The following is a 57,671-nucleotide window of genomic DNA, read 5'->3' as shown; positions in this document are numbered from 1 at the left end:
CAACCCAATCTGGTAAGCTTTTACTTACTACATAAGCACTCGTAAGACCTGCAAACATCATGACCATACTTATGATACCAAACCACAGCATCATTTTTTTTGCCCTACCTACCTTGTGGTCTATACTTCCTTCGGTTAAATCCATGGTCTCAAAAATTTATCTAAAACGTATATTATTTGAAGCAGAGTGATATAAGAAACACTTGCGAACATTAATTTTTTTGCTGATGCTGCATCCCTCTTGCGATAAAGATTAACTGCGTAATAGAGCATTCCAAGCCCTAAAGCAAAAACAAGTACTCCTGCCAGCGGGGTAAGAAACAGTTTACCTGTAACCCCAAAAACCGGTACTATCGAAACCAGAATGGTCCAGATGGTGTATAGCACAATTTGTACTGCTGTTCCTTTATCTCTTTTTCCTGTGGGCAGCATAAAAAATCCTCCTTTTTGATAGTCGTCATATAACCACCACCCGATAGCCCAAAAATGCGGAAATTGCCAAAAGAACTGGATCATGAACAAAGTCCCGGGTTCAATACTAAAATCGTTTGTGGCCGCAACCCAACCCAACATAAAAGGAATAGCACCGGGAAAAGCTCCTACAAATACAGAAAGTGGTGTCCTGGTCTTCAAAGGTGTATAAACACTTACATAAAGAAATATGCTTATTGCCCCAAACATTGCCGTTTTGGGGTTTATAATGTACAGTACAATTAATCCAAGAATGGTAAAGGAACTGGCTATTATAAATGCCGAATTTACTGACATTCGCTCTGCAGGGAGAGGACGGTTCCTGGTACGATCCATCAAAGCGTCCAGATCTTTCTCGATGATCTGGTTGTAAGCATTGGAGGCCCCCACCATTAAATAGCCGCCAATTGCTAAAAGTAAGACTGTAACGAAATCTATTACCTCAGCACCAAGAAAATAATGAGCTACCGAGGAAAAAACCACGCTTATTGCCAGTCGCATTTTAGTGATCTCCCTAAAATCTGAAAGTACAGATACTGCAGGAGTATGTACACGGGTATTACTCAAAAAGGCCATTTTAATTTGGTTGCAAAGATACTTCTTAATTGGGTTTTGGCAAGAGCGGAAAATAGTTAATTTTCAAGGTATTGCAGCACCACTTCACAGCGGTTCCACCAACTACTTTCTTTCGCAAAGAAGCTGTTAATCCCCGGCTCACCTTTCAATTAAAAACCTAAGATGTGAAGAACATTTTAAAATTTTAAACCTGAATATAAATTTTCGTGAACCTGTATTTATCTCTCTTCGGAATTTTTTTGCTGGGGTTTAATAATCAAAGTACCAGTTAAAGATATCGGTTCTAAGCCCAATGTTTAGCCATACCGTGTTACTACTGAAGGTTTCTGTAGTGTTAACCAGGGGATCAAAATTCCGGAAGATGACACTGCCAAAGAATTTCAGGTTAGTTACGGGATTAACAATGTAACCTGCTTCCAGTTCAGAAAAAAAGGAGGTTGTGGTGTTTCCCTGGCCAATCTTTACACCTGTATCAAAAGCCCGCTCTCTCTCACTTCTGTAAATATCTCCGCCGTAATAAGCCCCGTCTTTTTCATTATTAAAATCAAAGCCTCGTTTTCCAAATATCAATTTGGCACTACCGTACCACCTGTTGTTCCTGTAACGTCCTATAGCAACAAATTCTCTAAAATTTGCGCCCCATAGATGTGCCATAGACTGATTATTATGCCCATAGTTGAGTACGACCGAATTATGGGAATAGGTATAGGGCCTCACCTGGTTATACTCTGCCTGCAAATACAAGTTATCTACATTGAAAGCATTAAAATATTTCACTCCCAGCTGGAAGCCCAGCTTATTTTTCCAGCTTCCTTCTCCACCAAATACCTCACCCGAGGAGAACTCATCTATGAGCCATTGCCCGTACATATTCACTTTATTGCTCCACTTATATTTCCCGGTAATTCCTATGATCGCATTACCTCCCCTGGCTCCTGTTGAAAATTCAATAGACCTGTAAAAGATCACGGGATTGAGATAATTGATATCAAAACCACGCCCATTGTCATTTTGCCAGATTACAGATTCAAATAATCCCAGATTAAACCTTTTTGTAAGGTTAAGGCTTAAATAATGGTTCGCCATATATTTGGTTCGGTAAGAACCCTCAGTGGCTACTTCTTCTCTTACATCCCTCAATGACATCCATGTATTGGTGTATTTCAACTTCCAGAAACTGGTATTTAACTTGAGGTAAGGATGAGGACCTGGATTATCGCTCATCAATAAAGACCTGTAACCATCTCCTATAAAATTATTTCCGTGACCAAATTGTATATCAAAAAATTCTGAAGGACTATAGGATAAATATCCTTCAGCTACAGGATAATCGTAACCCTGGTCCATAAAATCTTTAGCTATACCCCTTCCCGGAATAATCGCCACCCCGCTGCCCATAAAAGGTGCGATACTTTCAGCATATTGATTAAAATAATCTGCAAATCTTCCCTGGCTCTCAAAAACCACAGTATAGAAATTTAGATTTTTTCCCAAACCACCCTGGAAAACTGCTCCCCTGGTGTTATTATAAGTAAAATCGAATTCGCTTTGAAAGTCTCTACCCAGTTGAAGGTCCAACACAATATCTCCGGTAAACCAATAATTCTCCCTCTGAAAAGTCACCAGATGTTCATTCCAGATTTTACGGCCTAACCAACTCGAAGTATTCTTCTGCATCTGTGCCCATTCCTGCTCAAAATCGTAATACTTTGAAACGTCTTTATATATAAATGGTTTGGAAGCAGTGTGACTATTTGTCCCAATTCTGTTCATTTCTGCGTCAAAGCGGGAATAGCGTTCGTGAGAAAAAGGGATGTTGAGATTACTCTCCGGCTCCCTCGATCTAAATGGAAGAGAAACAATAGAGTCATATTCGTTCGAGGAAATAACTGCAACTTCCGGTTCTGCAACAGGCTTTTTTGTAGGTTCTTTTGGTTTATCAACAGTTTTTTGCGGCTGAACAATAGTTGTTTCCTGCGTAGTAAGCACCTGAAAGTTCAGGGGAATTTTCAAAGGCATTCTAAACTGGGCATAAGTGGGCCTGCCATTATAAGTTGCGGGTTGCACCTCTGGCAAACTTGCAAATACCCGGTTAACTTCATCTTTTAATTCAGAATAAATGGCATCTACATACAGCACTTTAAATTTACCTTCTCTGGTGGTTTCAAAAAGAATGGAAATTTCTCCTGTATAATTTTCCGCGGTCACTTTGGGTGGAAGTTCAAAGTTTTCCAGGATATAAGTTCTAAGGGTATTTTTAAAGCAAGCTTCTTCTGAAGGGAAATCTTCATTCTCACATTCAGGAAACGAGGGATAAGTCTCCAGTTCTGTAATACTTGTTTGGGCCAAAAGCATCCACGGAAGGAAAAACAGAAACAGGCAATCAGTATATTTCATATTTGGAGCAGAAAGTTTGTGGTTGAATTGGGCGAAAGATACCAATTTTTTTGTACTCACTGCCAGAGGGGCTATAAAAGAAAAATCCCGAACTGCAGTGCAATTCGGGAATTTATATAAACTAGCTTTATTATTAATCCTGTACCTGGAAAACAATAGGCAGTGAGTAACTCACCCCTAAGCTTACCTCGTTGTTTTCCCGGTTGCATCTTAGGCAACTGGTTAACTACTCTTGCCGCTTCCTGCTCCAGTCTTGGGTGTGGTGCACGGGAACGAACATCAGTAATATTTCCTGTTTTATCAATTTTGAAAACCACGATTACCCTGTTCATTCCGGTTAATCCTAATTGACTTCCAAGATCTGTATTAAATCTTCTTTGTACGAATTCCTGAACCTTTTCACTCATACATTTTTTACGCTGCTCGTTGTTGCTCATCCCTTCACAACCTGGAAAGATTGGCACGTTTTCAATAACAGCGAAAGGAACATCAGCAATCTCTTCCTCTACCGGGGCTTCAACTACTTCTCTTACTTCCACGATCTCTTCCTGTGTAGTTTCAGTAGACTCAATAACGTCTTCCTCAACTTCTTCCTCATCCTCTACAACTTCGATAATTTCGGGAGCTGGTGGTGGTGGTGGCGGAGGTGGTGGTGTATTTTGAATTTCTGTGATCGGGATTTCTTCATCATCAAGATCTCCCAGGTCAAGAGTTCCAATATCTGTGGCGTCACGATCGTACGTCTTCCATTCAATGGCTCCGTAAGTAATTAATAATACAAGGATCAGACCCAACTGAAGAAAAAGAACGCTTCGTCTGGTTAAATCGGCTTTTGGATTTTTCTTGGGTACCATAATTCGTTAAAGATTAATAAAGGTTGCTAATGTAAAATTTTTTTTCATAAAAATGAAGTAATCTGATGTTTAACACGTACAAGATATTTCTGAAAAATTAGAAATAAGAGCCATGCCATTAAAACACCAATAGTATTTGCCAGAATATCAGCCCAATCGGGTTGACGATAATCTGTGAGTGTTCCTTGTAAAACCTCAATAAACATACCAAAAAGCACTATTATTCCTGCTAGTTTAAGAAATCCTCTTTTATAGTGCTGTTCACTTTTCACAAAAATGTAGTAAAAAAACCAAAGAAAAGCCAAACCAAAATAGGCAACAAGTATGCAACATCTTATCTGTAGGACTAAAATTACCTACAGAAAGGTCTCCCAGCTGCACCAGAGATAAGGTGGTTATGAAAATTGTGTAAACTACAGCGAGAACAAGGATTATTCTAGCCGCCAATAACTTCTTTATATTCTTCTGCACTTAATAGATCTGAAATCTCATTCTCATCAGAAATTCTAATTTTCACCATCCAGCCTTCACCATAAGGATCAGAATTTACTTTTTCAGGCGTGCCTTCAAGAGAATCATTAAATTCCAGGATTTCTCCTGAAAGAGGTAAGAAAAGATCAGAAACTGTTTTTACGGCCTCTACAGTTCCAAATACTTCCTCCCTGTCCAGAGTTTCGCCTACAGTTTCTACTTCAACATATACTATATCCCCTAATTCACTTTGAGCGAAATGGGTAACGCCTACAGTAGCAATGTCACCTTCTATTTTCACCCATTCATGGTCTTTGGTATACTTTAATTCTTGTGGAATATTCATAAGATTGGTTTTTGAAAGTGACAAAGTTAATTTTTTCTTTGCTTTAGTCAAGCAGCATTTAACTAATTTCCAAAATTATATCGAAGAGTAACTCCGGACCTGATGGTAGTTTGCGGGAAGGCTGTGGATACTGCATATTCTGAAAAAGTATGGTCATAATAAATGAGTGCCGTAAGGTTCTTGGAAAGAGCATAATCTGCAGTAAAATTGATGGACCAAAGATCCTGTCCCGCAATTACCTGGCTGCTTTCAAGATCAAGATATCTAATAATGTTTATGTTCTTCCTGTAAGCCACATCTGCTTTAAAATTGAGGTCACTGCTTAAGATCCTTTGGCGACCTCCGAGATTAGTTCCTATTCGCAGATCCTTAATCCTGTAACCCAAACCAACAATATATTCATTTCCTTTAATTTCAGTCAATAAATTATTGTCAAAACTTAAAGACAGGGCGCGATCCTTTCTTATTTCAGCCAGTACTCTTATAGCCTCATTAGTCTCGAGATCAATTCTTATTAAGGGGCTGAAAACTTCGGTAAGGTTTATATTAGAGAAAAGCAGCCTTGTTTTGAAATTGTTAGCCTGGTTAAATTGGTAAGGATCCTGTGCATCATAATCAAGATTGGACTGGAACTGATTTATTGTATAACCAGCCCTGTAGCCGTGATTAAGCGAAAATCTTCTGAAATTCTTTTTAAAGAATTCCATCCTCATAAATCCGGTATATTTTATATCCCAGTTAGGTATAGGGAAGCTTCTAAAGGCAATTGTTTTCACTGATCCTGCATCGCCACCAGTATAAGCGGCAATAAAAGCAGGTAAAAGAACTGCCTGGCTGGATTTTCCATATCCTATAGGATAACCTTCCTCATCGGTAACATTGGGATCAAAACCATTTTCAGCCGCCAGTCTTCGCGCCACTTCAAGCCTATTCTCCCTAAACTCCTGGAAAGTTTCAGAAAAAGCAGAATTGTTTTGGCTAAAGGCAGTTTTAATAAGAATGGTCGAGATCGTAAAATTCCCGTATGTGTAAGGGTTAAGCGACTGGTATTGCATTTCCCCCGGAAGCACCCGGTAATTTTCAGAATAGGTTTCTGAAAAGATTTTGTTTGCGCTCAGGTCTATAGTAAGTTCAGGAATAAGAGTCAAAGAAGCCTGCATATCCAACTGCTCATTTTGAACCGATGTATATTGCTGATTAAACTCCTGGAATAGGGTTAACCAACCTCTGCGGGCTGCGATTTCCCTCACATCTTCCTGCCTCCCAAAGGTAAATCCTGTGGTAGGTTTTAAAGTTCCCATAAAACCTATATCGGGAGTGTACCCAGGTAAAAATATACCTTCATTTCTCCTGTAGGTAACCTGCAATCTTTGTATGGCCGTCGCAAAACCTATTAAAGTATTATAAGTTCTGTCTCCGGAGCTTAAGGAGGATTCCGCAGCAGGTCTTGGTTTTTGAGTTTGATTAAGAGTGGGAACTGCCGCACTCCTTTCCCTCACTGTTGCAGGTGTTCCTCTTCTGGGGGTTAACTTGAGGTATTTATAGAGACTGGTCATATCCATATTCGCATTGACCTGGTGGATACTGGCATTTTGAACAGAATTTCCAAGATCTGGCACTCCTTCAATAGTTCTAAAAACTTCTGAACCCCGCTGCCACTGAAAATCTCCAGTATAGGAATAGGTAGCCTTTACGAACTGAAGAATAGGGATCTTACTCAAAGGCAGTTCATAATTAAGCTGCAAAGTCTGGAAATGTTGATTGGGATCTCCTATCTGGAAGAAATCATCCCAGAGACCTATAGTATTATCAGCAATATTTCCTTCGTCTATATAATTTCTAACGATCCGGTTATTCGAAGCATTAAAACTAAACTGCAAAGATTTGGTTAGATTGTAATTGATCCTGTACTGCCAGTCAAAGATGAAGTTTCGTTGATAAAGTGTAGGAATACCTATATCATTCTCACTCAAATTGATCTCCCGGAATTTTTGCTCGTTGTACTGCCTGAAGATGTTTGAATTAAGAGTAATATTTGTAGGTAAAGGATTAAAGTTGAAATCCCTTATAATGGCATAGTAGTCGCTGCTATCTAAAGCAGTAACATTTTTTAATGGCACTATATTTAAAGGAACGAAACTGTAATCATAGGTAGCCCCCAGCCTTACATCCTGGCTTAAGGCATCTGCAATTTCAAAATCTCTATGGTCGATCTGGTTATAAGAAGCTGTCACCGCAAAATTTTCTATATCGTAAGGCATAGGCTTATCATCCTCCTCTACACGTTCCTTACGCAATCCAATTACGTTAATACTTTGTCTCTTGGTATAGATCTGCGACTGCTCTTCTACTCTTTCCCGTTCATCAGCATCGGTTATTGCGTCAAGACGATTCTCAAGTTCAAGATCTAAAAATTCCTGATCGTATTTTGGAGTAATGAGCTCTTCTCCCCTGCTGTAGTTAAAAGGCACTCTTATTCCCCATCTCTGCGGAAGGAGCTGCCCCATATTTAAATTTGTCACTACATCATACTGCTGAAGATTTTCCCGACTCCTTTGATTTGGCCCCTGCTCAAGATTACCAAATCCCACGGTACTTCTTCTTCCGGTGGCTGAAACATCTGCAAAATCGGCAATATTGGCATCCATGTTCACAATTGCAGCCCAGCCGCCTTCATTATCAAGTTCAGACAATCTTAGTTCATTAAACCACACTTCTCCGCAAATCTCGGCAGCAGCCGATTCCGGAGTTCCATTCTTCACACCCAGCATCAACAGGCGAATATTCCCAAAACTGGGGTTTCCTTTTATACCCACTCTTAAACCTCCAATTTCATAAGGATCTTCAGGATCGGTTAAATTAAGAGCTTCATCAAAGTAATTGATTTCAGTAGAAATTAATGAGGGGTCGCCCAGCACTTTAGTTTTTACCTGCTGAAGGAGCTCCAAAGGCAGAAGTAATCGGTTTGAAGCTAAGCCATATTTCCTCAGCTGAAGTTGCACCAAAGATGGTTGGAGTTAATGGAATTTCTATCTGATAATAATTTTCAGTAAAATCGGTCCCCATTCTTATGAAGGCAACCATTTGTCCTTCTTTTAAAGGAACTTCATTTATGAGAGATTCCGCATGTACAAACATCTCCAGATTTTTGTACTGCCGCATATCTACCTGGAAATTCTTATAAACTGCCCTTGCATCCTGAGGTTCCAAACCACATACCCTTAATGCCAGGGATTGTTCATTTTGCCTGATATTAGTATTATTATTAAACAACTCTTCCCTTATAACACCTGGGGGCAAAATATAAGGCACGGGCTCCCGGTTTTCATTTTCTTCAATATTTACAGCTGTAACTTCAAACAAAGTTTCATCGTTGTTTACAGGCTGCCGCGGAGTATCGGGATCAAGACTTCTCGTGTAGCGTCGATAATCACCGCGCACCAGGTCCATGGTTCCAAACCTAAGGATAGTTCGCTCCTCAAAATCGGTTAAGAAAAGCCGCATAAACCTTATAGAGCGAAAATCGGCTATTCCTCCTACAGCATTGGTAGGTTCAAAGATCGGCACCTTGAATTGCACCCATCTCACTGCGATTTGTTCCCCGTTAGGAAGAGGAGCAGTGGTTTCTTTAACATCTGTAATATACTGGTTATTGTCGATGTTCATTCCGGGAAATACTTGTACTTTATATTCGAAATAGCTGTTGATGGTATTCACCGTATTGTCCCTGTTGAGATCTTCGGTAGTAGGAAGAGTACTATTTCCACGATTGGTATCTCCAACTTCCGGAGGCGAGTTACCTTCAATTCCGTTATATTTTCTATAGCGTTCAATTATACTTCCGGTAGTATTCAGGAAATATTCGTAGTTATCGGCCGAAGGATCTGCCAGGTTGCCGAAGTTTGGAAATTGCGTCCTCTCCATGGCATCATTAAGCCCATCAAACCCCACATCCTGCTGCCTGCGCGCTTCGCCTTCGGTATCAAAAGCATATATTAAAGACTGGTCTGCAGGTACTCTTCCAAAAGCAGTACTCACTGTATTTAAAACTGTACCGTCGGGAGGCAAACCATTTTCATATTGTTTCCTTCCATCTTTTAAGACATCTTCAGAAATATTCCCGAGGTTAAAGGTTAGTGTTCCTCCTTCATTCCCTGCGTTTTCAGGATAAATATATGGATCCATCACCCAGAATTGAATGAACTCCACATTGGATTGTTCAAAATTGGTAGAATTTATGGCTCTTGAAATCCCTCCGAAATTCTCTGAAGGATTTGGCAAGGTGTTGCCACCAGCAGCGATAGGATTATAGTTGTAAGGCCCACGCTCCTGCGGACAATAAGTTAGATCCATCGTATAGATCACCTGTGGCTGCCCCTGTATCACATCGGTATTGGGAAATATTTCGCTTAAGAAAACTCTTCTGGAAGCATAGCTCGAAAGATCTGAATCTGAAATTCCATCCGGTCTCCTGCTACTGTAAAAAATTGGATCTACTGTATACCATGACAATCTCGCCCTCTTATAATTAGAAGCGAGATCACCATTAGCGAGTTCTCCTCCAAATCCCAGAGGAACACTGGATAATTCCCAACTAAGAGGATTATTAACCGAAATGTTGGTTTGCGAAGCTTCGAAATCGTCTATATAGGTAGTAGCCTTCTGGTCAAAATTATTCACATTTGGAGCACCCGGCTGTAGATACGCAAATTCCCCGCGTATCGAAAAATTAGAGGGAACATCGGTATCTATATTTGGCAGCTTATTGGCAAGACGGGTAAGAAAAGGAACTTCGGTACTATAAATAGCATTAAGACCGTAAATAGAATTATTTATAGGTTCATAGTTGTAATTAGATTTTTGTGTCAATGGGCGCTCCCGCATATTTAGGAAAGTACCACCAACTATAAAATTTTCATTGAACTGGTGCTCAACATTTACACCCATAAAGCGTTTAGACTGCTGTCCAAAAAGCGAATTATTCTCAGTATTTACCTGGATAGGAATATTGGAAGCGAGTAATGCGTCATCAATGATCTGTACCCTTCCCATTTGGTAATTCACTACATAATCCACACCTTCCTGCAATATCCTTCCTCCTGCAGTCACTGTTACAGAACCCTGCGGAAGGTTAAAACCAATAGGAATTCCTTCAACCTGGGCAGATTTATATCTTCCTTTTAACTGAAATTTATTCTTGTCAGCATCTTCCTGTTCCGCCTGAATTTTCGTCGTCCTGTAGAGAGAGCGGAAAACGTATTTTTCCTGGTTGGCATTATAAGTTTGTGGAAGATCATATTCTTCCGGTCCCGAATTGGGAGTAACATCAAGTTTTTCAAACAAATACTTTCCAAAGGGTTCTACTGTTGTAAATATCACCAGGCCGTTTTGCGGGTCTATGGTAATACCGGGAACATAATCAAAGAATCCGTCCCCTCCTACCACAGGATCATTGGTAAAGTTCAGCCTGTCCAGATTAAAGACCCGCAGCAAAGTCGTTTCGGCAACATCTTCAGGTAAAGGCACGTTAGCACCTTCAGCAGGAATGATATAATTGAGGGGCTGAGGATCTGTATATAAAATATTCAATCTGAAATCATCTCTCTCCAACTGAAAAGCGCCAAGGCTGTAAATGTTTTTCATCATAAGATCCCAAATTGGCTCATTAACATTTGTGACCGTGCTCTTCAATAATTTTACTATCAGGTTTTGATTTACTCTCACTCCATCTTCTGCATAAGTAATATTGGCATCCACACCGTCATTAGCGAATTCGCCTACCTGATACACGCGACCGTTGATAGTGTACTGGAATGCAACAGCTAGAATTTCGTCATTGGAAAGTCTTTGATTAAGTGAGATATATCCCAACCTGGTATTTAGAGTATACTCATTAGGCCTAAGTTGCCTCGCATTTTGGAAGCACGGCATAATCTGTTCCTTCTGATACCGTCAATCCTCCAAAGCCACTTTGCACCCTGGAAATGTCTCTTATGGCAGGTGTTAGAATAGATTCCCCGGGTAAGTAATTCCAAACGGATTTAAATCATTATTGGCGTTATCGGGAAATGCGAGTGGCGGCCGATTAAAAAATCCTGCCGGAACAGTGTTCAAGCCAATATTACCTTCCACATTTGTTTCCCCAAGATCCTGGATACCTACTATGTTTCGGGTATCATTGAGATTTTGAATATTATTGGTACGGTTCGTTACCCAAACCTGAATTCTCTGGATTTGAATATTACTGTTGATAAAGGGATAATTCTCAAGTGCTTCGTTATAATGATCCCGAAAATAATGCGCTAAAAAGAAATGCCTGTCCTGATCATAATCTATAGCAAAGCGTTCAAACTCTTCAATGGTCGCTCCTCCCTCAACATTAACCGTTCGCCTTTCAGATTTTTGTTCAGAAAAAACTCCCGTGATCCTGGTTTTCCCGAACTGTAATTCAGTTTTAAATCCGAAGAGACTTTGCGCACCCTGGATGAGGGCACTATTAAGTGGCATATTAATATTACCCACTTCTATTTTCTGAATTATATCATCCTCTGTAGGCGTATATTCCAGCTTTAACTGATTCTGAAAATCAAAAGTTGACTCGGTATCATAGTTGGCGAGCACCTGTAAACGCGTCCCTACTCTCCCTAATAAACTAAGCTGAATGCGTTGATCAAAATCAAAAGTGAGGTTACTTCTGTTTCTGGGAGAAAATGCAGGATTATCTTGTTTAGTGTATAATAATCCCAAATCCATTGCCACACTTCCCTGTGGCACCACCTCAATTTCCTGACCCCCAAAAATACTGGAGAAGAAATTCGAGTTCACATAATAACTGGGCAAAAGGTCCTGTTGAGCTTCGGGATCAGCTTCACGATTTCCGGCTATAGCGTTGTTTTTCTCTCTAAAGTAATCCCTTATTTGTTCCCTGATAACAAGCTCCTGGTACTCTTCCGGAGTTAAAATGAGGGGTATTGAAAGGTTATAGCTACCTAATCTTTCGGTATAAACATAGCGGTCAAGGATAGGATCATATTCGTAGGCTGAAACAATACTGTTGGGATTAGGCAATGAAATAGTACCCGTAGCATATCCGGTGCGGGTAGTATCCTGGGCAGTTGTTGGATCCTGTGCAAATAAAGATTGAGAAGTTGCAAAAAGCCAGAAAATGCCAAACAAATAAAACCGATACAATTTCAAGTACTTATTCCTCAATGTGGTGATAATGAAAATTATAAATTCTTCAAAGCCAGCTTGATAATAGTCTCCACTGTAGGGTCTGTGGTTTGCTTCATGATTCTATCAACAACTTTCTCTTTAGGGTTTTCGCGCAAAACCAAGGGTTTCTAAAGCTGATAACGCTTCTTCCTTATTAGTATTGCTTTGTGAAATAAAAACTTCGCCTTCTCCAAAAACTTTTAAAACCTTGTCCTTGAGATCCAGGATCACCCGTTGCGCTGTTTTTGCACCTATCCCTTTTATGCTTTGAACAGTTGCAGCGTCTCCAGAAGCAATTGCTTCCATAATATGCTTTGGTTCCAGGGAAGATAACATCGTGCGCGCTGTACTCGCACCAACCCCTGAAACGGAGATCAACAACCGGAATAATTCTCTTTCTGATTTTTCTACAAACCCAAAGAGAGTATGGGAATCCTCCTTTACCTGCAGATGAGTAAACAATTTTATCACTTCAGAATCATTTCCTACCAGGGAAAAAGTGTGAAGCGAAATATGAACGAAGTATCCTACTCCATTACAGTCAATAACAACATAGGTGGGATTTTTTTCAACAAGCTGCCCCTTTAGATGATGGATCATTTATGGAAAGTGGTTAATGCTCAAATGTACTAAAATAAAGGAGAGACACAAATCTCTCCTTTATTCATAAATATTTTATCGGGTTAAATTCATGCGCTTCTCTTTCTCCTGTGCGTCAATTACTGCAACAGCAGCCATATTAACCATTTCCTCCACACTTGCGCCTAATTGAAAAATATGTCTAAGCTTTTTCATTCCCATCATAATAGGCCCAATAGAATCAGATTTATTCAGCTCCTTCAACAGCTTATAAGTACTGTTTGCCGCTTCAAGGTTAGGGTAGATCAATGTATTTACTTTCTTCCCGACAAGCCTTGAAAATGGAAACTTACCTTCCAGCATTTCCCGATTAAGAGCAAAATCAATTTGCAGCTCTCCGTCAACTTTAAGATCGGGAGCAGCCTTATGAATTAAGCCTACCGCTTCTTTTACTTTCCTGGCATTTGCATGTTTGGAAGACCCAAAGTTTGCGTAGGAAATCATAGCGATTATACGGTTCCATACCAAAAAGCCTCACGGTACGTGCTGTCATAAGAGCGATCTTCGCCAAATCCTTTGCCGAAGGATCAATATTAATAGAGGTATCGCTTATAAATAAAGGACCTCTGGATGTATTCATTAAATTGGTAGCAGCAACCCTGTCTATTCCTTTAGCCATTCCTATTAATTCCAGCATAGGTTTTACCACGGTGGGGTAAGCCCGGGAATAACCGGAGAGCAGAGCATCTGCATCTCCCTGGTTCACCATCATGGCACCAAAATAATCCCGCTGTTGCATGAGCTTTTGCGCGTCATATTTTGTAACTCCATTTCGGGAACGGGTCTTCCAATATTCATTCACGTAAATATTCCTGTTTACAGCTTCCTCATTAGATTGGGGATCAATGAGCGTTACTTTGGAAGGATCAAAATCAATTTCGTTCATAAGCTCCATCACAATCTCCTTTTTTCCTAAAAGAACTGGAATTCCAATCCCTTCCTCCTGTACGATCTGGGCTGCTTTTAAAACGTCCAGATGATCTGCTTCAGCAAAAACAATACGTTTTGGGTTTGTTTTAGCCCTGCTCATTAGGAGACGTGAAACCTTATTATCACTACCCATTCTTTCCAGGAGCTCTTCTTCATATTTTTCCCAATCCTGTATGGGCTGTCTCGCTACTCCACTTTCCATTGCTGCCCTCGCGACAGCAGGAGGAACCTGCGAAATAAGTCGGGGATCAAAAGGTTTTGGAATTATATAATCCGGTCCAAAATGCAGTTTCGTCTCTCCATACGCAATATTCACCTGCTCAGGAACCGCTTCTTTTGCCAGTTGTGCAAGGGATTTTACCGCTGCCATTTTCATCTCTTCATTGATCTTAGTTGCCCTTACATCTAAGGCACCTCTAAAAATAAACGGGAATCCAAGCACATTGTTTACCTGGTTAGGATGATCACTTCTCCCGGTAGCCATGATAAGATCTTTTCTGGTCGAAACAGCAAGATCGTAATCAATTTCAGGATCGGGATTGGCCATGGCAAAAACGATGGGCCGCTTTTCCATACTCTTAAGCATTTGCGGAGTAACAATGTTTCCTACTGAAAGTCCCAGGAAAACATCGGCCCCGTCCATTGCCTCTGCAAGGTTTTTATATTTTTTGGTAGTGACGAATTTTTTCTGAAGCTCAGAAAGATCTGTTCTGCTTTCATTCAGTACCCCCTTCACATCGAACATAACGATGTTTTGAACTTTTACACCTAAAAGCAAATATAAATTTGCACAAGCTATAGCTGCCGATCCTGCTCCCGAGATAACCACTCTTACATTCTGAATTTTTTTCTTCGCAAGTTCAAGAGCATTAAGCAAGGCTGCAGAAGATATTATCGCCGTCCCATGCTGGTCATCGTGCATCACAGGAATATCCAGTTCTTCTTTTAAGCGCCTCTCAATTTCAAAAGCTTCCGGTGCCGCAATGTCTTCGAGATTAATGCCTCCAAAAGTTGGCGCAATATTTTTCACAGTATTTACAAAAGCATCTACATCTTTAGTATCTACTTCTATATCAAAAACATTAATATCAGCAAATATCTTGAACAGTAAACCTTTTCCTTCCATTACAGGCTTAGACGCTTCCGGCCCAATATCTCCCAGCCCTAAAACTGCGGTTCCATTAGAAATTACGGCAACAAGATTACCTTTGGCTGTATATTTATAAGCATTCTCTTTGTCCTTATGTATTTCGAGACAGGGAATTGCAACTCCGGGGGAATATGCTAAAGAAAGATCTCTTTGCGTCGCATATTTTTTAGTTGGTACAACCTCAATTTTACCGGGTTTGGGCTTGGCGTGATATACCAGGGCTTCCCGTCTCTTACTGTCCTTACTCATTTCTTAGGTGTTTGACTATATTGCAAAGGTAGCAAGCAGGATTGGAAACAATAATAAAATATTTAAAGTATTATATCCAAACAACCTACATTTTGAGAATGCAGCAAAAATGAAGTTTAAAATTTTTTAAAAAATTGTAATGAATACAATTACTTCGGAAGCAAAAAACTAGTGCTTTAAAAACTGAATATTCCTTCGGAGACCAGAATATTTTGTTCTCTTTACAGCTGATTTTTTGAAGATCTCACTGAATGTCTCCTGCGTTATGTCATCCCATTGTTCTTTTTCCATTTGAAGTAACTCCGGATGTGGATCAAACAAAGGTTCGTTATGAGATTTTGAAAATAGGTTCCAGGGACACACATCCTGGCAAACATCACAACCAAACATCCAGTCATCAAATTGTCCTTTTACATGGGTAGGCAGTTCTTCTTTAAGCTCTATTGTAAAATAGGAGATGCACTTGCTCCCGTCAACTTTATAAGGCTCTACTATAGCTTGTGTAGGACAGGCATCAATACAGGCAGTACAGGTACCGCAATGATCGGTTACAGGAGTATCATATTCCAGTTCCAGGTCTACAATTAATTCAGCTATAAAATAAAAAGAGCCAACCTGCCTTGTCAACAGATTTGAATTTTTACCAATCCAGCCAAGGCCACTTTTTGCTGCCCATGCTTTGTCCAAAACAGGAGCCGAATCTACAAAAGCGCGGCCATCTACTTCTCCAATTTCAGCCTGTATAAATTTCAGAAGATCCTTCAGCTTATCTTTAATGACAAAATGATAGTCAGTCCCATAGGCATACTTGCTAATCTTGTAAGATTGAATATTTTGAGCCTCCTTCGGATAATAATTCAGCAAAAGCGAAATAACACTTTTGGAACCTTCCACCAATTTTGTGGGATCCAGCCGCTTATCAAAATGATTTTCCATATACCTCATTTCCCCGTGCATATTCGTGTTGAGCCAGGACTCCAGCCGCGGAGCCTCCTGCTCAAGAAATTCAGCATGGGATATCCCACAGGACATGAAACCGAGACGTTTAGCTTCAGCCTTAATCATTGCAGTATATTTTGCAGCTGTGCTATTCACGGTTGCGCAAATCAAATTTGAGGATTGCCTGTTTCGGTTTTAAAGTAATAAGGGGGAGGATTTGTATTGGAGTAGAATCTGAAGATATCTTATATTTCCTAACCAGTTCTGCCACTGCCATTATCATTTCATACATAGCAAAATTATTGCCAATGCACATCCGCGGTCCGGCTCCAAAAGGAAAATAATAAGAAGAATGCTTTTTTGGGTCTTCAAATCGTGCGGGAAGAAAAGCTTCAGGGTCTTCCCAGTATTCTTCACTCCTGTGGATTTCGTACATAGAAAAAAGAAGGGAAGAGTTCGCTTAGGCACCTTAATTCCTTCAAATTCATCATCTTCAAGGTTCACCCGATCTATAAAATAAGCAGGAGGATATAACCTCATTGCTTCCTCAATAACCATTTTTGTGTATTCCAATTGCTGAAGGAATTCCATGTGATTGGAGGCAGTATCAGCTGCTGTTTTCACTTCCTGAAAAATCTTTTCCTGATCTTTAGGATGCCTCGCAAGAAGCTGAGCAGTAAAAGTTAAAGCATTGGAAGTGGTTTCGTGGCCTGCAGTGAACAGGATGAGAATTTCATCCAATAACTGCTTGTTTTCCATGCTGCTGCCGTCCTCGTACTTTGCCTCAAGAAGCATATCGAGAAGATCATTTTCTCTCTTTCCGCTCTTTCTCCTCTCGTTGATAATGCGCTGAAGGATATCCCTGGCTTCATCAGTAAGATCCATGTGCGCCTTAATTTTCCCGCTAAGGGAAAAATACCAGCCCAGATATGGCTGGCGCAATTCCCGCACCAGCATTTTTTGTGCTGCCTCGGTAATGTATTGTAGCCTGTTAATTTCTTCCTGGTTAACCGCACTGCTGAACAAAGCTTTTACGACCGTTTGAAAAGCGAGATCGTTAAAAACAGGAAAAATATCCGTGTCTTTATCCGTGGCTATCTTCTCTAATTCAACATCTATGGCAGATTTGATACTCCCGAGCAAATGCACCAGTTGTTTTTTATGAAACCCCGGCTGGATAAGGCGTCGCTGTTTTTTCCAGTGCTCTCCTTCCGCAGTAAGAAGGCCTTTGCCGAGGTATTTTGCCATATCCTCGGTCTGGATGGTAGTCTTTATATAGTTTTTTTGATTCTTCTGAAGTGCATACTGGGCAAAACCAGCATTGCGGGAAAAGATAACAGATTTTCCCGGTCCAATCTTCAACCGAAAAATACTGCCCAGTTTTCCGAATTTCTTATGGTGAAAAATCAGCGGATTTTCAAGGATCTTTAGTGAATTTCGATAGAATTCCCACGAAGGAACAATCCAGGTATATTATCATTCGTCATTTTCTCTCTTTTCCTGCCCAGATTGGTGAGCAAATTTAAAACAGGCCTCCCTGGATATTATTTCGTATCCGGCCCAGATGTTTGTATGCCAGTTCTGTTACTTCCCTGCCGCGGGGAGTCCTGTAAATAAACCCCTGCTGAATGAGAAATGGCTCGTAAACCTCTTCTATCGTTTCGGCATTTTCACTTACAGCCATAGCAAGTGTTGTAATGCCCACGGGACCGCCTTTGAATTTATCTATTATGGTAGTCAATATTTTGTTGTCCATTTCGTCAAGACCATGAGCATCTACATTTAAAGCTTTAAGTCCAAACCTGGCAATTTCAATATCAATTTTGCCATTTCCTTTAATTTGTGCAAAATCACGTACCCTTCTTAATAACGCGTTAGCAATTCTTGGTGTTCCCCTGCTCCTTCCTGCAATTTCTATTGCAGCATCATTAGTAATAGGAACTCTTAAAATTTCTGCACTTCGCTCCAAAATGGTTGAAAGTAATTCAGTTGAATAATATTGAAGCCTGCTGGATATTCCAAATCTCGCCCGCATAGGAGCAGTAAGTAGCCCTGATCTTGTAGTTGCTCCTATTAACGTAAAAGGATTTAGATTAATTTGAACGGTACGCGCATTAGGACCCGATTCGATCATTATATCTATCTTATAATCTTCCATTGCAGAATAAAGATATTCCTCTACAACCGGGCTAAGCCTGTGAATTTCATCAATAAAAAGAACGTCCCTTTCCTCAAGATTTGTTAAAAGACCTGCAAGGTCACCGGGTTTGTCTATTACGGGGCCTGAGGTAATTTTTATACCTACATTTAGTTCATTAGCCAGAATGTGTGCAAGAGTGGTTTTTCCCAAACCGGGAGGACCATGAAAAAGAGTATGATCCAGTGCCTCCCCCCGAAGATTAGCCGCTTCAACAAAAACCTTTAAATTATCCAGCACCTGGTCCTGCCCGGCAAAATCATCAAACGAGAGAGGCCGTAAAGCTCTTTCGATATCCAGTTCTTCTGAAGAAAATTTTTCGCCTGTAGGATCTAGGTTGTCGTTCATATTAAGCTTTTAGTAAAGCACCAAAGGATTTTTTGCTTTGAACAAAGATAATTAAAAGCAAAGAACTCCGTATCTAAGCAGTAGAACATTCAAATGAAACAATTAGCTTTTTTATATAAAAAAGAAAAAGCCTTTTCAAAAAATGAAAAGGCTTTTATGTATTATTTAAATTTTCTTAGTGATTCAATTCTTCTTCATCTTTTTGAAGAGGTACCGTTTGAGGAACAAAATCCTGTCCCGGGATCACATATTCTCCATTCTCATTTGTTTTACTGTAATCATATGACCACCTGTACACTGCTGGAATTTCACCAGGCCAGTTGCCGTGGATATGCTCTACAGGAGTAGTCCATTCCAATGTAGTAGAGTTCCATGGATTCTGAGTTGCTTTTTTTCCGAAGAAAATAGAGCTAAAGAAATTGTACAGAAACACTATTTGAACAGCAGCTGTAATAATTGCGAACACAGTCATTAGCACGTTCACATCTGCAAGGTCATCAAAGTAAGGGAAAGTAGTATTGGTATAGTAACGTCTTGGTAAACCTGCCATACCTATAAAGTGCATTGGGAAGAAAATACCATAAGCTCCTATGGAAGTAATCCAGAAGTGGATATACCCCATATTTTTATTCATCATTCTACCAAACATTTTAGGGAACCAGTGGTATACACCAGCCAGTAAACCGTAGATCGCAGAGATACCCATTACAAGGTGGAAGTGAGCAACTACAAAGTAGGTATCGTGAACGTTAATATCAAGTGTACTATCACCAAGAATAATCCCTGTTAAACCTCCGGTAATAAAAGTTGAAACGAATCCTATAGAAAATAACATTCCGGGGTTCATTTGCAGATTACCTTTCCATAAGGTTGTGATCCAGTTAAAGGCTTTTACTGCTGAAGGTATTGCAATTAATAAAGTGGTAAATGTAAATACCGATCCAAGGAACGGATTCATCCCCGAAACGAACATGTGGTGACCCCAAACAATGGTTGAAAGAAATGCGATTGCCAGAATAGAAGCAACCATTGCACGATAACCAAAGATAGGTTTACGGGAGTTGGTAGCCAAAACTTCTGAAACGATTCCCATCGCCGGAAGAATTACAATATAAACCTCCGGGTGACCAAGGAACCAGAAAAGGTGTTCAAACAAAACAGGGGATCCTCCCTGATGTGCAAGAACTTCTCCCTGAATATAAATGTCACTCAGGAAGAAAGAGGTTCCAAAGCTTCTGTCCATTATAAGCATTAAAGCCGCAGAAAGAAGAACAGGGAAAGACACAACTCCAATAATAGCAGTTACAAAGAAGGCCCATATAGTAAGTGGAAGTCTTGTCATAGACATTCCTCGTGTTCTTAAGTTAATTACAGTAACAATATAATTAAGCGACCCCATTAAGGAAGAGGCAATAAAGATAGCCATTGAAACCAGCCAAAGAGTCATTCCTAAGCCAGATCCACCTATAGCTTGTGGTAAGGCACTAAGAGGAGGATAAATAGTCCATCCTGCAGATGCTGGCCCAGCTTCTACGAACAATGAACTTAACATAATTATACTTGAAAGGAAGAACAACCAGTAAGAAACCATGTTCAGGAATCCTGAGGCCATATCTCTTGCACCAATTTGAAGCGGAATAAGAAGGTTACTAAAAGTACCACTTAAACCTGCAGTAAGTACAAAGAATACCATGATAGTACCGTGAATGGTAACTAAAGCAAGGTATATTTCCTGGGACATAACGCCACCGGGTGCCCATTTACCAAGAAGTGCTTCAAATATCCAGAATGGCTCTTCCGGCCAGGCTAACTGCATACGGAAGAGAACAGACATTGTAATACCAATAATACCCATTAAGAGACCAGTGATAAGATATTGCTTGGCAATCATCTTATGGTCTGTACTAAAGATATATTTAGTTATGAAAGTCTGTTTATGATGATGCCCGTGATCATCATGTGCGTGATCTATTGTTGTGTGTCCTACTGCTGACATATCTTTAAATCTTTTTCTTCGTATTAATTTTGAACCTGAGCTACATCTTCATTATTCTCATCTCCCTCTGCAGGAACAGGAATAGTTGGTTGTTGCATTTTATCTATGGTTTCGCTAAACTTGGATTGTTCTGCCATCCAGGCATTAAATTCTGCCTCAGTCTCTACTACAACTTTCATTTGCATGTTGTAGTGAGCAGTACCACAAATCTTGTTACACAGTAAAAAGTAATCAAATTGCTCATAGTCTGAAAGGGTCTCCCCTCCTGAAGCAATTAACTGCTCATTTTTATCGTTCCGCAATTCTTTGATCCGGGCCAGTTTATCCCTCATATATTCAGTCTCTCTGATCTCCTCGGTAGTAACAGTTGGAGTAAAAGAGAACTGAGTAATCATTCCCGGAACTACGTTCATTTGTGCACGGAAATGGGGAAAGTAAGCCGAATGTAAAACATCCTGAGACCTGAATTTAAATATTACAGGCCGCCCCACAGGAAGGTGAAGTTCTGAAGCAACAACATCGTCATAAGCATAGGGATCTTCGATATCCACTCCCATTGTGTTAGCTCCTTCTATAAATCGTACGTTAGCCTTTCCAAGGGTATTATCCATATAAGCATAACGAGCTTCCCAGGCAAATTGTCTTCCGTAAATCTCGATGACAATAGCATCTGTATTCTCATCATCGATGTTCATGATACTTGACCAGGTAAACAATCCATAAATAATTAGACCTGCCAGTACAATTACAGGAATAATAGTCCAAACGAATTCCAGTTTATCGTTATCTGCAAAGAACAAAGCTTTTTTACCTTTTCTTCCCTGATATTTAAAAGCGAAGTAGTGCAGTAAACCCTGAGTTAGGATTTGTACTACCATGATTACCGCAAGAGAAATCCAAAGTAAGGTATCATATTCTAATCCGTGAGCTGATGATGCAGCAGGAAGAGCCCTGTCACTCCAGGTCCAGAAAGAATAAAGCATGAACACATAAAACGCAATACCGAATGCCAGCATAAGGTTACCCTGCATTTTATTATCCTTATCACTTGCAACTTGTGAATTGTCTATTGAATTAGTATCCCTGGATAACTGAAATATCTTCGTCAATTGCCAAACAGTGATCGCAAAAAGGGCTACAACTATAATGATTAAAAATACTGTCATTTTTTATTTTCTACTTTATACAATCCTTTTCTAATAATGAAAATGCTCACTTTCCCTGATAAACGGATTTCGTTTTGCCAGTAGCGGTGCTTTAGTAAGAGAACTGAATACTACAAAAATAAACAATCCGGCAAAGAAAACTAAAGAACTTATCTCTGACAATCCTATAAACCATGAGCTCACCAACAGTGGCAGGCATTACCATTACATATACATTAATGTAGTGACCAAGAAGGATAACAATTCCCGCCATAACCACGAACCAGTTAACACGCTTAAAGTCACTGTTCATAAGCAGTAGTACAGGGAAGAGGAAGTTAGTTGCTACCATCCCCCAGAATAACAAACCGTAATCTTCTATACGTGTAACAAAATAGGTTACCTCTTCAGGGATATTAGAATACCATATCAGCATAAACTGGGAGAACCAAAGGTAAGTCCAAAATATGCTTATCCCGAACATGAATTTTGCCAAATCGTGAATGTGACTGTTGTTCACGAAGGTTAAGTATCCAAGCGATTTCATGTAGATTGTTACAAGAGCGATCATAGTAATTCCAGAAACAAACATACTGGCAAATACGTACCATCCAAACAGGGTACTAAACCAGTGCGGGTCAAGACTCATGATCCAGTCCCAGGACATCATAGATTCAGTCACAATAAAGAAAACAAGGAATCCTGCTGCCAGTTTGAAATTCTTCTTGAAATAAGTTAGATCTTTAGGATCTGTATCGTCCATTCTAACAGAATTCTTCACGAGGAAGTGTCTAAAGGCAACCCATCCTCCAATATAGATTAGCGCTCTAATCAGGAAGAAAGGGACGTTTAAGTATCCCGATTTATTCTGAATAATTTCATCGTGTGCCACTACTTCAGTATCCATCCAAATGAATAAATGGTTAAGATGTAGGCCAGATAAAACCAACAACACAAATATTATTACACCTCCTGGTAAAAGATAGGATGTTATTCCTTCCATAACCCTGAAAAGAACAGGAGACCATCCAGCCTGTGCTGCAATTTGAATAGCATAGAATACGAGTACCCCCAAAGGAATCATAAAAAAGAAGAATGCAGCAACATAAAGCGCCGCCCAGGGCTTATTTTGTAACTGATGTAAAAGATGCTCATAATGTTCAGCACCGTGTTCATCTCCTTCAGCTCCTAATTGGGCTTCAGCTTCATCTGTGCGCTCGGTATGAATTTCATGTTCAGAAGGAACAGCTTCCAGCCCGTCGGCGTCTTCTGCATCATTTTCACTTTTAATTTCTCCAGGAACAGCAGAATGTGTTTCACCGTGCCCCGCTTCGTGAGAAGCTACTATTTCCTTTACTTCTTCAATTGTTGACGGTGCGATGAAAAACCCTATGGCCAAACCTATCGCGCCTACAGCCATAAGAATTATAGAAAATAATTTTAATTTACTGGATAGCGTGTACATATTTATATATCTAGATGCTGTTATTCTTAGTTTTCATTTTCCTGAGCTTCTTCGTATGCTCCTGTAGTTTCCTGCTGTTCAGACACCTGATCTTCTTCAGCATTTACAGCCGGAATAAGATTTTCTGTAGGACCTTGCGGAATACTATCCTGAGATTCCTGATCAAAAGCTCTTTCTTCCCCACCAAGCAGGTCGTTCTTTAGTGTCATCACATAATGATCTATTAACCATCTCTCATCAATAGAAGTTTGTGATGCATAAGAACCCATTGCATTAAGGCCATAGTACATTACATGGTAAACACTACCTTCGGTTATATCCCTACCTGCATCATCATATCTTGGAATACCAAGGATCTTTTCACGTTGCACTAGAATCCCCTGCCCATCTCCCTGGTCACCATGACATACTGCACAGTAGATGGTATACAACTGCCTGCCTGCTGCAAGATTATCCTCGGTATAGGGCAATGGGTTTTTTAATTCAGTTTTGGCAAGTTGATAACCCTCTGCAGTATTTTCATATTCATAAGGTTTCCAACCTCTTGGAACACTTCCTGCAGCCGGAACCAAAGCCTCCTGCCCATTTGGAAAAATTTGGTAATCTCCATAAGGCTCGTACGGCACTAAGTTCGTACATATCTGGAAAATACTGGTAGTTGGGTCTGTTGTCATCTGCACAGGAAACAGCGGCCAATGCCAGTATGAGTATTAAGGACTTATTAAATAAACTTTTCATCGGGTTTATTTGTTATCTATTAATTTAATTTCAGAAGCTCCTGTTTGATAAAGGAAATCTGTGAGATCTTTAGTGTTGTGACCTGCCACGTCAACTTCCATTAAAAAGTGATCATCTGTTGTTCTTACATCAGGATTTTCAGCAGTTTTAAAGGGCCATAGTTTACTTCTTAAGAAAAAGGTTATAACCATTAAGTGAGCTGCAAAAAACACCGTTAGCTCAAACATAATAGGTACGAATGCTTAAGCATATTCTGAATAAATGAAAAACTCGGTTTACCTCCTATATCCATAGGCCAGTCTTCAATCATCATAAAGTTCATCATTGTTACTGCCACCGAAAATCCAATAACACCGTAGATAAAAGAAGCAATAGCCAATCTTGTAGGAGCAAGTCCCATAGCTTTGTCCAACCCGTGTACAGGAAATGGAGTATATATTTCTCCAATGTGGTACCGTGCCTCACGCACTTGTTTTACAGCCTGTAAAAGCAAGTCGTCATCTGTATAAATAGCGTGTATAACTTTAGATGCCATTAGTTCTTGTTTTTAAGTTGGTTTGCCTGAGTAGTCCACTCTGCATGTCTGCCTTTTAAAGTAAAATCTTCAATTATAAGATCAAGCAGTTCTACATCTTCTTCAGTTAAATGACTCATTTGTTCAAAAGTATAGATACCTAACTGGTGGAGCCTTTGTTCAAGCAAAGGACCAATTACTTTTATTTTTTGAAGATCATCAGCTTTTTGAGTTGCAGGATCATAAACCCCTATGCGGTGAAGCATTTCGTCTATTCTGTCTCTGTAAATATCAAGTTTGATCAAACCATCAGCATTAACTGTAGCTTCATGATGTGAATCGGCAGGATCATCGCGATCAACCCACTTATTATCTTCAGCATTAGAAACTAGGTTCCCGTACAATTGGATCATAATGATCTACGTGATCTCCATGTTCTGCTCTTAACCTCTTGTATTTCGCTCCGGAAGATTTTAGGATAGTCTTAACCTCTGCCTGTGCAATTACAGGGAAAGTACGTGCATATAAAAGGAAGAGTACAAAGAAGAATCCTATGGTTCCAATGAATATTCCAACATCTACAAACGTAGGCGAGAACATGGTCCAGGATGATGGCAAGTAATCTCTGTGTAGTGATGTCACAATAATTACAAATCGTTCAAACCACATCCCAATATTTACCACTATAGAGATGAAGAAGGAGAACATGATGCTCGTACGCAGCTTCTTAAACCACATGAACTGTGGAGAGAAAACGTTACACGTCATCATTGCCCAGTAAGCCCACCAGTAAGGACCTGTCGCCCTGTTAAGGAAAGCATACTGCTCATATTCTACCCCGGAATACCAGGCTACGAACAATTCGGTTATATAGGCCACACCTACAATAGAACCCGTAATCATAATTACGATGTTCATCAATTCGATGTGCTGTATTGTAATATAATCTTCCAGATTAGAAACCTTCCTCATAATGATCAACAGAGTGTTAACCATCGCAAACCCGGAGAAAACTGCCCCGGCAACGAAGTAAGGAGGAAAGATAGTGGTGTGCCAACCAGGAATAACCGAGGTTGCAAAGTCAAAGGATACAATGGTATGTACCGAAAGTACAAGGGGTGTTGCTAATCCGGCAAGAACAAGAGAAACCTCTTCAAATCGCTGCCAATCCTTTGCTCTCCCACTCCATCCAAAACTTAAAATGCCATAGATCCTTTTTTGAAAAGGCTTTACAGCCCTGTCACGAATCATTGCAAAATCTGGAAGTAATCCTGTCCACCAGAATACAAGGGAAACTGAAAGATATGTGGAAATTGCAAATACGTCCCAAAGTAATGGAGAGTTAAAGTTCACCCACAGGGAACCAAACTGGTTTGGAATAGGAAGTACCCAATATGCAAGCCATGGGCGACCCATGTGAATAATTGGGAAAAGACCTGCCTGCATTACAGAGAAAATTGTCATCGCCTCTGCAGAGCGGTTAATGGCCATTCTCCACTTTTGACGGAATAAAAGCAGTACTGCAGAAATAAGTGTTCCCGCGTGACCGATACCTACCCACCAAACGAAGTTAGTAATATCCCAGGCCCAACCTACGGTCCTGTTCAATCCCCAAACTCCAATACCTGTTGAAACAGTATATATAATACAACCTAAACCCCAAAGAAATGCTATAAGAGCGATGGAAAAAACAATCCACCAGGCTTTATTAGCCTTTCCTTCAACTAAGCGCAACCACATCGAGGGTTACATCGTGATAGGACTTATCGCGAGTAACTAGAGGCTTTCGTATAGGTGCTTCGTAATGAGACATATCCTTTTATAATTGATTCTTTATTTAATTAACTAAGCTTCTGATGTATTTCTAACTTTCGTTTGGTACATCACATTTGGTTTTGTACCAAGGTATTCAAGAGTGTGGTACATTCTGTCATTTTCCTTTTCTCTGGCCACGACACTTGTTTCATCATTTACATCTCCAAATACTATAGCACCTTTATCACAGGCAAGAGAACAGGCTGTCTCAAATTCATCTCCCGGTAAAGCGCGGCCATCACGTTTAGCATCCAGGATCGTCTTTTGAGTTTTCTGAATACAGAAAGAACATTTCTCCATCACACCACGGGATCTCACCGTTACATCAGGATTTAATACCATACGTCCAAGGTCGTTGTTCATATGATAGTCAAACTCGTCGTTTCTGTTATACTTGAACCAGTTGAACCTTCTAACCTTGTAAGGACAGTTGTTCGCACAGTATCTTGTTCCTACACAACGGTTATAAACCATCTGGTTTTGACCCTGGCGACCGTGCATAGTCGCGGCCACAGGACATACTGTTTCACACGGAGCGTGGTTACAGTGTTGACAAAGCATTGGCTGGAAAACAACCTGAGGATTATCTGAAGGGCTTTCCAATTCTCCAAATTCTGAAAGAGAACTACCTAAACCTGCTATATTATCCTTTTTATTGATATCTTCTTCAAAAGTCTCTTCAGAAGAGAAATAACGATCTATTCTCAACCAGTGCATATCACGGAACTTTCTCACTTCCTGTTTTCCTACCACAGGCACATTGTTTTCGATATGACAGGCTATTACACAAGCGCCACAACCTGTACACGCATTGAGGTCTATGGACATATTAAAATGATGTCCCTGAGTACGGTCAAACCCGTTCCACAAGTCAACATCTGGAGAGGTAACAGGAGTTTCAATGTGATTTAGGGAAACTTCTGGCATTGAATTCCAAACGTGAGCATCTTTAGTATTGAAGATCTCAAGAGTGGTTTCTTTAATAATATCTCCTCTTCCCATTAAGGTCTTATGCAATTGAACGCAGGCAAACTCGTGTATTCCACTAAGCCTTTTCAATACTCACATTCTGGTAAGAGCTGAAGTTCTTATATAAAGGGTAAGCATTTACTCCTACCTGCATTTCCTCCTGGACTCCTTCTTTTTTTCCATATCCCAGTGCAAGAGCAACAGTTCCTCTTGCCTGGCCCGGCTGAATGTAAACAGGGATTTTTTCCAGTACCGTATCACCTACCTTAAGATTTACATAGCTACCATTAAGGCCACCGTTTGAGGCATGTTCATTCATTACCCCCAGCGCCTCAGCATCGGCCATGGAAACTTTTAAATAGTTATCCCAGGAAACCCGGGTAATAGGATCAGGAAATTCCTGCAGCCATGGGTTGTTAGCCTGTTGACCATCTCCTAAACCAACAGAAGTATAAAGCTCCAACTCGTAACCTGTATTTTCTACAGCTGCGGAAAGATTTCGAACCGCTGTCGCATCATCATTCCTACGTGGAGTAGCTGTTACGGGAGAATCACATAGCTTGTGCCGCAGAACCTGCAGCTGCTGCTGTTTGATTACTTCCTAAAGTAACTCCGGAAGGTCCGGCTGACTCAAAGTATCCGTCGTGTAAAACGTCTGCCCAGGTTTTGTCTCCAAGAGAACCTGTCCAAGTTTCTCTAATATAATCGTAAAAGGAAGTCTGATTATTTGTTAATTTCAAAAGACTATCCTGAAATTGTCTTGTGTCAAAAAGCGGTCTGATAGTCGGCTGCATCAGGGTTACCTGTCGAGGCGTAAACTGAATATCTCCCCAACTTTCCAGGTAATGCGGAGTTGCACCTATGAACTTACATAATTTTGCAGTTTCATCTGCCTTCATAGAATAGGCCACAGATAGTTCTACCTGTTTTAACCCTTCTACAAATTCATCAGCATTTGGAAGACTATAGGCAGGATTTACACCAGCTATTATAATTGCTCCTATTCTTCCCGCATTCATATCCTGAACAAGGCGCTGTACTTCAGCAGAATTACCCTGTCTAAGCAACCTTGGATTTTGAGTATCCATTATTCTACTGCCAAGAGCCTCGTTAATTGAAAGCACAAGGGACTGCGCATCAACATCTGGAATTCCAGATATAACCACTGCTCTACTACCTGCGCTTCTCAATTGAGCTGCAGCCTTTTCAACTGCCTCACCCACTTTGGCGGGAAGATTGCCTGCTCCTGCTCCTCCACCTACAATATGACCATAAAGAGCAGCAAGAACGGCTCTTTGCTCACTTAATTTTACAGGCACACGCTTATCGGCGTTTGCACCTGTAATAGACATAGTAGATTCAAATTGAATGTGGCGGGACATTTTTCCATTTTTAGGAACCCTACCACGCGCATATTTGGAGTCGTGACCTCCATAAGCCCAATCTCCAAGGAAATCTGCACCAACAGAAACAATAACTTCTGCCTGCGAGAAATCATAATTAGGAAGTGCTCTTCGGCCGTATTTCCCTTCAAAAGCACTTAATGCAGCATCTTCAGAAATAGTATCGTAAACAACGTGTCTAACATTACCGAATTGCTGAGAAAATTCACTGATTAGTCTGGAAGTTGAGGGACTTGCAAAGGTTGGTGTAAGTAATGCAATTTCTCCTGAAACACCTTCCAGTCCTTTTCTTACTTCAGTATCAAACTTCTTCCAGGAAACTTTTTCTCCGTTAGCAACTGGTCGTCTTAATCTTTGTGAATCGTATAATGACAAAACTGATGCCTGTACACGTGCATTAGCACCTGTATTGGCCATCGTATTAACTTCAATCTTAATTGGTCGTCCTTCACGGGTTTTTACCAAAACTCCGGCAAAATCAAAACCATCAGCCATTGTGGTAGCATAATAATTTGCTACCCCGGGAACGATACGATCTGGCTGAACAACATAAGGAATAGATCTAATCACTGGTCCTTCACAGGCAGCAAGGGATGCAGCAGCGGTACTAAAACCTACATACTTCAAAAAATCCCGCCGTGTAGTAGTGGAACCTTCTAAAGATTCTTTATTGCCAAGAAATTCATCTGTAGGTATCTCTTCTGCAAATTCATTATGCTGTAGCGCCTCAACAACAGAGCTCTCTTCTTTAAGCTCTTCAACACTTTGCCAGTATTTCTTGTTTGATGACATATATTTAGATATTACTTCTTTAGTATTAGATTAATAGTGGCACTTCATACATTCTGTACCACCCATTTGAGCCACAGTCAATTCTTCCAAACCATATTTTTTGGACAGCTCTTCATGAATTTTTTCATAATATTCATTCCCCTCTGTCTTCACATTGGTTTCGCGGTGGCAATTGATACACCAGCCCATAGTTAAAGGAGCATTTTGATACATAATCTCCATTTCCTGAACAGGGCCGTGACAGGTTTGACAGGCAATACCTCCTACCTCTACGTGTTGAGAGTGATTAAAGTATGCAAAATCTGGAAGGTTATGAATTCTTATCCATTTTACTAAGCTCCTCTTCTCCTGTATAAGCCTGAGCTGCAGGATCCCAGCCAACGGCTGCATATAATTTCTGGATTTCCTGATCGTAGAAATTTTTACTGTATTCGTCAGTCGCAGTTTCTTCAGCAACTTCGCCAATAGACTTGTGACAGTTCATACAAACGTTAAGAGAAGGAATTCCTGAAGTTTTGGAAACTCTTGCAGAAGAGTGACAGAATTTACATTCTATCTGGTTATCTCCCGCATGTATTTTGTGTGAAAAATGTATTGGCTGTATTGGTTGATATCCCTGATCTATACCTACCTGCATAAAGAAACCATACATTCCGTAAGCAGCAACAAGCAATAGTAAAACAGCACTTACAAGGACCAGAAATTGATTTTGAACAAACGATTTCCAGATTGGAGTTCTTTTTGGCTTTTCAGGAAGCTCTATTCCACTGGCAGTTGCAAACTTTCTAAGAGTTTTATTAACCAGGAATAAAATTGCAAGCAACATTAAAAGCACAAATGCCAGTATCGCCAGAATTATATCGGTGGAAACTCCGCCTCCTCCCGATCCTGTTCCGGCAGCATCACCTCCAGGTTGCTTTGGCTGAGGAACCGCTTTAGGTTCACTGGTATAAGCAAGTATATTATCTATATCCCCCTCACTTAATTGAGGGAAAGGCGGCATGGCCACCTGGTTGTATTCATTATAAATTTCAAGAGCATGTGGATCTCCGGCTGCAATAAGAGCCTGACTATTTTGGATCCAGTCATGTAACCACTCCTGATCTCTTCTTTCAGCTACCCCTCTAAGGGGTGGTCCAATGGATTTGGAATCAAGTTTATGACAGGCAGCACAAAGAGAATTAAAAAGATTTTTTCCGGCTGCGGCATCTCCACTTGCCGGAGCTTCAACATTAGATTCCTGAGGGCCACCCACGGTTTCCTGTGGATCTGCTTGTTCCTCTTGGATGGAATTATCCTGAGCTAAAGTAAGAATGGTAGATGATATAAACATCGAAATGCTGAGAAGAAGCACACGAAGGGCTGAATGGCGGATTTTCACCTTTTTCATATTATAAGTTGAATTAGCATCTTTTTTTGGCACGATAATAGGAATAAAGCAACTTAACGCACCCCTAAAATTCAGCGACAAAAGTAACACTTAAAGTCGATTTGGAAAATGTTAGCATGGCGTTAACGGATAATTTATATTTGTTCTAAATAATAAAATATAGCCTTATTCAGTTATAGTTTTTACTTTTACACAAAACTTTTAAAGATGAGAATTTTAAGTGTCCAAAACTTGTTTTTCGCAGGGATTTTTATTCTGGGAATTCAGTACTCTGCATTTTCCCAAACAGGGCAGGTAAACGTTCAACAAAGTGAAATGATCCCTCAGTTAGTGGAATTAAAGTCCCAAATGACAAAGGATGGAAAACTTGGGGAACGTTACCAGATACAGTTATACTATGGTGACAATAATCAGGCTAGTGAAGTAATAAAAGAATTTAGAAGCAAATATAATTCCTGGCCTTCTCAAATAATTTATGAAACCCCAAATTATAAAGTGTGGATAGGTAATTTTAGAAACAGGCTGGAAGCAGACCGGGCTTTATTAAAAATAAAACAGGATTTTCCCGCAGCTTTTATTCCAAAACCACAACGAGGATAATCCTCTCCCCCCGCCCTCTCAAAAGGAGAGGGAGCTTTATTCTTAAAATATCAGTACAAATAACATATAAAAAAAGGCTGCCACTTTCGTGACAGCCTTTTTTAATTTTACTTTATAAATCTTATTTCATTTTCTTCTTAACAGCTACTTCCTGGTATCCTTCAATAACATCACCTTCCTGGATGTCATTATAATTCTTGATTTGCATACCACAGTCATAACCTTTAGAAACTTCTTTCACGTCATCTTTAAATCTCTTAAGAGATGTTAGCTCACCAGTGTAAACTACCACTCCATCCCGTATTAAACGAACTCCATTATTTCTAAAGATCTTACCAGATGTAACCATACAACCAGCAATTGTTCCAATTTTAGAAATTTTGAAGGTTTCTCTAATTTCTGCGGTACCAGTAATTTCTTCCTTCATTTCAGGAGAAAGCATTCCTTCCATAGCATCACGAAGATCATTGATCGCATCATAGATGATAGAATATAACCTTACGTCTATTTCTTCCTTATCTGCAAGCTGTCTTGCATTTCCGGCAGGACGTACGTTAAATCCTATAATAACTGCATCTGAAGCTGAAGCCAGAAGAACGTCGCTCTCTGTAATTGGTCCAACTCCTTTATGGATAATATTTACCTGAATTTCTTCCGTAGACAATTTCTGGAAACTGTCTGTCAATGCTTCAACAGAACCATCCACGTCACCTTTAAGAATGATATTGATCTCCTTGAAGTCTCCAAGTGCAATACGTCTTCCAATTTCATCAAGAGTGATATGTCTTTGAGTTCTTACAGATTGCTCTCTTTGAAGTTGTGTACGTTTTGCGGCAATATCCTTGGCTTCACGCTCATCAAGCATTACCTTAAACTTATCACCTGCCTGTGGTGCACCATCAAGACCCAGAATGGAAACCGGAGTTGCAGGTCCTGCAACTGCCACATCTTTTCCTCTTTCGTCCTGCATGGCTTTTACTTTACCACTATGCCTACCTGCAAGAACGTAATCTCCAATCTTTAAAGAACCTTCCTGTACAAGAATTGTCGAAACATAACCTCTTCCTTTATCAAGAAAAGCTTCAACCACAGTTCCTTTTGCAGGTTTGTTAGGGTTAGCCTGTAATTCAAGAATTTCAGCTTCCAGAAGTACTTTCTCAAGTAGTTCCTTCACACCCATTCCTGTTTTAGCTGATATATCGTGAGACTGGATTTTTCCTCCCCAGTCTTCAACAAGCAGATTCATACCTGCCAGTTTTTCTTTAATTTTTTCAGGGTTTGCCGTTGGAAGATCAGATTTGTTGATGGCAAAAACTATTGGCACTCCCGCCGCCTGGGCGTGAGAAATAGCCTCTTTTGTTTGTGGCATCACATCATCATCTGCCGCGATAACGATAATAGCAATATCTGTTACCTGTGCACCCCTTGCCCGCATCGCGGTAAAGGCCTCGTGACCCGGTGTATCTAAAAATGCTATTTTTTGACCGTTTTCAAGTTCCACACCGTAGGCACCAATGTGCTGTGTTATACCACCACTTTCACCTGCAATTACATTTTCTTCACGAATATAATCAAGAAGAGATGTTTTACCGTGATCTACGTGACCCATAACGGTGACTATCGGTGCTCTTGGTTTAAGATCTTCCGGAGAATCTTCTACTGCTTCAGTAACATCTTCAATATCTGCGGAAACGAATTCAACTTCATAGTCAAACTCATCAGCAACGATTGAAAGAGTTTCAGCATCAAGACGCTGATTCATCGTTACCATCATTCCCAAAGACATACAAGCCGAAATAATCTTTGTCACGGGGACATCCATCATTGTAGCAACCTCGCTTACGGTAACAAACTCTGTTACTTTAAGAATTTTGCTATCGGTTTCCAGCTGTGCTGCATCGTCTTCAGATCTTTGACGGTGTTGATCTCTTTTATCTCTTCTATATTTCGCACCCTTTCCTTTACCAGATTTGCCCTGAAGTTTCTCTAAGGTTTCCCTTATTTGCTTTTGCACTTCTTCTTCGCTTGGCTCTTCTTTGGTAATTGGTCTTGAAGGTTTTTTACCGCCTCTGTTTCCACCACCTTTATTGGCTCCCCCTGCAGCACCTGGTGCAGCAGCAGTACCTTTTACATCCTTACTTATTCTACGACGACGCTTCTTACGTTTCTCTTTCTCCTTATCCTCTGCCGCTTTCTTTTCATCCTTCTTCTTAACAGGTTTCTTGAATTGAGAAAGATCAATTTTTTCCCCGGTAAAGTTAGGACCGTTAAGCTTAGTGTAATTTGTTTTTATTGTATCGCTCTGTTCTTCCTTTGCAACTGGCTTTTCTTCTTCCTTAACAGGAGTTTCTTCAGCTTTTGGTGCAGGTTCAACAGGAGCTTCTTTTTGCTCAGGAGCTTTTTCTTCTTTTTCTTCTTTAACCTCTTTAGGAGCCTCTTCTTTTTTAGCAGTTGGCGCATCCCTTACAGGTTCCTGTATAGCCGTTTTTGGCTCTTCCTCTTTGGGAGGCTCTGGTGCTTCTACTTTAGGTTGAGGAGTTTCCTTAATTTCCTTCGGCTTTTCTACTTCCGCAGGCTTTTCTTCAGGTTTTTTATCGAGGTCAATTTTACCGACTTGTTTTGGGCCTTCAAGTTTGGTTCTTGCACTTATAACTTCCTGCTGTCTTTGCTCTGCTTTCTTCCTGTCCTCCATCTCCCTTTCCCGGGCCATGCGCAATTCTTCCTTCTCTTTTCGCTTTTCCTCTCCAACTTCTTTAGAAGCTACCTTTTTACTCTTATCTGTTTGAAATTCATCAAAAAGCACCTGGTAAACCTCTTCAGAAATTTTTGTGGTAGGACGCGCCTCTATATCGTGGCCCTGGGAGTTTAAATATTCCACAGCACGATCTAGCGAAATGTTGAATTCACGTAGTACCTTGTTTAATCGCATTGTTTTTGCTTCAGCCATAAATTGCCCTCTAAATTACCTCTTAAATTATTGTTGTATGTTTTTTAAAAATAAACAAATTATTCTTCAAATTCTTCCCGCAGCACCTGGATTACCTCACGGATGGTCTCTTCTTCCAGATCGGTTCTTCTAACAAGATCATCAACATCCTGCTCTAATATACTTTTTGCAGTATCCAGACCAATTTTTGCAAATTCGGCAATTACCCAATCTTCAATTTCATCGGCAAATTCCCTTAATTCCACATCCTCTTCACCGCCATCTCTAAATACATCAATCTCGTAACCTGTCAATTGTCCTGCCAATCTAATATTATGCCCGCCGCGACCTATCGCTTTAGAAACTTCCTCCGGCTTCAACATAACCTCAGCACGTTTGTTTTGTTCATCCAGCTTAATAGAAACTATTTTTGCAGGGCTTAATGCACGTGTAATAAAAAGTTGATCGTTATTGGTAAAATTTATAACATCAATGTTCTCGTTGCCAAGTTCCCTTACGATACTGTGAATTCTTGAACCTTTCATACCAACACAGGCGCCTACAGGGTCAATCCTGTCATCATAAGAATCTACTGCTACTTTCGCCTTTTCACCAGGAATCCTCACCACTTTTTTAACCGTAATTAAACCATCAAAAACTTCAGGAATTTCCTGTTCAAATAATTTTTCAAGGAAAACTAGGTGCAGTTCGAGACATAATAATTTGAGGCTTACTTCCTTTAAGCTCTACACTTTCAATTACCCCACGAACATTCTCTCCTTTTCTGAAGAAATCGGAAGGAATTTGTCGGTCTTTTGGAAGAATAATTTCATTCCCCTCATCATCCAGTAAAATTATCGCTCTATGGCGAATATGATGAACTTCAGCAGTATAAATTTCCCCTTCAAGATCTTTAAAGTGCTTATATATATTCGTGTTATCGTGCTCGTGAATCTTAGCGATAAGGTTTTGACGCAGCGCCAAAATTGATCGTCTCCCAAGATCGATTAGTTTAACTTCTTCAGAAACGTCCTCACCAACTTCAAAATCCGGCTCAATTTTACGGGCTTCAGATAAAGAAATTTCCTGATTTGGATCTTCTACTTCACCATCAGCTACCACAACCCTGTTCCTCCAGATCTCCAAATCCCCCTTATCTGGATTTACAATAATGTCAAAATTATCATCTTCTCCATACTTCTTTTTTAAAGCACTTCTGAATACATCTTCCAGGATCGCCATTAAAGTTACCCTATCTATTAATTTGTCGTCTTTAAATTCTGAAAAAGACTCAATTAAGGCGATATTTTCCATATCAGTATATTATTAAAATGTTATCACAACTTTAGCCTGCTCAATATCAGCGAAAGCTATCTTTGCTTCTTTGTCTACGTTCATCTTTCCCTTCCCTACAGGTTTAGGTTCCCTCGCAGTCCATGTAAGTGTAATCCCTTCATCATCAACAGCTATTAAATCTCCCTCAAATTTATCGGATTTTGTTCGGACTTCAAGTTTTCTGCCTATATTTTTCTTGTACTGCCTTGGCAACTGCAAGGGCTCTGACACACCAGCCGATGTCACCTCCAGCGAAAAATCGATCTCTTCCCTGTCAAGGTTGTGTTCTATTTTGCGGCTTACAGCAATACAATCGTTAACCGCTACTCCCTCATCCCCATCTATTACCACCAGAATGTGGTTTTGATCATTAATATTAAGGGAAATTAAAAATAAGGAATTGTTTTCTTCAAATGCTTCCTTAAGTAAATTTTCTACTTTCTCCTGCAACATATAGTTTATAAAAAGAGGGGACTTTACGTCCCCTCGCTGTACTTTTTCGCTTCAACGCTGCAAAGATAACAAAATTTTCCCGAACAGGAAACAGCATTGAGAATGAAATTTTATTCGTAAATTTAATAAAGCAATCATCCCTAAGCGTTTATCATGAAACGGATCCTCGTTCCTACCGATTTTTCTGAGCAGGCAGAGTATGCACTAAAAGTAGCTGCACAAATGGCCAGAAAGTTCAATGGTGAAATTTTTTTACTGCACATGCTGGAGCTCCCCCTTCAATTAGTGGGAACTGCGGCGAGTGGTAGCGGCGTTGGAGGAGGCTCCCATCAAAATCTCCCGGAAGCTCTTTATTTCATGAAACTTGCTAAGAAGCGATTTCATAAGATCCTCTCCCAGCCCTTTCTTAAAGGGATTAAAGTTCACGAAACCGTTCAATTTCACCAGGCTTTTGATGGGATTATGGAAGTAAGTGAAGAACATAAATGTGATATTATCATTATGGGTTCTCACGGCGCAACAGGTTTCAAAGAAATGTTTATTGGCTCCAATACCGAAAAGGTGGTGAGAAATTCCACCATTCCCGTACTGGTGATAAAAAATGAACACCCCAATTTTGATATCAAAGATTTTGTTTTTGCCACAGATTGCGACCTGGATAATAAGCACACACTCAACCAGGCTATACGTTTTGCCGATATGTTTGAGGCACGCCTTCACCTCGTTTATATAAATACCGCCAATAACTTTAAAACAAGTGAAGACGCCCAGCAGTGCCTGAACTCTTTTATAGAAGGAGAAAATCCCAGAAGCTACACTGTGAATATTTACAATGATGTCACAGTAGAAAATGGAATCCTTAATTTCGCAAGGAGTATCAACGCAGGCTTAATAGGAATAAGCACCCATGGAAGAAAAGGACTTGCACATTTCTTTAATGGCAGTATTAGTGAAGATCTCGTAAATCACGCTCAACAGTAGTAGTTACCTTTAAAATCTAGATGAGACCTTTTATCGCACCTTCCCTGATGCACAACCAAAGAAAATTCCAGAAAGACTTGGTTTGATCCCTGGTTACTTCAAGATTATCCTGGTTTACTTCTTCGTCCACAGCTTTATTTTTAATAAACAGGTTTGCAAGACTGGAGAGGAATGATTTTTCTTCGTTCTCTCCTTTCTTCAGGATGCTCACCTTAAAATCTTCGTAAGCCAGCTTCATATTTCCCGTGGCATTTATCCTGTTCCCGGTAAAATCATAGAACATAGAATTAATGATGCCTTCCGTTTCTATATTCATAGCAGGCTTTAGGAAAGGGTTAAGTGTTTCGGCTCTTATAGCTCCCATCCTGCCACTAACATGAAAAGTATCATTGGGTGCATTAACGTCAAATGTAAGATCCATTGTGAGAGGCGCTTTTTCCATGAATAAGGCTTCCGCAGAAATCCTGGTTTTTCTACTCGCAGTGTCAATAACATTCGAGAGATTCTCTATTAAAGCCTGGACCTTAGAAAATTTTAATTCCCCTGGCGGCCTTTCTTTCCGCACTTTTTCTCTATATACTATATCCATATCACGAATTCTTACAGAATCCACATTTAATTTTATTCCCAATTCTCTAATTGTTTGACTATAGAGTGGTTTTATCCTTGTATCATCTGGCAACAACTTATTCCTGTAAACTTCCAGGTGGGGATTTTCAATATTTATTAAAGGACTGGAAAATTTGAGGCTGTCCTGTATAATTTCCCACCCAAAATTATTTATTCCAATTGACGCTACTTTCATTTCTATACGATCCTTTTCATAGGAAATACGACTGTCAAATTCCGGAATTGAAAACTTAGGTTTCAAGTGAAGACCTGTTAACTTTAAACTGCCACTATCTATAATTAGTTCATTAACGATGAGAAGATGTTCTTCATTAAGGTCATAAACCAGGGAATCACTTTCAATGCTAAAATTTTTATATTCAAATGGCAAACTTTCCTTCCTGATCTCCGTATCAGAAAGAAGTTCGTCCAGAATAATTTTATTAAATTTTAAATAGAGGCTTTGGGAACTGGAATCTTTCAAAACCTTTAAAACTCCATTGGAAAGATTTATGCTTTTGATCCTGATATCCTCTCCAGAATCTTCTTTTTTGGGAGGTAATGAATCTGATTCCTTTTCTGTCTTCAAGTAAGTAATTTCAGGCTTCTTTACCACAAATTCTCCAATTTGAAATTTTCCAGCAGTTAAATAGTGGTAATAACTAAGGTCCTGCACCAGCACCTCCTCTGCTTTAATTTCTAGTTGGTCATTCTTAAACAAAACATTAATAGCAGAGGCATTTCCCGTAAGCACATTAACTGAAAGCCCTTCGTATTCATAATGAGTAGCTTCATTCCCTTTCAGTTCCTTTTCCAAAGCTTTTACAGCATACCAGTTTAAGCCAAGTACAGCAACTACACCTACTATAATAATTGTTGCCAGGGCTGTAATGATCTTTTTATTTCTGCTCAATCTTAAATGTTTTAAGCCAAATTTACAATACTAGTAAGACGACCCTTAAAGTTTATGAGGTTTTAACTTAAAAATATTAACCCTTTTCAATTCCTAAAGTTAAATTTGAGTCAATTTGTAAGGCAGACAAAAAAAACCATACGAATCAATGTATCTTTACCTCATAATTCAAGAAATGTATGTTATTTAAGTTAGGTTTAAAAATTGGGATTTTGGCAATTGAGATTTTTCTCGCCTTTTACAGTATGATCGTAACCGACAGCCTACTGATAAAATTCCTGTTTTTTGCTTTTTCAGCTTTTATAATTGCCTTCGTTGTTACTAAACTTACGAACAAATTATTACCATCAGACAAGGATTATGTTTCTGGTGATATTGATGATGATTTCCATAGGAGATAAAAATTCTACAGAAGTTTCAATTTAGAATCTTCAAATAAATAATTGATCCGATGATTTACCCATCGGATTTTCTTTTGAACCCCGTGCATGAAAATTATTTGTATAGCCGATACACATAATAAACATAATGACATTAATATTCCCCCTGGTGATGTTATTGTTCATGCGGGAGATTTTACTGAAGCCGGAACACGTTCTGAAACAATTAATTTTCTCACCTGGTTTTCAGCTTTACCACATTCCCATAAAATAATTGTTCCGGGAAATCACGATTTTTATCTTCAAAAAAACCTGGAAAATTTAAATGAAATTATTCCTCATAATATTCATTGTTTAATTGACAGCGGAGTAGAGATTGAAAACTTAAAATTCTGGGGATCTCCTTTTACACCCGGCAATGGAAGATGGGCTTTCAACAAAGCCAGAGGTAAAGAAATTAGAAAAACCTGGGATTTAGTTCCTGTGGGTACGGACTTTCTTATTACCCATACTCCTGCTTACGGTGTACTGGATGAGTTAGATAATAAACAACATATTGGTTGCGAGGAACTTTGGAAACGTGTTAAAGAAGTTAAGATTCCCTATCATATTTTTGGACATATTCATAATGATTATGGCATCGTGCGAACGAGGAATACAACCTATATAAATGCTTCCATCTTAGATAACAGGTATCGGGTAATTAACAGCCCCATTATCTTTAACTATATTTCCTCTTAAGGATTTACTAAATTTTAAGAACCTAAGTTAATTTACTATTAATCTCTGTCACTTAAGCTTTTGTTAACAGTCATGCACCTTATCTTAGCGGTGCCCAAGAAAATGAATATTAATGTAATGCAGAGAACTATGAGTATTTTTACCCCCGACCCAATAATTGATGAAGTTAAAAATTTAATTTCTTACAGTATTAGCAACAAAGATGCAGATGATCAAAAATTTGAGGATCTGCACTGTGCAATTTTAGAAAGATATTTTGACGCCAAGGATGTGAGGATAAATTATATTTCTAAAACCATTGATTTAAGCCTTCCCATGTCTAATAGTAAGTACACAGGTATAACTTTTGAATGCCTGGATTTGGACAATTTCCTGCAAGCCTGCTTAAAAAATGACAAAGACAGTTTACATTTCTATCAAAGTCTTCTAACAAACTATAATGTAGTAAGCGCTGCATAAACAATATTTAAACTCATACTCCTAATTATAAAGCTTTCCTACCGGAAGGCTTTTTTTGTAATTATACTTTTTTAAATGGAACATCTGCTTTAAAGGACTTCCATAAATTATGTTTTGTAACAGCTTTTTGTAAATTAGCAGATAGTATTAAATATAATATAGCAAAGTGGATGTTTGAACAGGATGAGAATTTATTTAATGTCCTTTTTGAGGCAGCATCAGAAGGTATTATAGTTGTAAATGAAAGCCAACAAATCGTTGCCAGTAATAATGCCGCCGCCCATATGTTTGGTTATAGTAAAGACGAATTAAGGGATAAACCTTTAAATATTCTTTTACCTCCTCAATACCGCACAGCTCATCCCAAACATTTCAACGGATTCCTGGATAATAGCGAGAAACGTCAAATGGGCCATGGAAGAGACCTTTATGGAATAAAAAAGCAATAGCGAAGAATTTCCCGTGGAGGCAGGTCTTAATCCCTTTGAAATTGATGGAAAAAAATATGTTATGTCTCTCATAATAGATATAACAATTCGAAAGGAAACCCAAAGACAAATTAGGGAGCTTAATAATGAACTGGAAGGAAAAATTAAAGTTCGCACAAAGGAACTCGAAGAAAGTGTTTCAAAACTTCAATCCCTGAATTTGGACCTGGAACAGGAAGTCAAAAAAAGAAAAGAAGCTGAAAACCGCATAAAAATAGCCCTCCAAAAGGAAAAGGAGCTTAATGAACTTAAGACAAAGTTTCTCTCCCTTGTTTCGCACGAATTTAAAACCCCACTCAGCGGGATCCTTACCTCGGTTGTACTTGCAGGAAAATATAAACTGGAAGAACAGCAGGATAAGCGGGAGAAACATTTTAGCACAATAAAAAATAAAGTTCACTACCTGGATAATATCCTTAATGATTTCCTAAGTATTGAGAGGCTGGAGTCAGGGAAAGTAACTTATAAGTTCAGCAATTTTAGTTTGAGCAAGCTGGTGAACGAGGTTGTTTATAATGCCAATGTGACTTTAAAGAGCGGGCAGGAAATAGAATACCCTCAAAACCTGGAAAATATTACCATAACCCAGGATGAAAAAATACTGGAGCTTGTTTTATCAAATCTTTTGGGGAATGCGATAAAATATTCCCCCGAAAATACTTTAATTAAATTTGAAATTAAACTTGAGGAAGATAGGATCATTTTTATTGTTACCGATGAAGGAATGGGCATTCCTGAAAAAGATCAAAAGCATATTTTTGAGAGGTACTTCCGGGCAGAAAATGCCTTACTTAACCAGGGTACAGGAATAGGATTAAACATTGTAAAAGTCCATCTCGAAAATCTAGGTGGCTGCATAAGCTTTACAAGCAGAGAAAGTGTTGGAACCAAATTCCTGGTAGAATTACCTCTTATTAAAGATTAATACCAACTCACATAAGAACGCATAAACTTTTTTTGAATTTAAGATCACATGAAGAAAATCTTATTTATTGAAGACGATACGGTAGTACGAGAAAATACAGCTGAATTATTAGAACTTTCAGAGTACAATGTTATTACTGCCTCAAATGGTAAAATTGGGGTTGATCTCGCGAAAAAAGAATTGCCCGATATTATTTTATGCGATATTATGATGCCCGAAATGGACGGGTATGGTGTTCTTGAAAATCTTTCCAGAGATAAAAATACACAGCACATCCCTTTTATCTTCCTTTCAGCTAAAACAGAACATAAAGATATTAGAAAGGGAATGGACCTGGGAGCAGATGATTACCTCACCAAGCCATTTGAAGAAGAGGAGCTTATAAGTGCTATAGAAAGCAGATTAGCCAAAGTAGCTATTTTGAAAAAACAGCAAACTGCTTCTATACCGGGAGAAAATGGACAAATCCAATCTCTCAATGATCTAAGAGAATACGTAAAACAGTTTGACCAGCAAAATTTTAAGGCAGGAGAATCAATTTTTCAGGAAGGGAAACAGGGTCTACATGTTTATTTCATCGAAAGAGGTGTTGTTAAAAGTCATAAAATGGACCAATATGGTAAGGAGTTAATAACCTCTCTTTACAAAGAAGGTGATTTCTTTGGTAATACCTCCTTTGGCAAATTAGATACTTATAAGGAATATGCTACAGCCATGGAAGACACCACGGTTTATGCAGTTTCAAAGGAAGAACTAAGGGAAATTCTTTCTAAGAACAACAAAGTTGCTTTTGAACTCATAGATGCATTAGGACAAAATTTAACCGGAATTAAGGATCAGTTGCTGGAAATGGCTTATGGATCGGTTAGAAAAAAAACTGCTCGTACTATACTTTTATTCAGCCAAAAAATAAGAAGACATCCCACCTCCAGTATACGAATTTCCCGCAGTGACCTGGCAAGTGTTGCGGGAATGGCTTCAGAAACACTAATTAGAACTCTTTCAGACTTTAAAAAGGAAGGACTGCTGGAAATAGAAGGCCGAAATATTAAATTGCTTGATATCGAAGCTCTTAAAAAAATAAGCTAAAATTAGTACAGGCATTTATTTTTTTCAATAACTGATTTTTATCATTTTTTACCCTATGCTTCCAACATATTTTTGTTGGATAAATGAGAGGAAAAAGATGATGAATATTCTCCTGCCAACAGATTTTTCAGAGAATTCCAAAAATGCAGCAATATATGCCCTGCAATTTTTTAAAGATGTTCCCTGTAATTTTCACTTGCTGCATGTAATGACTGCACCTTCAATGGCTGCAGGAATAAGTAATTCTAATATTCCACAGGATGTTCAGAAGAAATTTGATGAACTGTTGTCCCTATTGCACCAACTAACAAAAAATGCTGAACATACCTTTAATATATCCTTTAAAGTTAATTTTTTAATAGAAGCAGTAAGGCAACAGGTAGATGAAAAGAAAATAGATCTCATTCTAATGGGAACTAAAGGCGCTACCAATAAGAAAGGACCAATAATAGGAAAAAATACTTCAGATGTTATGATGAAGGTAAAATGTCCCGTTATGGCCATTTCAGAAAACGCAATATTTAAAACACACAAAGAAATTCTTTTTCCGACTGATTATAAAATTCACTACAGTGAAAGAATGTTAAACACTTTATTGATTTTGACTAATCTTTCCAAAGCTTCAGTAAAGATCCTTGAGCTATTTAATTCAGAATTAGAACCTTCAGAAGAACAAATCACCAATAAGACTTTTCTTCATAATTCCTTTGTAAGTGACAAACCATTGGTACAAACTTACTATTCAGCCCAAAATACTGATACCAATTTGTTTTTTCAGGCCAATCCTAATGTAGATATGATTGTAATGGCGGCTAAAAACCTCAACCTATGCCAAAAGCTTTTAAAGAATACTTCGCAAAATCAAATACCTTTCATAAATAAGTTGCCGTTGCTGGTTTTACACGGATAATTTCATAAGAATAATTTTGCAACTGCTAAGTAATTAAGCAGTACTCTTTTCTATTCACTTCAACTTTTTTAAAAAATTTCCTTCGCTTTTATTGATATGACCCAACTCATAATTGAAAAGATTGCTTTGGCTGAAATTTGTTCGCAGAAATAATTATTAAAAAGTAATATTATGAATAATCTGCAAATAAAAACAGTAGCTGACCTGGTAACAGAAAACATTAAGGCGGCTCATGTATTTAAAAAATATGGAATTGACTTTTGCTGTGGCGGAGGGATTACTATTGAAAAAGCCTGTTTAAAAGCCAACGTAAGTTTTCCCGACCTTGAAAAAGATCTTCTAAACCTGGCTAAAAACGGTGAGCGTAGCACAAATTACAATAGCTGGAAGCTGGATTTTCTTACAGATCATATTATTAATGTACATCATACTTATGTAGCTGAAAATATACCGCTGCTCCTTCAATATGCCGATAGAGTTGTGAAGGTTCACGGGCATCACTATACTGAACTGCAGGAAATACAGGATCTTCTTATTACTGTAGCAGGAGAGTTAAGTGCCCATATGAAGAAGGAAGAGTTGATCCTATTTCCCTTCATAAAAAAGCTTGTAAAAGCTGAAGCCGAAGGTACAGAGGTTCCTGAAACTCATTTTGGTCCCGTAGACAATCCTATAAGAATGATGGAAGCAGAACATGAAGAGGCAGGAGATATCTTACGCACAATTGCCACCCTTAGCAATAATTACACTCCACCACAGGGAGCATGTAATACCTATCGTGCTTTTTATGCCAAACTCGATGAATTTGAGCAGGACCTCCATCAACACGTTCACCTGGAAAACAATATACTTTTTCCTAAAACATTAAAAATGGAAAAAGAATTAAGGGCCAAATTCTAATTAAAATTAATTTAAATAACAAGCCGGGAGGCACAGAAATTTGCCTCCATTTAAATGCTTTAAAATATGAGTAAAGAAAGAAAACTCTGGTTAGCTTTTATTCTTGTCACCTCAATATCCTTTGCAGTACTTGGATATTACGGATTTGAAATTTACCAGAAAGCCCCACCTCTACCCGAACGAGTTATTACTACACAAGGCACTGTTGTATTTGAAGGCCAGGATATTAAAGATGGTCAAAATGTATGGCAAAGTATGGGAGGCCAGGAAGTAGGTTCTATATGGGGCCATGGTGCATATGTAGCGCCAGACTGGACTGCCGACTGGCTTCACAGAGAATCCCTGTTTATTTTAAATGAATGGTCACAAAATGAACATGGCACCTCCTATGAATCTTTGAGTGGTGAAAACCAGGCCGCTTTGGAAAGAAGATTGCAGGAAGAGCTTCGTGAAAATACTTATGATGAAGAAACCGGAATAATAACAATTTCTCCAATAAGGGAACGCGCTGTCAATTACCTCATAGATTACTATGAAGGCCTGTTTATGGACAACCCCGAACTTGCCGAATTACGTGCAGCTTATGCCATTCCTCCTAATTCCATAAAGGATGAAGTGAGGATGAGACAAATGAGTGGCTTCTTCTTTTGGGCTACCTGGGCTTGTGTAACAGAACGGCCGGGAAGTGATGTTTCTTACACTCATAACTGGCCTCCGGAAGAACTTGTTGCGAATAAGGCAACAGGCGATCTGCTCATTTGGACAGGTTTTAGTATCATCCTTTTACTCCTGGGAGTGGGAATTATGATATTCTACCACGCCAGAATGAAAGAGGAGGAACACCTTGAAATGCCTGTTGAAGATCCTTTGATGAGACAAACCATCACCCCTTCTATGGTTGCCGTAAAGAAATACCTTTGGGTTGTAAGTTTGTTGATCCTCATCCAGGTGACTTTTGGAGTAATTACAGCTCATTATGGGGTTGAAGGAGATGCTTTCTACGGTTTTGATTTAGCCGAAATACTTCCTTATTCAATTTCAAGGACCTGGCACGTTCAACTGGGAATATTATGGATCGCTACAGCCTGGCTGGCTACAGGTTTATACATTGCTCCTGCAGTTTCAGGAAAAGATCCCAAGTTTCAAAAAACTGGAGTGAATTTCCTTTTCATATGTATTCTAATAATTGTTCTTGGTTCTATGGCAGGACAATGGATGGGTGTAATGCAAAAACTTGGACTGGCAGAGAACTTCTGGTTTGGACACCAGGGATACGAATATGTAGATTTGGGTCGCTTCTGGCAAATTTTCCTGCTGGTAGGATTATTCCTTTGGCTGGCTCTTATGGTAAGGCCGCTCCTTCCTGTAATACGCAGTAAAACTTCAGAAAAGAACCTCTTGATAATGTTCCTTATCTCTTCGGCAGCAATTGCTCTTTTCTATGCAGCCGGATTGATGTGGGGTAGGCAAACCAATCTCGCAATTGCCGAATACTGGAGATGGTGGGTGGTACATCTTTGGGTCGAAGGATTTTTTGAGGTTTTTGCTACAGTTGTTTCTGCTTTTCTCTTTGTAAGACTTGGCCTATTGCGAACAAAAACGGCAACCCTTGGAGTACTTCTGGCTACTGTAATTTTCTTATCGGGTGGAATTTTAGGAACTTTTCACCACCTCTATTTTAGTGGAACACCAACTGCAATTATGGCCATAGGTGCAACCTTTAGTGCCCTGGAAGTAGTACCACTGGTACTCATAGGGTTTGAAGCTTATCACAACTATAAGTTGAGCAAAGCTGCCCAATGGCTCAAAGACTACAAGTGGCCAATTTATTGCCTGGTGGCAGTAGCTTTCTGGAACTTCCTTGGAGCAGGTATTTTTGGATTTATTATAAATCCTCCAATAGCTCTTTACTTTATGCAGGGACTTAACACAACTGCTGTTCACGCCCACACTGCTCTTTTTGGGGTATATGGAATGTTGGGAATTGGGTTGATGCTATTTGTCCTTAGGAGCCTCTACCGTATTAACGTATGGAATGATAAACTTCTTGGTTTTTCCTTTTGGTCTATAAATATTGGATTGGTGCTTATGGTCCTTATAAGTGTACTTCCTATTGGACTGCTTCAAACAGTTGCCAGTGTAAATGAAGGCATGTGGTATGCACGTAGTGCTGAATTTATGCAACAACCTCTAATGAATACCTTGAGATGGTTACGTGTTGTTGGAGATACCATTTTTGCTGTTGGATTATTCGCTTTCGTATGGTTTGTCTTCTCTTTAAAGCAGAAGAAAGAACTACCTGAAGATAAGAAGCTTTAGAATATACTTATGCAGTTAAAGGTTGTAAGACTGGTAATCCCTGATGATTTGTCTGGAATTGCTTAGGTCTTACAACCTCTTTTACTATTTTTATGGAATGATTAATTTAAAAAAGCATACAAATATTGCCCTCGGGTATTTTCTCCTGGTAGGAATTTTAGGTATTTTTCTCAGGCTTTTTTTTGTCACTCCTATTCCTGCCAATTTCAGGTATATAGTTCATACACATTCTCATATAGCACTGCTGGGCTGGGTTTATATAGGTTTGATAAGCCTAATCTACAAAATGTATCTTACAGAGACTGAAAATACCAAAACGTATCGCAAACTGTTTTGGTTTACAAACATTACTTTACTCGGGATGCTATTTTCCTTTCCTTTCCAGGGTTACGCTTTGTTTTCTATTACATTTTCCACCTTATTTTTAATTGCTTCCTACTGGCTAGCCTGGTTTTTCTTTAAAAAAGTTCCCCTTCACCACAAAAGAACCTACTCCTGGAAATGCATTAAGGCATCTCTTATTTACCTAATAATTTCCAGTATTGGTCCCTGGGCGATTGGAGGAGTAATGGCAACCCTCGGTAATACCTCTATTTGGTATAAGTTATCAATTTATTTTTATTTGCACTTTCAATATAATGGCTGGTTTATTCTCGCACTCTGCGGTATATTATTTTTTCTAATGGAAAGAAGCGGGATTGCCATTAAAAGGGAAAGCTTCCAAAAATTTTTTCTTCTCTTAAATACGGGTATTGTACTTAGCTTTTTTCTTTCGGTTCTTTGGGTGGATCCGCCAGTGGTTTTTTACCTTTTGGCAGCGGCAGGAGCTATATTTCAGGCGTGGGCGTTCTGGAAATTTTTCAATATTTTAAAAATTCACAGGCTTGCATTAAGGTCACTTTTTTCACCCTTTGCTCTGCACTTGTTGCACATAGCAGGAATAATACTCATCTTTAAAATAGTTTTACAGCTCATCTCAGCCATTCCTTATTTTGCACAGCTTTCTTTTCTTTTTACCGATTTTGTTATAGGTTACCTGCACCTTGTTTTTCTTGGTTTAATTAGTATAACACTTTTTGCTTTCCTTATTTCCCTCCGGCTATTGAGAATGACAAGAAGTACTTTTACCATATATATTATAGGGTTTATACTTTCTGAAGTATTAATTTTTTATAAAGGAACCGCTCTCTGGCTATCTCTCCCGTTTTTTACTGAATACTTCCTGATTTTGGCACTGGTGAGTTCTCTTATTCCGGTTTCAGTTGGTATATTACTTTTCAGAAATTTAAAAATTGGTGGTAAAAAGTATTCCTGAAGTTAAATTTTTCTGAAGGTAATAAGGTTTTATGCTACCTTAACTCCTAATGCCCAAAGGAGTTGATATATTAATGGTATGAAATTAAATGCTGTTTTTTATGTAATCCTAACGACCATAGTTCTTGTTACTCTGGCGGTAATGGTGCATTATAATTTGCCTTTTGACCTGGTCTTTTATACAGCTGTAGGAGGCCAAATTCTTCTTATTTTTACCGTCTATAAAGTATTGACAGATAATTATAAGACAGATAAAACATTCGACGATTGGTACGAAGACTTTCCTGTTGAAAAAGAATAAGATCTTTTTTCACAATAGATCTTTTTAAAATTTTTTGCCTCAAACATTTTTTCATTCCTGATCAATATCATTTTTTACCTATTCTTCAATAACAATCTTTGCCTGTAGTAAAGTGCTAATTTATGAATGGGAAAAATTGTTTTCACTGTGGAGATCCAATCGAGGAAGAAATTTCATTTGACGATAAATCTTTCTGCTGCTCAGGATGCAAGACCGTTTATGAAATTTTTTCTACACACGATCTCTCTTCCTACTATGAAATGCAGGCTTCCCCTGGTGCTGCTCCCAAACTGAGTGAAGGCAAATATGATTATTTGTCTAATGACACCATTGTTGAAAGGCTCCTGGAATTCAGAGATGGAAAAACTGAAATAATAAGTTTATATATTCCCCACATTCACTGCAGCTCCTGCATTTGGGTACTGGAAAATCTTAATAAATTAAAACCTGCAGTTAATACCTCCCAGGTAGATTTTCCAAAGAAGACAGTACGCATTACTTATAATTCAGAAAAAATAAATCTACAGGAGCTTGTAAAATTCCTGGGAGCAATAGGTTATGAGCCCTATATAAGTCTTGATGATACCGAAGGCGGGAAAAAGCACATCAACAGAAGTCTTATTTATAAATTAGGCGTTGCTGGATTTGCTTTTGGAAATGTAATGTTCCTGTCATTCCCTGAGTATTTTGAAGTATCAGAATTCTGGCTGGACAAATACAAGAACCTCTTTCGCTGGCTAATGTTTACCTTTTCGCTGCCCGTGGTGTTCTATGTTTCTCAGGACTATTTTGTCTCAGCTTATAAGGGACTGAGGGCAAAAATGCTGAATATTGATGTACCCCTGGCTCTGGGAATAATTGTGCTTTTCGTGCGAAGTACGCTGGAAATAATATTTGACTGGGGCACAGGTTTTTTCGATAGCCTTCTAGGTTTGGTCTTCTTCCTTACCCTGGGCAAACTTTTTCAGCAAAAGACTTACAATTTCTTATCATTTGAAAGAGATTACAAATCTTACTTTCCAATTGGAATTACCAGGATTTCTTCTGAAGGGAAAGAAGAAAGTGTTCATGTAAACGAACTAAAAAAAGGAGACAGGCTGGTAATTCGCAATGAAGAACTCATTCCTGTAGACGGTCTCCTTCTTACCGGAAATGGAAGAATAGATTACAGCTTTGTCACTAAGTGAGGCTGAAGCTGTTCCTAAAAATCCCGGAGAGAAGATTTTTGCGGGAGGAAAACAAATGGACGGAGTTATTGAAATGGAGGTTTTAAAAAGTGTATCTCAAAGCTATCTCACCAAACTGTGGAGCAATGATGTCTTCTACACAAATAAAGAATTAAAAGTCACCAGGCTTATTGATCAAATTAGCCAGTACTTCACCGTAATTTTATTGTTGATAGCTTTTACAGCGGGCGGTTTTTGGATGTTTATTAACGTGGCAGTAGCAATTAATGTTTTTACTGCTGTTCTAATAATCGCCTGCCCCTGTGCACTTGCAATGTCTACTCCTTTTACCCTTGGAAATATCCTGCGCATCTTTGGGAACAAAAAATTCTATTTAAAAAATGCAGGAGTTGTAGAGCAACTTGCAAAGGCAAATGCAGTTGTTTTTGACAAAATCAGCACTATAACATCTAACAGGAAAAGTAAAATCTATTATGAAGGAATAGAATTAACAGTAGAAGAAGAAGCTTTGCTGAAGAATACTTTGCGGGGGTCAAACCACCCCTTAAGCCGTACCTTATATTCTATGCTTGCAGAATATGATATTGTACCTCTAAATGGTTATACTGAAACTATAGGAAAGGGAATGGAAGCTTCCCACAATCAAAATGTACTTAAAGTAGGTTCGGCTGAATTTGTTGGTAATATTTTGGCTCCTGCCCGGGGAACTTCTGTTCATATTAGCTCCAATAACGAATATAAGGGAAGGTATATTTTTAATACAGAATACAGGGAAGGGCTGGCTAATCTATTCAAAGATTTTGAGGATAACTATCACCTTAGCATTCTCTCGGGAGATAATGAGGGTGAAAAAGCAAAATTGAGCAGTCTGTTGCCAGATAGAACTGAATTCCATTTTAATCAAAAGCCAGAAGATAAGCTTGATTATATAAAATCTTTGCAGGAAAAAGGCTTTACTACAATTATGGTAGGAGATGGTTTAAATGATGCGGGTGCTCTGGCACAAAGTAATGTAGGTATTGCAGTTTCTGAAAATGTGAACGTTTTTTCCCCTGCCTGTGATGCAATCCTGGATGCTTCACAATTTAAAAATTTACATCACTTCATTACGGCATCAAAGGCTTCAATCAAGGTTATAAAAATAAGCATAGTCTTATCATTTTTATACAATTTTATTGGTCTATACTTTGCAGTTACAGGCCAGTTATCTCCTATAATAGCTGCTATTTTAATGCCTCTTAGTTCAATAAGTATTATTGTATTTGCAACGCTTTGCACTAATTTTATTGGAAGAAAAATAAGAAGCTGAAACGGAAAAATTTAATTTTGGAACGAATTCCAGTTCATCTTTTTCTTAAGGGAGCTCCTAATCTTTTGGGGGACTGAAAATTCCCGGCCTAAACTCGAAACTCAAATTGCCGTAATACCCAGAAGTCACAGAATTACCAATTTATTTCCCCTTAATAATTCCCCTTAAGTTTATGAGCAGGTACTACAATTAGCATCTAAATAAATAACAGAATTTTAGTAAGAAGCTAAAATAAATAACTACATTATCTTCAAATTTTTAAGAGGTAGAATCTATTTTGTTTAACTTGAAAAATTGAACAGGAACAAAGTTTGCAAAGTATGAAAACCTATAGATCTAAAATAGCGAATTATTCATGAGAGTTTCAGTAAAGGCATTACCCGTTCACGATATCATAAAAGACCTTGCAAAGCAATGGCAGGTTGAAATACACGAGGACAGTGGAGAATTAACCATTGAAATACCTGAATTCCTGGGAACAGGTTTTGTAAGAGGAACCAGCTTCGTTTCGGGAATGGGAATTATTGAATACAAAGGTACCTTCTTAAAAAATACCGAAATAATTTTTACTATAAATGACACTCATCCTCTCAAGTTTATTTTTTGTTCAGAAGGAAAAGTGGAGCAGTCTTTTGAAGAGGATCCCGAAGTTAATACGATTAACACCTTTCAAAATGTAATAATTTCAAGTAGTGGAAATAATGGACATATCCTGAAATTTAAAGCGGGGGAAACAGTTCACGTTACAAGCATTGAGATCATTCGTGCAATCTTTAGTCATCGAAACAACCACCACTTTCATGGTTTACGTCCCGAAATGAAACAGCTTTTTGAAGACTCTGTTGCCGAAAAGAAATTTTTTTATCAGGGGAATTACAGTATAAAAGCGGCCGATATTGTTGATCAAATAAACGATAAAGAATTTACAGGATTTCTAAGGTCACTTTTTCTGGAGGGTAAGTTAATGGAAATGTTAGTGCTTCAAATATTTCAGTATGAGGATGATATGAGAGATGATAAGTTACCTCAAATCATAAGACGGTCTGATGTTGAAAAGGTCAATAAGGCAAAGGAACTTATCACTAATAATCTTGATAAAAATTATTCAGTAGAGTTTCTTGCCAAAGAAGTGGGAACAAACATTAATAAACTTCAGGAAGGTTTTAAATATATGTTTGACCTAACAGTAAACAAATATATGCAACAGGTAAAACTTGATGCAGCTAAAGATCTCCTCAGCAATTCTGAGCACAATATTTCAGAAATAGTGAACTTAATAGGTTTGAACAACAGGAGCTACTTTTCCAAAGTCTTTAAAGAGAAATATGGTGTTAGCCCGAATTATTTCCTACAAAGCAGGAAGGAAAAAGCTGAAAATGACCAGTAGTTTTTAAGATTCTGATTTAGGAATTTCTACAATAAAAGAAGTTCCTTTTCCCGGACCTTTACTGGTAACCTCAATTTTCCCTCTATGGGCGTCTACAAGATGTTTTACTATAGAAAGTCCCAAACCGCTTGAAGTTTCGCCTCCTGTGGGTTGCGCACTTAATGAGGTGAATTTTCGGAAAAGATTTTTAAGGTCATCCTTTGTTAAACCGGGACCAAAATCCAGAACTTCAACAACAGCAGCTGTTTTTGTCTCTTTCAAATGCACGTGGATTTCTTTCCCAGGTGGGGAATATTTTATGGCATTATTAATCAGATTATCAACAACTTCTGATAATCTTTGTTGATCTCCAAAGACGAGAGATTTCTTAACCGATTCTAACTTTATAACCTGATCTTTATTATGTGCAAGAGCCTGATTTGCGGTAACCACCCCTTTTACTAAAATAGCCATGTCTACAGCTTTTAGTCGCAATTGAACCCGGCCTGTATCCTGTCGTGCGGCTTCCAGAACATCATTTATAGTTTTAGCCATTCGTTTACCTAAGCATTCTTAATTTGTTGAGCTATATCATCAATAGCGGCTGGATTTTCCTTATTATGAATAATTAAATCTGCCAGTAAAGGCATAATGGACAAAGGATTTTTAAGGTCGTGTGCAGTAATGTTTAAAATCTGGTGTTGATGTTTAACAGCGATCCTGGCTTCCAGTCTTAATTCCATTTGCTGTATCACCAGCTCGGCAAGATCTGTAAGTGTTTTTTGATCTTGAAATGAAAGCTTTCGGGGTTTCTTATCTATTATACATAAGGTTCCAAGATTAAACCCATCCCTGGTTTTAAGAGGAGCGGCGGCGTAAAATTGAAGTCCAAATTCACTGGCTACCAAAGGATTTGCCAGGGTGCGCACATCTTTCTTTGCATCTTCTACAAGATAGAAATCATCTGTCAATATTGCCGAGGCACATAAACCAGGTTCTCTCCCTATCTCCTGGACTTCCACTCCATACCTGCTTTTAAACCAGATCCTGTCAGTGTCCACAAGAGAAACAATTGCAATAGGAACGTTTAAGAGGCGGGCAGCTAACCGGGTAATATGATCAAAAGAGCCATCGGGTGGAGTATCCAGGATTTCATACTTACGAAGTGCTTCAATTCTGGCTTCTTCTAAACTGTTATCTGTTTCCCGGGTTGGCTGCATCCTGTTTTTGCTTCAGTTAAATATAGTCAAAATTCTTAAAATTATGCAAAAACGAGACCAACCCACAAAATTCAAATAATTTAACCCATTACTTAATAAATGTAAAAAACCGACAAAGGCCGGGCTCTTCCGCTAGAAGAAGTTTCGACCTTTGTCGGATATCAAAATCAAGACTAATTTTTTACTTTATGATTTCCTTATGAATTGCCTCAATAGTTTCTTTATTATCTACTCCCAGTCCTTCCTGTTGATGAACCAGAACTCCTTCAGTATCAAAAACGCTTATTATATTTGAATGTGTAAAATCAATTGGAGAAATTCTCTTATAACTCACGGCCAGAACTGCCGCAAATTCTCTTGTTGCTTCCGGAGTACTTCTAAGGAACATCCAATGCTTTTCTTCCATTAAATTTTCTTTTGAAAACTCTTTTAGATGTTCGGGGGTATCTGTTTCGGGGTCTATACTTACCATTATAAATCTCACCTTGTCCAAATCTTCTTTAGGAATTTTATTTTCGATATTTCTCATATCGGCGACAAGCCGGGGACAGGCAGCCTTGCATTCAGTGTAGATCATGACCATTACCAGCACTTTTCCCCGAAGGTCCTCAAGTTCAATATCCTTACTATCCTGTGTTGTCCATGTAGAGGGTAAATTGTAAATTGATAACTCCGGCACTTCTGCCGTTAAAACTTCAGTTTTATTTTCGACTTTCTCAGCCGCGATCTTTTCTACCAGGCCATCATCTGTTTTATTGCAACTGCTAAAAAAAATTCCTAATACGAGTACTGTAATGAGTTTTTTCATGATAATGTTTTTATAAAGCCTCAGTGGAGATATCTTTTACACACCTAAAGCCTAAGTTTTTAATTGAATAATTTGCTTTAACACTACCTCTAAACGCATATCTCATAAAGGCGGCATAATTCATCAAATCTGTCGCTCCCACAGCAGCGGCCCCGCAAAATAAATTGTTGTCTCCTGTAGAATCCTTACGGCTTTCGCCGGAAACCATTACAGAATTAAAATCAATGGTCCATTCCCAAACCAGGCCGTGGAGATCGTAAACTCCCCAATAGTTTTTAAAGGTGGAACCAATCTCCTTATTAAAGGTGTTAGGTGTTTCATACCAGCCCAGGATATACTGGTTATAACTGGCTTCTTTCCGGGCATCAGGCTTTGTTTTATTAGCCATGGCTGCATATTCCCATTCATCTACGGTTGGTAACCTTTTCCCCTGGCATTCACAGTAATTCTTGGCTGCGTACCAGGAAACATTGGTTACCGGAGAATTAGGTTTTAGATTAGAAGAAAGAGTTTCATCATCTATCCATTCTCTAAGGTAATTTTCATCTGCAAAAAGTCGTTTTACCTCAGATTTTTTCCAGCGAGTGTTGGTCTTAACAAACGCAAGGAAGCTGGCATTTGTTACGGGATACACGTCCATAAGAAAATCGTTTATTTTTTCTGTTGATTGAGTTCCGTAAAGAGGTACAAACTCCCCTCCTTTAATTTTCACCATTGATCCAGATTGGCAATACGCGGTGCCCTGGATAGCTAGTGCTATGGCAATTACCAATCTGGATATAGTTTTCATTTTAATTTAATTTAAGGTTTAATTTATTTTACCTGTTTAACCATTTGTGATGTAACATCAGTCTTGTTGTTGCCCCAGTTACTATAGATATATGTTAAGACGTTGGCTACATCTTCATCACTTAAATTTTGAGGAGGCATAACGCTATTATATTTTGCACCATTTACAGTTATTTCTCCCGAAAGCCCAAATTTCACAGCACCTATAGCTTTATGAACATCTTTATTGAGATAGTCTGAATTTGCAAGCGGAGGAAATACTGAAGGAATACCTGTACCTGTAGCCTGGTGACAGGCAAGACAGCTGGAGGCATAGATTGCTTTACCTTTTTCTATTTTTTCTCCTCCCGAAGCTGAAGTCAAATCAATCTCTAAAGATTTATCTGCGCTCTCCCCATCAATTGGTAATTTCTTACCGGGCTGATAAACTTTTTCTTCTATTTTACCACCAAAGATCTTCTTGTTCTCTTTTCCTTCTATCTTAAGAATACCAAGAGCTCCCTTATTAAAGGCTCTAAAGATGGAATGGTCAACGAGAACCAGATTCCCTGGTACATCTACTTTAAACTCTACAATAGCTGCACCATAAGCAGGTACAAGGGTGGTTTGTACATTTTCATTTACCATACTACCACCTTCAACACGTACTTTGTCAAATATTTCCCCTATTACGTGGAAAGATGATACCAGGTTAGGTCCCCCATTTCCAACAAACAGTCTCACAGTTTCTCCTACCTCGGCGGTAATTGCATTTTCTCCTGTAAGAGAATTTGTACTACCATTAAATACCACATAATCGGCATCTTCGTCTATAGCCTTTTGCATATCAAAAGCCTGTAAACCTCTTTCGCCATTTTCACCTTCAGTATAAAAGTCTCCCTGCATGATATAATATTCTTTATCTACTGGTGGCAAACCTCCTTCTGGCTCTACAAGGATAAGACCGTACATCCCGTTTGCTATGTGCATCCCTACAGGTGCAGTAGCGCAGTGGTAAACATATAGCCCGGGATTCATTGTTTTAAAAGTAAATACTGCCTCTCTACCCGGAGCTACAAAAGATGATTCTGCACCTCCACCGGGACTGAGTTACCGCGTGTAAGTCTATATTATGAGGTAATTTACTGTCCGGGTGATTTTTAAGGTGAAACTCAATTTCATCTCCCACGCGGGTTCTAATAAAACTACCCGGAACAGTCCCGTCAAAAGTCCAGTATACGTAGCTAACCCCGTTTGCCATTTCCATCTCTTTTTCTACAACCTCCATATTTACTATTTGCCTGGTTGCAGGCCTATTTCCTACGGCTCGCGGTACAAATGGAGGGGCAGTTAATTCAGCTTCCACCTCGCCGTATACTTTCATTTGCTCCGGATTTTCTTTTGCTGCAACTGCCTTTTCACAGGAAGTAAATAGTCCAAATATTAGCGCTGCAGTAACGAAAAGGAACACATAGGATCTTTTAAAATTGGTATTACAAGTTTTCATAACCAGTTTATTAAAGGTGATTTATTATTTCTCCAACAAATCTCCAGATTAAGAGGGAATTAAAACATGACCCTGATCATAAACAACCCATTTTTTTAATAAAGACTAAATTCTAAAAACCTGATTAAAATCATATTTCCCCTGAAGCCAAGCCTCTAGTTTTGTCCGGGTAAAAATTAAATTATGAGTGTAATATATGTATTGCTGACTATAAGTATAATTGTGGCGCTGGTATTTTTTGTCGCCTTCATTTATGCTGTCAAAAGAGGACAGTTTGATGATGATTATACACCTTCTGTACGAATACTATTTGATGACGAACTAGTCAAAAAAAGAAAACCAAATCTGTAAACAATTAATAACAACTAATTAAAAAAGTATGGAATTGCAGCAGTTCTACTACGATAATAAGATCGTAAAAAACTTCATCTACGCTACCTTATTCTGGGGGATAGTCGGGATGTCGGTTGGGCTATTATTAGCATTTTTATTTTTATTTCCCAATCTTACCGATGGGATCTCCTGGTTAAGCTTTGGCCGTTTACGTCCACTGCATACCAATGCGGTCATCTTTGCTTTTGTTGGAAATGCCATTTTTGCGGGAGTTTATTATTCTACCCAGCGTCTTCTTAAAGCGCGGATGTATAGTGACGTTTTAAGCAAAATAAATTTTTGGGGCTGGCAATTTATTATTGTTGCTGCAGCTATTACACTTCCATTAGGACTTACAAGTTCAAAAGAATATGCAGAGCTGGAGTGGCCCCTGGATATTGCCATAGCAGTAGTATGGGTGGTGTTCGGCTGGAACTTAATTGCAACGATCCTAAAAAGGAGACAGCGGCATTTATATGTAG

Annotated in this window: 37 protein-coding genes and 13 pseudogenes (2 of these 50 cut by a window edge); 17 read left to right on the top strand and 33 right to left on the bottom strand. The window is 38.9% G+C overall.

Annotated features, from left to right (window positions below; translation table 11 throughout):
• From LZ575_RS19495 to LZ575_RS19395, 23 genes and pseudogenes are all read right to left on the bottom strand, one after another.
• On the bottom strand, nt 1-145 hold the 5' end (the start) of the coding sequence (locus LZ575_RS19495; protein ID WP_235326670.1) for a cytochrome c oxidase subunit 3. It extends 437 nt beyond the left edge of the window; only the first 145 of its 582 coding nucleotides appear in the window; the start codon lies at nt 143-145; its stop codon lies beyond the left edge, outside the window.
• Nucleotides 136-1,038 carry a heme o synthase gene (gene cyoE, locus LZ575_RS19490; protein WP_235326668.1) on the bottom strand — a complete coding sequence of 301 codons (903 nt, stop codon included), beginning with the start codon at nt 1,036-1,038 and terminating at the stop codon, nt 136-138. The genes LZ575_RS19495 and cyoE overlap by 10 nt, the downstream gene beginning before the upstream one ends.
• A gap of 258 nt (nt 1,039-1,296) precedes the next feature.
• Nucleotides 1,297-3,444: a gliding motility protein RemB gene (locus LZ575_RS19485; RefSeq protein ID WP_235326666.1), complete on the bottom strand. Its 2,148-nt coding sequence runs from the start codon at nt 3,442-3,444 to the stop codon at nt 1,297-1,299.
• A 133-nt stretch (nt 3,445-3,577) separates the two neighbouring features.
• A pseudogene (locus tag LZ575_RS19480) lies at nt 3,578-4,298 on the bottom strand (energy transducer TonB).
• A 44-nt stretch (nt 4,299-4,342) separates the two neighbouring features.
• Nucleotides 4,343-4,570, bottom strand: a complete 228-nt coding sequence (locus LZ575_RS19475; protein WP_235326663.1) for a VanZ family protein — start codon at nt 4,568-4,570, stop codon at nt 4,343-4,345.
• 164 nt (nt 4,571-4,734) lie between these two features.
• Nucleotides 4,735-5,115, bottom strand: coding sequence for a glycine cleavage system protein GcvH (gcvH, locus tag LZ575_RS19470; protein WP_235326661.1), 381 nt, complete (start codon nt 5,113-5,115; stop codon nt 4,735-4,737).
• Nucleotides 5,116-5,177: 62 nt separating this feature from the next.
• A complete protein-coding gene (gene sprA, locus LZ575_RS22980) occupies nt 5,178-8,063 on the bottom strand; it encodes a cell surface protein SprA (RefSeq protein ID WP_255702707.1) in 2,886 nt (961 codons plus the stop codon).
• Nucleotides 8,035-12,183: pseudogene (sprA, locus tag LZ575_RS22975) on the bottom strand (cell surface protein SprA). The gene sprA (LZ575_RS22980) and the pseudogene sprA (LZ575_RS22975) overlap by 29 nt, the downstream one beginning before the upstream one ends.
• A gap of 161 nt (nt 12,184-12,344) precedes the next feature.
• A pseudogene (ruvA, locus tag LZ575_RS19460) lies at nt 12,345-12,930 on the bottom strand (Holliday junction branch migration protein RuvA).
• 75 nt (nt 12,931-13,005) lie between these two features.
• Nucleotides 13,006-15,298 (bottom strand): annotated as a pseudogene (locus tag LZ575_RS19455) (NADP-dependent malic enzyme).
• Between the two features lie 168 nt (nt 15,299-15,466).
• A complete protein-coding gene (gene queG, locus LZ575_RS19450; RefSeq protein WP_235326659.1) occupies nt 15,467-16,363 on the bottom strand; it encodes a tRNA epoxyqueuosine(34) reductase QueG in 897 nt (298 codons plus the stop codon).
• Between the two features lie 22 nt (nt 16,364-16,385).
• Nucleotides 16,386-16,673: a cytochrome P450 gene (locus LZ575_RS24015; RefSeq protein WP_311195869.1), complete on the bottom strand. Its 288-nt coding sequence runs from the start codon at nt 16,671-16,673 to the stop codon at nt 16,386-16,388.
• An 80-nt stretch (nt 16,674-16,753) separates the two neighbouring features.
• Nucleotides 16,754-17,644 (bottom strand): annotated as a pseudogene (locus LZ575_RS19445) (cytochrome P450); the annotation flags it as partial.
• Nucleotides 17,645-17,759: 115 nt separating this feature from the next.
• Entirely contained in the window at nt 17,760-18,782 is a 1,023-nt protein-coding gene (ruvB, locus tag LZ575_RS19440) for a Holliday junction branch migration DNA helicase RuvB (protein WP_235326657.1), read from the bottom strand.
• A 175-nt stretch (nt 18,783-18,957) separates the two neighbouring features.
• Nucleotides 18,958-20,778, bottom strand: coding sequence for a cbb3-type cytochrome c oxidase subunit I (locus LZ575_RS19435; RefSeq protein ID WP_235326655.1), 1,821 nt, complete (start codon nt 20,776-20,778; stop codon nt 18,958-18,960).
• Nucleotides 20,779-20,801: 23 nt separating this feature from the next.
• Nucleotides 20,802-21,944 carry a cytochrome c oxidase subunit II gene (locus tag LZ575_RS19430; RefSeq protein ID WP_235326653.1) on the bottom strand — a complete coding sequence of 381 codons (1,143 nt, stop codon included), beginning with the start codon at nt 21,942-21,944 and terminating at the stop codon, nt 20,802-20,804.
• A 30-nt stretch (nt 21,945-21,974) separates the two neighbouring features.
• Nucleotides 21,975-23,388, bottom strand: a pseudogene (locus LZ575_RS19425) (quinol:cytochrome C oxidoreductase).
• Nucleotides 23,389-23,414: 26 nt separating this feature from the next.
• The gene (locus LZ575_RS19420; RefSeq protein ID WP_311195868.1) at nt 23,415-24,062 is read right to left on the bottom strand and encodes a cytochrome c; all 648 of its coding nucleotides are present in this window, start codon (nt 24,060-24,062) and stop codon (nt 23,415-23,417) included.
• A 69-nt stretch (nt 24,063-24,131) separates the two neighbouring features.
• Nucleotides 24,132-24,661: pseudogene (locus LZ575_RS19415) on the bottom strand (DUF3341 domain-containing protein).
• Nucleotides 24,661-25,044, bottom strand: coding sequence for a hypothetical protein (locus tag LZ575_RS19410; RefSeq protein ID WP_235326651.1), 384 nt, complete (start codon nt 25,042-25,044; stop codon nt 24,661-24,663). The pseudogene LZ575_RS19415 and the gene LZ575_RS19410 overlap by 1 nt, the downstream one beginning before the upstream one ends.
• Nucleotides 25,022-26,453: pseudogene (gene nrfD, locus LZ575_RS19405) on the bottom strand (NrfD/PsrC family molybdoenzyme membrane anchor subunit). The gene LZ575_RS19410 and the pseudogene nrfD overlap by 23 nt, the downstream one beginning before the upstream one ends.
• 32 nt (nt 26,454-26,485) lie before the next feature.
• Nucleotides 26,486-29,619, bottom strand: a pseudogene (locus LZ575_RS19400) (TAT-variant-translocated molybdopterin oxidoreductase).
• 30 nt (nt 29,620-29,649) lie between these two features.
• Nucleotides 29,650-31,009 (bottom strand): annotated as a pseudogene (locus LZ575_RS19395) (cytochrome c3 family protein).
• Nucleotides 31,010-31,216: 207 nt separating this feature from the next.
• Here LZ575_RS19395 and LZ575_RS19390 point away from each other — a divergent pair.
• Nucleotides 31,217-31,609, top strand: a complete 393-nt coding sequence (locus tag LZ575_RS19390; protein ID WP_235326649.1) for an SPOR domain-containing protein — start codon at nt 31,217-31,219, stop codon at nt 31,607-31,609.
• A gap of 121 nt (nt 31,610-31,730) precedes the next feature.
• Here LZ575_RS19390 and infB read toward each other — a convergent pair whose 3' ends face one another.
• From infB to rimP, 3 genes and pseudogenes are all read right to left on the bottom strand, one after another.
• On the bottom strand, nt 31,731-34,556 hold the full coding sequence (gene infB / locus LZ575_RS19385) for a translation initiation factor IF-2 (protein ID WP_235326647.1): 2,826 nt from the start codon (nt 34,554-34,556) through the stop codon (nt 31,731-31,733).
• A gap of 59 nt (nt 34,557-34,615) precedes the next feature.
• A pseudogene (gene nusA / locus LZ575_RS19380) lies at nt 34,616-35,849 on the bottom strand (transcription termination factor NusA).
• A gap of 12 nt (nt 35,850-35,861) precedes the next feature.
• Nucleotides 35,862-36,323 carry a ribosome assembly cofactor RimP gene (gene rimP / locus LZ575_RS19375; protein ID WP_235326645.1) on the bottom strand — a complete coding sequence of 154 codons (462 nt, stop codon included), beginning with the start codon at nt 36,321-36,323 and terminating at the stop codon, nt 35,862-35,864.
• 153 nt (nt 36,324-36,476) lie between these two features.
• On the opposite strand from rimP, the gene LZ575_RS19370 reads away from it, so the two are divergent.
• Nucleotides 36,477-37,304 carry a universal stress protein gene (locus LZ575_RS19370; RefSeq protein WP_311195867.1) on the top strand — a complete coding sequence of 276 codons (828 nt, stop codon included), beginning with the start codon at nt 36,477-36,479 and terminating at the stop codon, nt 37,302-37,304.
• Between the two features lie 16 nt (nt 37,305-37,320).
• On the opposite strand, the gene LZ575_RS19365 is transcribed toward LZ575_RS19370, so the two are convergent.
• Nucleotides 37,321-38,826: a hypothetical protein gene (locus LZ575_RS19365; RefSeq protein ID WP_235326643.1), complete on the bottom strand. Its 1,506-nt coding sequence runs from the start codon at nt 38,824-38,826 to the stop codon at nt 37,321-37,323.
• A gap of 212 nt (nt 38,827-39,038) precedes the next feature.
• Between LZ575_RS19365 and LZ575_RS19360 the strand changes: the two genes are divergently transcribed.
• The 13 genes and pseudogenes from LZ575_RS19360 (at nt 39,039) to LZ575_RS19305 (ending at nt 52,535) form a co-directional block, all read left to right on the top strand.
• Complete coding sequence (locus LZ575_RS19360) at nt 39,039-39,227, top strand: hypothetical protein (protein WP_235326642.1); 189 nt, start codon at nt 39,039-39,041, stop codon at nt 39,225-39,227.
• Nucleotides 39,228-39,314: 87 nt separating this feature from the next.
• Nucleotides 39,315-39,947 (top strand): metallophosphatase domain-containing protein, encoded by a 633-nt coding sequence (locus LZ575_RS19355; RefSeq protein ID WP_235326640.1) that lies wholly within the window; start codon nt 39,315-39,317, stop codon nt 39,945-39,947.
• Nucleotides 39,948-40,049: 102 nt separating this feature from the next.
• Nucleotides 40,050-40,406, top strand: a complete 357-nt coding sequence (locus LZ575_RS19350) for a hypothetical protein (protein ID WP_235326638.1) — start codon at nt 40,050-40,052, stop codon at nt 40,404-40,406.
• A gap of 170 nt (nt 40,407-40,576) precedes the next feature.
• On the top strand, nt 40,577-40,855 hold the full coding sequence (locus tag LZ575_RS24010; protein ID WP_311195866.1) for a PAS domain-containing protein: 279 nt from the start codon (nt 40,577-40,579) through the stop codon (nt 40,853-40,855).
• A gap of 61 nt (nt 40,856-40,916) precedes the next feature.
• A complete protein-coding gene (locus LZ575_RS19345) occupies nt 40,917-41,819 on the top strand; it encodes an ATP-binding protein (RefSeq protein ID WP_311195865.1) in 903 nt (300 codons plus the stop codon).
• Nucleotides 41,820-41,867: 48 nt separating this feature from the next.
• Nucleotides 41,868-42,908, top strand: a complete 1,041-nt coding sequence (locus LZ575_RS19340; protein WP_235326636.1) for a response regulator — start codon at nt 41,868-41,870, stop codon at nt 42,906-42,908.
• A gap of 97 nt (nt 42,909-43,005) precedes the next feature.
• The gene (locus LZ575_RS19335; protein ID WP_235326634.1) at nt 43,006-43,818 is read left to right on the top strand and encodes a universal stress protein; all 813 of its coding nucleotides are present in this window, start codon (nt 43,006-43,008) and stop codon (nt 43,816-43,818) included.
• Nucleotides 43,819-43,989: 171 nt separating this feature from the next.
• Nucleotides 43,990-44,718, top strand: coding sequence for an iron-sulfur cluster repair di-iron protein (ric, locus tag LZ575_RS19330; RefSeq protein ID WP_235326632.1), 729 nt, complete (start codon nt 43,990-43,992; stop codon nt 44,716-44,718).
• Nucleotides 44,719-44,784: 66 nt separating this feature from the next.
• On the top strand, nt 44,785-47,037 hold the full coding sequence (locus LZ575_RS19325) for a nitric-oxide reductase large subunit (RefSeq protein WP_235326630.1): 2,253 nt from the start codon (nt 44,785-44,787) through the stop codon (nt 47,035-47,037).
• A 97-nt stretch (nt 47,038-47,134) separates the two neighbouring features.
• Nucleotides 47,135-48,352: a hypothetical protein gene (locus LZ575_RS19320; protein ID WP_235326628.1), complete on the top strand. Its 1,218-nt coding sequence runs from the start codon at nt 47,135-47,137 to the stop codon at nt 48,350-48,352.
• Between the two features lie 78 nt (nt 48,353-48,430).
• Entirely contained in the window at nt 48,431-48,652 is a 222-nt protein-coding gene (locus LZ575_RS19315) for a hypothetical protein (protein WP_235326626.1), read from the top strand.
• Nucleotides 48,653-48,774: 122 nt separating this feature from the next.
• Nucleotides 48,775-51,148 (top strand): annotated as a pseudogene (locus tag LZ575_RS19310) (heavy metal translocating P-type ATPase).
• Nucleotides 51,149-51,503: 355 nt separating this feature from the next.
• Nucleotides 51,504-52,535 carry an AraC family transcriptional regulator gene (locus LZ575_RS19305; RefSeq protein WP_235326625.1) on the top strand — a complete coding sequence of 344 codons (1,032 nt, stop codon included), beginning with the start codon at nt 51,504-51,506 and terminating at the stop codon, nt 52,533-52,535.
• A gap of 3 nt (nt 52,536-52,538) precedes the next feature.
• On the opposite strand, the gene LZ575_RS19300 is transcribed toward LZ575_RS19305, so the two are convergent.
• From LZ575_RS19300 to LZ575_RS24425, 6 genes are all read right to left on the bottom strand, one after another.
• The gene (locus tag LZ575_RS19300) at nt 52,539-53,069 is read right to left on the bottom strand and encodes a cell wall metabolism sensor histidine kinase WalK (protein WP_235326623.1); all 531 of its coding nucleotides are present in this window, start codon (nt 53,067-53,069) and stop codon (nt 52,539-52,541) included.
• Between the two features lie 8 nt (nt 53,070-53,077).
• A complete protein-coding gene (locus tag LZ575_RS19295; protein ID WP_235326621.1) occupies nt 53,078-53,734 on the bottom strand; it encodes a GAF domain-containing protein in 657 nt (218 codons plus the stop codon).
• Nucleotides 53,735-53,915: 181 nt separating this feature from the next.
• The gene (locus LZ575_RS19290) at nt 53,916-54,542 is read right to left on the bottom strand and encodes an SCO family protein (protein WP_235326619.1); all 627 of its coding nucleotides are present in this window, start codon (nt 54,540-54,542) and stop codon (nt 53,916-53,918) included.
• Between the two features lie 10 nt (nt 54,543-54,552).
• Entirely contained in the window at nt 54,553-55,332 is a 780-nt protein-coding gene (locus LZ575_RS19285; protein WP_409187179.1) for a formylglycine-generating enzyme family protein, read from the bottom strand.
• A gap of 23 nt (nt 55,333-55,355) precedes the next feature.
• Nucleotides 55,356-56,348, bottom strand: a complete 993-nt coding sequence (locus LZ575_RS19280; protein ID WP_409187178.1) for a c-type cytochrome — start codon at nt 56,346-56,348, stop codon at nt 55,356-55,358.
• Nucleotides 56,349-56,373: 25 nt separating this feature from the next.
• Nucleotides 56,374-56,817: a hypothetical protein gene (locus tag LZ575_RS24425; RefSeq protein ID WP_409187177.1), complete on the bottom strand. Its 444-nt coding sequence runs from the start codon at nt 56,815-56,817 to the stop codon at nt 56,374-56,376.
• A gap of 183 nt (nt 56,818-57,000) precedes the next feature.
• Between LZ575_RS24425 and ccoS the strand changes: the two genes are divergently transcribed.
• Together ccoS and ccoN are read left to right on the top strand one after the other, a co-directional pair.
• Nucleotides 57,001-57,168 carry a cbb3-type cytochrome oxidase assembly protein CcoS gene (gene ccoS / locus LZ575_RS19275; protein WP_235326617.1) on the top strand — a complete coding sequence of 56 codons (168 nt, stop codon included), beginning with the start codon at nt 57,001-57,003 and terminating at the stop codon, nt 57,166-57,168.
• Between the two features lie 28 nt (nt 57,169-57,196).
• Nucleotides 57,197-57,671, top strand: a pseudogene (gene ccoN / locus LZ575_RS19270) (cytochrome-c oxidase, cbb3-type subunit I) (it continues 1,723 nt past the right edge of the window).

This window comes from Antarcticibacterium sp. 1MA-6-2 (assembly GCF_021535135.1).
Lineage (GTDB): Bacteria > Bacteroidota > Bacteroidia > Flavobacteriales > Flavobacteriaceae > Gillisia.
The sequence above is the reverse complement of the archived record's forward strand: the minus strand, read 5'-3'. Positions and strand labels throughout refer to the sequence as shown.

Excerpts from the sequence above, each read along its gene's own strand:
- LZ575_RS19305 (WP_235326625.1), top strand. The coding sequence starts at position 51,504 with ATGAGAGTTTCAGTAAAGGCATTACCCGTTCACGATATCATAAAAGAC.
- LZ575_RS19370 (WP_311195867.1), top strand. The coding sequence starts at position 36,477 with ATGAAACGGATCCTCGTTCCTACCGATTTTTCTGAGCAGGCAGAGTAT.
- LZ575_RS19315 (WP_235326626.1), top strand. The coding sequence starts at position 48,431 with ATGAAATTAAATGCTGTTTTTTATGTAATCCTAACGACCATAGTTCTT.
- LZ575_RS19295 (WP_235326621.1), bottom strand. The coding sequence starts at position 53,734 with ATGCAGCCAACCCGGGAAACAGATAACAGTTTAGAAGAAGCCAGAATT.
- LZ575_RS19355 (WP_235326640.1), top strand. The coding sequence starts at position 39,315 with ATGAAAATTATTTGTATAGCCGATACACATAATAAACATAATGACATT.
- LZ575_RS19335 (WP_235326634.1), top strand. The coding sequence starts at position 43,006 with ATGATGAATATTCTCCTGCCAACAGATTTTTCAGAGAATTCCAAAAAT.
- LZ575_RS19485 (WP_235326666.1), bottom strand. The coding sequence starts at position 3,444 with ATGAAATATACTGATTGCCTGTTTCTGTTTTTCCTTCCGTGGATGCTT.
- LZ575_RS24010 (WP_311195866.1), top strand. The coding sequence starts at position 40,577 with ATGTTTGAACAGGATGAGAATTTATTTAATGTCCTTTTTGAGGCAGCA.
- LZ575_RS19345 (WP_311195865.1), top strand. The coding sequence starts at position 40,917 with ATGTCTCTCATAATAGATATAACAATTCGAAAGGAAACCCAAAGACAA.
- infB (WP_235326647.1), bottom strand. The coding sequence starts at position 34,556 with ATGGCTGAAGCAAAAACAATGCGATTAAACAAGGTACTACGTGAATTC.
- LZ575_RS19340 (WP_235326636.1), top strand. The coding sequence starts at position 41,868 with ATGAAGAAAATCTTATTTATTGAAGACGATACGGTAGTACGAGAAAAT.
- ric (WP_235326632.1), top strand. The coding sequence starts at position 43,990 with ATGAATAATCTGCAAATAAAAACAGTAGCTGACCTGGTAACAGAAAAC.
- LZ575_RS24425 (WP_409187177.1), bottom strand. The coding sequence starts at position 56,817 with ATGAAAACTTGTAATACCAATTTTAAAAGATCCTATGTGTTCCTTTTC.
- LZ575_RS19430 (WP_235326653.1), bottom strand. The coding sequence starts at position 21,944 with ATGACAGTATTTTTAATCATTATAGTTGTAGCCCTTTTTGCGATCACT.
- LZ575_RS19285 (WP_409187179.1), bottom strand. The coding sequence starts at position 55,332 with ATGAAAACTATATCCAGATTGGTAATTGCCATAGCACTAGCTATCCAG.
- LZ575_RS19300 (WP_235326623.1), bottom strand. The coding sequence starts at position 53,069 with ATGGCTAAAACTATAAATGATGTTCTGGAAGCCGCACGACAGGATACA.
- LZ575_RS19280 (WP_409187178.1), bottom strand. The coding sequence starts at position 56,348 with ATGAATCCCGGGCTATATGTTTACCACTGCGCTACTGCACCTGTAGGG.
- ruvB (WP_235326657.1), bottom strand. The coding sequence starts at position 18,782 with ATGAACGACAACCTAGATCCTACAGGCGAAAAATTTTCTTCAGAAGAA.
- LZ575_RS19390 (WP_235326649.1), top strand. The coding sequence starts at position 31,217 with ATGAGAATTTTAAGTGTCCAAAACTTGTTTTTCGCAGGGATTTTTATT.
- rimP (WP_235326645.1), bottom strand. The coding sequence starts at position 36,323 with ATGTTGCAGGAGAAAGTAGAAAATTTACTTAAGGAAGCATTTGAAGAA.
- LZ575_RS19320 (WP_235326628.1), top strand. The coding sequence starts at position 47,135 with ATGATTAATTTAAAAAAGCATACAAATATTGCCCTCGGGTATTTTCTC.
- LZ575_RS19350 (WP_235326638.1), top strand. The coding sequence starts at position 40,050 with ATGAATATTAATGTAATGCAGAGAACTATGAGTATTTTTACCCCCGAC.
- LZ575_RS19420 (WP_311195868.1), bottom strand. The coding sequence starts at position 24,062 with ATGACAACAGACCCAACTACCAGTATTTTCCAGATATGTACGAACTTA.
- ccoS (WP_235326617.1), top strand. The coding sequence starts at position 57,001 with ATGAGTGTAATATATGTATTGCTGACTATAAGTATAATTGTGGCGCTG.
- LZ575_RS19325 (WP_235326630.1), top strand. The coding sequence starts at position 44,785 with ATGAGTAAAGAAAGAAAACTCTGGTTAGCTTTTATTCTTGTCACCTCA.
- LZ575_RS19290 (WP_235326619.1), bottom strand. The coding sequence starts at position 54,542 with ATGAAAAAACTCATTACAGTACTCGTATTAGGAATTTTTTTTAGCAGT.
- LZ575_RS19435 (WP_235326655.1), bottom strand. The coding sequence starts at position 20,778 with ATGTCAGCAGTAGGACACACAACAATAGATCACGCACATGATGATCAC.
- gcvH (WP_235326661.1), bottom strand. The coding sequence starts at position 5,115 with ATGAATATTCCACAAGAATTAAAGTATACCAAAGACCATGAATGGGTG.
- queG (WP_235326659.1), bottom strand. The coding sequence starts at position 16,363 with ATGATTAAGGCTGAAGCTAAACGTCTCGGTTTCATGTCCTGTGGGATA.
- LZ575_RS24015 (WP_311195869.1), bottom strand. The coding sequence starts at position 16,673 with ATGTACGAAATCCACAGGAGTGAAGAATACTGGGAAGACCCTGAAGCT.